This window comes from Streptomyces sp. NPDC056160 (assembly GCF_042268205.1).
Lineage (GTDB): Bacteria > Actinomycetota > Actinomycetes > Streptomycetales > Streptomycetaceae > Streptomyces.
In genome coordinates, this window is the sequence record NZ_JBHJUW010000007.1 from 9,520 (window position 1) to 66,818 (window position 57,299).

Consider the following 57,299-nt stretch of genomic DNA (forward strand, 5'->3'; position numbering starts at 1 on the left):
CCTCTCTGGCCGCGGCCCCCCCCGCGCCCAACTTCGGGGGGGTGGGGGGGGGGGCCGCTCCCCCCCCCCGACCCCACACCCCAACCCGTTGCTTTTCCCGCACGCCGGGACATCACGGCGCATCGCGCTCCAGATATCCGTATTCACGTCTTCCCGGCTGTTCTCACCCATCGCTGAATGCGATCTTCCATTTTTTCGCGTAACACTGCGTCACGTGTACGCAATATAGAGGCATGGATTCCGCTTAGCGGGCACCCGCCGGGATGATCTTCCCGGCACACCCCGCCCCTCCCGCCGCACGGCGCGCGGCACGCCCCGCCGACGGCCAACCGGAAGTGCGCATTCTCAGAATGCGGACGACATGGGAATTCCGCCAAACCGGCCGAGAGTGACCCTCCGAGAAGCCCCTCGACCGGAACGGCATAACAAGAAAGTCACAAGCCAGTCCACCACCATGCCCATGGCCACAACCCAGGCTTAGAGTCACGGCCAGTCACCGCTCCACCGGGAGTTCGGTACCAGCGCGGCATGCGCCACCCCCACCGGGGCGACCATGCCTGCGGAAAGGACTGATTGTGCGACAGCGTTCCCTGGTGATACTCACCTCCGTCCTCACAACCGGAGCTCTGGCCCTCACCGCATGTGGCTCCCGCGGCGGCGACGACAAGAGCAGCGACAAGGGCGGCACCACGGTCGTCATCGGCGTCGACGCCCCCCTGACCGGACAGAACTCCGCCACCGGACTCGGCATCCAGTCCGGCGTCGAGATCGCCGTCAAGGACGCCAACGAGAAGAAGCTCGTCCCCGGCGTCACCTTCAAGGTCGTGGCCCTCGACGACAAGGCCCTGCCGCCGACCGGCCAGCAGAACGCCTCCCAGCTGGTCGCCAACAAGGACGTCCTCGGCGTCGTCGGTCCCCTCAACTCCGGTGTCGCACAGACCATGCAGAAGGTCTTCGCCTCCGCCAACCTCGCCGAGATCTCCCCGTCCAACACGGCACCCGAGCTGACCCAGGGCAAGAACTGGGTCTCCGGCAACAAGGCCCGCCCGTTCAAGACCTACTTCCGCACCGCCATCACCGACGAGGTGCAGGGCGGCTTCGCCGCCGACTACGTCCTCAAGACCCTCAAGAAGAAGAAGGTCTTCGTCGTCGACGACAAGCAGACCTACGGCGCCGGCCTCGCGGGCATCTTCGGCAAGAAGTTCAAGGAGCAGGGCGGCACCGTCGTCGGCACCGACCACGTCAACGTCGGCGACAAGGACTTCGCCACCCTCGTCACCAAGATCAAGAACAGCGGTGCCGAACTCCTCTACTACGGCGGCCAGTACGACGAGTCGCAGGTCCTGACCAAGCAGCTCAAGGACGCCGGCGCCAAGATCCCGCTCATGGGCGGCGACGGCATGTTCACCCCGACCTACATCCAGACCGCCGGCAAGGACGCCGAAGGCGACCTCGTCACCTCCGTCGGCGTCCCCGTCGACACCCTGCCCGCCGCCAAGGACTTCATCAACAAGTACAAGTCCGGCGGCTACAAGGGCGACTACGGCACCTACGGCGGCTACTCCTACGACGCCGCCACCGCCCTCATCAAGGCCGTCGGCAACGTCGTGAAGGACGGCAAGGTCCCCTCCGACGCCCGCCAGAAGGTCGTCGACGAGGTCCAGAAGATCGACTTCGAGGGCATCGCCGGCCCGGTCGGCTTCGACCAGTACGGCGACACCAAGAACAAGCAGCTCACCCTGTACCAAGTCACCAACGGTGTGTGGAAGTCCGTCAAGACCGGTACGTACAACGCCGGCTGACGCGACACCAGCACGGACGACCCAGGGCCGCGCGGCCACGACGACCCGTCACCGCGCGGCCCGACCTCTCTCCCCCGTCACTCTCCGCACCCACATGGAGGCCTTGCGGTGCACACCCTGCCGCAACAGCTGGCCAACGGGCTGATCCTCGGCTCGATGTACGGGCTGATCGCCATCGGCTACACGATGGTGTACGGCATCGTCCAGCTCATCAACTTCGCCCACGGCGAGATCTTCATGACCGGCGGCTTCGGCGCCCTCAGCGTCTATCTCGTCCTGCCCGACGGCACATCCATGTGGATCGCCCTCCCCCTCATGCTGATCGGCGGCGGCCTCGTCGCCGTCCTCATCGCCGTGGGAGCGGAACGATTCGCCTACCGGCCGCTCAGAGGCGCACCACGCCTCGCCCCGCTCATCACCGCCATCGGCCTCTCCCTCGCCCTCCAGCAGGCCGTCTTCAACTGGTACCCGCACGCCGACAACGCCCGCAAATTCCCCCAACTCCCCGGCGGCCCCTTCAACATCACCGACAACCTCAAGATCCAGTCCGGTGAACTCTTCGTCCTCATAGCCGCCCCCCTCTGCATGGGCGCCCTCGCCTTCTTCGTCCGCACCTCCCGCACCGGCCGCGCCATGCAGGCCACCGCCCAGGACCCCGACACCGCCCAACTCATGGGCATCGACACCAACCGCATCATCGTCATCGCCTTCGCCATCGGCGGCTTCTTCGCCGCCGTCGCCGGCATCGCCTGGGGCTTCCGCGTCGGCAGCGTCAACTACGACATGGGCTTCGTCGCCGGCCTCAAAGCCTTCACCGCCGCCGTCCTCGGCGGCATCGGCAACATCTACGGCGCCATGCTCGGCGGCATCGTCCTCGGCCTCGCCGAAGGACTCGCCACCGCCTACATCGCCGACATCCCCGGCATGGACCAGTTCGGCGGCCAGGGCTGGGCCTCCGTCTGGGCCTTCGTCCTCCTCATCCTCGTCCTCCTCTTCAGGCCACAAGGCCTGCTCGGCGAACGCGTCGCGGACAGGGCGTGACCACCATGACCGACATCCACCGCCCCACCCAGGGCACACCCCTCATCCCCCTGCCCGAAAGCGCCGCCCGCCTCCTCACCGCCATCGGCGCCGTCGCCACCATCGCCAGCACCATGCTCGCCTGGACCTGGACCTCCCAGTTCCCCGGCGACCTCACCGTCACCGCCTACCCCGCCGGCCTGCAACTCCTCACACTCACCGGCGGCATCCTCACCCTCCTGTGCGCCCTCACCCTCTGGAACATCCGCGGACTGCGCTGGCTCAACCCCGCCCACGCCACCGCCCCCGTCTTCCTCACCGCTCTCGCCGCCTTCGCCGTCACCTGGTACACGATCCTCGCCATCGCCATCGAACTCGGCGGCCTCGCCAACCTCGAACCCGGCGGCTACGTCGCCGCCATCGCCTCCCTCCTCCCCGTCATCGGCGCCCTCGCCCTCCCCCGCCCCGGCGACACCTGGAAGTCCTACTTCGCCAAGCCCGACGACATCCCCCGCGCCACCCCCATCCCCGCCTGGGCCGAACGCGTCACCATCACCCTCGCACTCGCCCTCGGCCTCATCGTCTTCACCTACGGCATCAGCACCCCCGACGACGAATACGGCGAAACCTTCAGCGGCTTCGGACTCCTCGTCGTCTTCGCCGCCTGGGCCCTCTTCAGCGCAGGCCTCACCGACCGCTTCTCCGCACTCAACGCCCGCCACAAAGGATTCGCCACCTCCATGGCCTTCCTCGCCGCGGCCGTCTTCCCCTTCACCCAGTCCGAAGACCACAACGCCAACATCGGCGTCAACATCCTCATCTTCGCCACCGTCGCCCTCGGCCTGAACATCGTCGTCGGCCTCACCGGCCTCCTCGACCTCGGCTACGTCGCCTTCCTCGGCGTCGGCGCCTACGCCGCCGCCCTCGTCTCCGGCTCCGAGTACTCCCGCTTCTCCGGCACCCAACTCCCCTTCTGGGCAGCCGTCCTCGTCGGCATGGGCGCCTCCCTCGTCTTCGGCGTCCTCATCGGCGCCCCCACCCTGCGACTGCGCGGCGACTACCTCGCCATCGTCACCCTCGGCTTCGGAGAGATCTTCCGCATCGCCGTCAACAACCTCGACGGCTCCTCAGGACCCGACCTCACCAACGGCCCCAACGGCATCGCCAACATCCCCGACCTCCAGATCTTCGGGTTCAACTTCGGCGACCCCCACGACATCGGCTCCTTCACCCTCGGCCGATTCGCCAACTACTTCCTGCTCATGCTCATCTTCACGGCCGTCGTCGTCCTCGTCTTCACCCGCGCCGCCGACTCCCGCATCGGCCGCTCCTGGGTCGCCATCCGCGAAGACGAAACCGCCGCCACCGCCATGGGCATCAACGGCTTCCGCGTCAAACTCATCGCCTTCGCCCTCGGCGCCGCCCTCGCCGGCCTCGCCGGCACCGTCAGCGCCCACGTCAGCTACTCCGTCGTCCCCACCCCCTACCAGTTCGCCGGCGCCGCCCCGCCCAACTCCGCCTTCCTCCTCGCCGCCGTCGTCCTCGGCGGCATGGGCACCGTCAGCGGCCCCCTCCTCGGCGCCAGCATGCTCTACCTCATCCCCGAAAAACTCCAGTTCCTCAAGAACTACGAACTCCTCGCCTTCGGCATCGCCCTCATCCTCCTCATGCGATTCCGACCCGAAGGCATCATCGCCGACCGCCGCCGCCAACTCGAATTCCACGAGACCGGACAACTCGACGTACCCGAACAAAAGACGCTGCCCGAAGACCAGGCCGTCACCAAGGCAGGGGCGTAAGAACGATGACGACACCTGTACTCGAAGCCCGTGACGTCACCATGCGCTTCGGCGGCCTCACCGCCGTACGCTCCGTCGACTTCACCGTCAACAGCGGCGAGATCGTCGGCCTCATCGGCCCCAACGGAGCCGGCAAGACCACCTTCTTCAACTGCCTCACCGGCCTCTACGTACCCACCGAAGGAACCGTCACCTACAAAGGAACCGTCCTCCCACCCAAACCCCACCTCGTCACCCAGGCCGGAATCGCCCGCACCTTCCAGAACATCCGGCTCTTCGCCAACATGACCGTCCTGGAAAACGTACTCATCGGCCGGCACACCCGCACCAAAGAAGGCCTCTGGTCCGCACTCCTCCGCGGGCCCGGATTCAAAAAAGCCGAAAAAGCCAGCGAAGAACGAGCCATGGAACTCCTCGAGTTCATCGGCCTCGCCCACAAACGCGACCACCTCGCCCGCAACCTCCCCTACGGCGAACAACGCAAACTCGAAATCGCCCGCGCCCTCGCCAGCGAACCCGGCCTCCTCCTCCTCGACGAGCCCACCGCCGGCATGAACCCGCAAGAAACCCGCACCACCGAAGAACTCGTCTTCGCCATCCGCGACCAGGGCATCGCCGTCCTCGTCATCGAGCACGACATGCGGTTCATCTTCAACCTCTGCGACCGCGTCGCCGTCCTCGTCCAAGGCGAAAAACTCATCGAAGGCACCTCCGACGTCGTCCAGGCCGACGAACGCGTCGTCGCCGCCTACCTCGGCGAACCCTTCGAAGGCGCACCCGGCGAAGCCGAAGCCGCGGAAGTCGAAGCGGCCGAGGCCGAAGCCGCCGAAGCGGCCGACACGCCCCCCGCCACAGAAACGGACGCGGACGCGAACACGGCGAACAGCACCAAGGGAGAAGCCCAGTGACCGCACTCCTCGAGGTCGAAGACCTCAGGGTCGCCTACGGCAAGATCGAAGCCGTCAAAGGCATCTCCTTCAGCGTCGAAGCAGGCCAGGTCGTCACCCTCATCGGCACCAACGGCGCCGGCAAGACCACCACCCTGCGCACCCTCTCCGGCCTCCTCAAACCCACCGCCGGAAAAATCACCTTCGACGGCAAACCCCTCACCGGCGTCCCCGCCCACAAGATCGTCGCCCTCGGACTCGCCCACTCCCCCGAAGGCCGCCACATCTTCCCCCGCCTCAGCATCGCCGAGAACCTCCAGCTCGGCGCCTTCCTCCGCAAAGACAAAGAAGGCATCGAAAAAGACATCCAGCGCGCCTACGACCTCTTCCCCATCCTCGGCGAACGCCGCAAACAAGCCGCCGGCACCCTCTCCGGCGGCGAACAGCAAATGCTCGCCATGGGCCGCGCCCTCATGTCCCAGCCCAAACTCCTCATGCTCGACGAACCCTCCATGGGCCTCTCCCCCATCATGATGCAGAAGATCATGTCCACCATCGTCGAACTGAAGTCCCAGGGCACCACCATCCTCCTCGTCGAACAGAACGCCCAAGCAGCGCTCTCCCTCGCCGACCAAGGACACGTCATGGAAGTCGGCAACATCGTCCTCTCCGGCACCGGACAAGACCTCCTCCACGACGAATCCGTCCGCAAGGCCTACCTCGGCGAGGACTGAACCACCCCCGACACGCAACAGAGGCCCGCACCCCCTCAGGGATGCGGGCCTCGCCCTACGTACGTACCCGGCTACCGGACGCCGGTCAGTCCTGCTCGGACTTCCCCGGCTTCCCGCCCTTCGCCGCCTTCTTCTCCGCACCGTCCTGAATGACCGCCTCCGCCACCTGCTGCATCGACATCCGACGGTCCATCGACGTCTTCTGGATCCAACGGAACGCCGCCGGCTCCGACAACCCGTACTCCGTCTGCAACACGGACTTCGCCCGGTCCACCAGCTTCCGCGTCTCCAGCCGCTGCGAGAGGTCCGCGACCTCCTTCTCCAGCTCCTTCAGCTCCGTGAACCGCGACACCGCCATCTCGATCGCCGGAACCACGTCACTCTTGCTGAACGGCTTCACCAGATACGCCATCGCACCCGCGTCCCGCGCCCGCTCCACCAGGTCCCGCTGCGAGAACGCCGTCAGCATCAGCACCGGCGCGATACTCTCCTCGGCGATCTTCTCCGCCGCCGAGATACCGTCCAGCTTCGGCATCTTCACATCGAGGATCACCAGATCGGGCCGGTGCTCACGGGCCAGCTCCACCGCCCGCTCACCGTCCCCGGCCTCACCTACGACGCTGTAGCCCTCCTCCTCCAGCATCTCCTTCAGATCGAGACGGATCAGCGCCTCGTCCTCGGCGATGACGACACGGGTCGTCAGCGGCGGGACGTGCGACTTGTCGTCGTCGGCGGCGTCAACGGGCTGGGGCGACTCGGGGGCGGTCACGGGGGCGCTCCTTGTTCCGGGGCGGGGCAGTGCTCTGCCTACGCAGCCTACCTAGCTGCAGCACCGTGCGGTCACCCGGTACACTTCCCAGCAGTTCCACAACCTGCCCGGTTGGAGGAATCTGGTCAGACTCGCGGTGCTCAAACCACCGTGCCTTCGGGCATGTGGGTTCGAATCCCACACCGGGCACTCCTAAGCGGAGGATCACGTTCGCGTGGTCCTCCGCTTTTTGCTGCGTGCCGTCAGGGCCGATCACACACCGTGTTCACATGATCTATCACGGCACAAACTTGCGACAGACGGCGCTGACTCTCCTGCGGGACGGCGTGAGGAACGCGGACGTAGCCCGTTGGCTGGACGTCCCGCTCGGCACCATCAGCTACTGGAAGCACGTCGACCGGGCGAAACGGGGCGAGTGTCCGGGTAAGCACGCCCCGGAGTGCCCGCGTTGTGATGCGAGCGCCTTGGACCGCCCGGCATACAGCTACCTGCTCGGCCTCTATCTCGGTGACGGCCATATCAGCCACTACTCCGGGCACCGCGTACCCAACCTGATGATCACGTGTGCCGAGTCCTGGAGCGGACTCATGGACGAGTGCGAGCGAGCAATGCGTGCCGTCTTCCCCGGTAACTCTGTCTGCCGGGTCCGGCGCACCGGCTGCCGCAATGTGAAGGTCTACTCCAAGCACCTCCACTGCCTCTTCCCGCAGCACGGCCCGGGCAAGAAGCACGAGCGCCGCATCGCGCTCGAACCCTGGCAGCAGGAGGTCGTCGACGCGTACCCCTGGGAGTTCATCCGGGGTCTTATCCACTCCGACGGCTGCCGTATCACCAACTGGACGACTCGCCTCGTGGGCGGTGAGCGCAAGCGGTACGAGTACCCCCGGTACTTCTTCACCAACGTGTCCGACGACATCCGTCAGCTCTACACGGACACCCTCGACAGGCTCGGCATCGCGTGGACGCACTGCACCCGTAACGGCAACCCGTACAACATCTCCGTAGCCCGCAAAGCCTCCGTAGCCCTCATGGACGCCCACGTCGGCCCCAAGTACTGACCGGCTCCCTCCCCTACCGGGGCCGGTCGTCCTCGCCGATGTGGTGGACGCGGACCAGGTTCGTCGAGCCCGACACCCCGGGCGGGGAGCCCGCCGTGATGACGACCACGTCGCCCTTCTCGCAGCGGCCGTACTTCAGGAGGAGTTCGTCGACCTGGTCGACCATCGCGTCGGTGGAGTCGACGTGGGGGCCCAGGAACGTTTCGACACCCCAGGTGGCGCTGAGCTGGGAGCGGGTGGCCGGTTCGGGGGTGAAGGCCAGCAGGGGGATGGGTGAGCGGTAGCGGGAGAGGCGGCGGGCGGTGTCGCCCGACTGGGTGAAGGCGACGAGGAACCGGGCGCCGAGGAAGTCGCCGATCTCCGCTGCCGCGCGGGCGAGGGCGCCGCCCTGGGTGCGGGGTTTGTTGTGGTCGGTGAGGGGCGGCAGCCCTTTCGCGAGGATGTCCTCCTCGGCGGCGGTGACGATCTTGGCCATGGTGCGGACGGTGGCGACGGGGTGTTTGCCGACGCTGGTCTCGCCGGAGAGCATCACGGCGTCGGTGCCGTCGATGACGGCGTTGGCGACGTCGCTGGCTTCCGCTCGGGTGGGCCGGGAGTTGTCGATCATGGAGTCGAGCATCTGGGTGGCGACGATGACCGGTTTGGCGTTGCGCTTGGCGAGTTTGACGGCGCGCTTCTGGACGATGGGGACCTGTTCGAGGGGCATTTCGACGCCGAGGTCGCCGCGGGCGACCATGATGCCGTCGAAGGCGTCGATGATCTCGCCGAGGGCTTCGACGGCCTGGGGTTTCTCGATCTTGGCGATGACGGGGAGGCGGCGGCCTTCGTCGTCCATGATGCGGTGGACGTCGAGGATGTCGCGTCCGCTGCGTACGAACGAGAGTGCGATGACGTCGAAGCCGGTGCGCAGTGCCCAGCGCAGGTCGTCCTCGTCCTTCTTGGAGAGGGCGGGGACGGAGACGGCGACTGAGGGGAGGTTGAGGCCCTTGTGGTCGGAGACGATGCCGCCTTCGGTGACCTCGGTGTGGACGCGGGGGCCGTCGATGGCGGTGACTTGGAGGGTTACTTTGCCGTCGTCGACGAGGATGCGTTCGCCGGGGGTGAGGTCGTCGGCGAGGCCGGCGTGGGTGGTGCCGCACTGGTGGCGGTCGCCTTCGATGCCTTCTTCGACGGTGATGGTGAAGGTGTCGCCGCGTTCGAGGAGTACGGGTCCTTCGCGGAAGCGGCCGAGGCGGATCTTCGGGCCTTGAAGGTCGGCGAGGAGGCCGATGCTGCGGCCTGTTTCGTCGGCGGCCTCGCGGACGTGCCGGTAGCGCTCTTCGTGTTCGGCGTGCTCGCCGTGGCTGAGGTTGAAGCGGGCTACGTCCATTCCGGCGTCGACCAGGGCTTTGATCTGGTCGTACGTGTCGGTGGCGGGCCCCAGGGTGCAGACGATCTTCGCTCGGCGCATGGTGTGAGCCTAGGCCTTACCGGTCGGTAGGGATTTGGTGTGACGTGACTGCTCAACGACCTTTGGATGAAGGGATGTTGACAAGTTCTGAAGTAGGCGGGGTGGTGCTCCTCTGAGCGTTCGAGGGGGGCGGTGGTGGCTCGGTGGTGGGCTGCGGTCGGTCGGTCCGGTGGCTGACGTGTTTACAGTTTGGGCGGTTTCATGGTGAATCGCGCGTTGAGTTGCGCATGGACGTACTGGCGCTGGGGTTCGAGGTCGAGGGGGGCTGCCTCGTCGGCGGCGGCGCCGGGGGCCGCCCCGTAGGCGGCTGCCTTGCGGGCGCCTGGGAGGTGCGGCGGGAAGGAGGCGACGCCCTCGGCGCCGATGTCGGCGATCTCGACGAGGGCGGCCAGGCCGGTGCCGAGTGCTTCGGCGTACTCCTTGGCGCGCTGGACGGCGGCGCGGACGGCCTGCTGGCGGGCCTGGCGGTGGGCGGGTGAGTCGGGGCGCAGTGTCCACCAGGGGCCGTCCACTCGGGTGAGGTCCAAGTCGGCCAGTCGGGTGGTGAGTTCGCCGAGGGCGGTGAAGTCGGTGAGTTCGGCGGTGAGGTGGACGGTGCCGTGGTAGGTGCGGATGCGTTCGTTGCGGCCGTGGCGGGTGAGTTCGGGGGTGATGGAGAAGGCGCCGGTTTCGATGTGTTCGACGGCGGGGCCGTAGGACTTGACGATGTCGAGGGCGGTGGTGTTGCGGCGGGTGAGGTCGTCGAGGGCGGTGCGGCGGTCCTTGCCGCGGGCGGTGACGGTGATGGTGATGCGGGCGATCTCGGGGTCGACTTCGAGGTGGGCTTCGCCGCGGACGGCGATGCGAGGGGCGTCGGGGGTTCCGTAGGGGGTGGCGGGGTGGGGTTCTTCGGGGGTGGGAGAGGTCATGCGTTCCACTGTGTCATTCTCCGGCGGGGGCGGGTGCGGGGTGGCGGTCATCAGATCGCAACCTGCGGGGGCTGTTGCGGTTCGGTGTGTCCCGGCCAGAATCTACGCGCGTCCATCTACGCGCGTCGTCGCTCGTTCGCGGGCCGGTCGTACGCAAGCCGTTCCTTTGCAAGGAGAGCCAGACATGGGGTTGAACCGCCGGAAGTTCCTGGAGAAGTCCGCTGCGACGGGGGCGGGGGTGGCGCTGACGGGTGCGGTGGCGGCTCCGGCGGCGCAGGCCGCGACGCCCGCGCACGGCCACGGGCACGGGCCGGGTCGGCACGAGAAGCGGTACTCGCTGACGGTGATGGGCACGACGGACCTGCACGGGCACGTCTTCAACTGGGACTACTTCAAGGACGCGCAGTACGCGGACGCGGCGGGCAACGCGCAGGGTCTGTCGCGCATCTCGACGCTGGTGAACCAGGTGCGCGAGGAGAAGGGGCGGCACAACACGCTGCTCATCGACGCGGGTGACACGATCCAGGGCACTCCGCTGACGTATTACTACGCGAAGGTGGACCCGATCACCGCGAAGGGTGGTCCGGTGCACCCGATGGCGCAGGCGATGAACGCGATCGGGTACGACGCGGCGGCGCTGGGCAATCACGAGTTCAACTACGGTATCGAGACGCTGCGGAAGTTCGAGCAGCAGTGCGACTTCCCGTTGCTGGGTGCGAACGCGCTGGACGCGAAGACGCAGCGGCCGGCTTTCGCGCCGTACGTCATGAAGGAGTTCCGTGTGCACGGGGCGCGGCCGGTGAAGGTGGCCGTGCTGGGTCTGACGAACCCGGGTATCGCGATCTGGGACAAGGCGTATGTGCAGGGGAAGTTGTCGTTCCCGGGTCTTGAGGAGCAGGCGGCGAAGTGGGTGCCGAAGCTGCGTTCGATGGGTGCGGACGTGGTGATCGTGTCGGCGCACTCGGGTACGTCGGGCCAGTCGTCGTACGGTGACCAGTTGCCGTACGTGGAGGACGCGGCGGCGAACGTGGCGCGGCAGGTGCCGGGGATCGACGCGATCCTGGTGGGGCACGCGCATCTGGAGATTCCGGAGCTGAAGGTCGTCAACGAGAAGTCCGGGAAGACGGTGGTGCTGTCGGAGCCGCTGTGTTTCGCGGAGCGGCTCACCCTGTTCGACATCGAGCTGGTGTTCTCCCGGGGCCGGTGGGAGGTGGAGTCGGTCGCCGCGTCGCTGCGTAATTCGAATACGGTGGCGGACGATCCGAAGATCAGCAAGCTGCTGGCCGACGAGCACGAGAAGGTCGTGGGGTACGTCAACCAGGTCGTCGGCCGGGCGACCGAGACGCTGACGACCGTGGAGGCCCGGTACAAGGACGCGCCGATCATCGACCTGATCACGAAGGTGCAGGAGGACGTGGTGAGGTCTGCGCTGGCGGGGACCTCGTACGCCGCGCTGCCGGTGATCGCGCAGGCGTCGCCGTTCTCGCGGACCTCGCAGATCCCTGCCGGTGACGTGACGATCCGGGATCTGTCGGGCCTGTACGTGTACGACAACACGCTGGTGGCGAAGCTGATGACGGGTGCGCAGGTGCGGGAGTACCTGGAGTACTCGGCGGGGTACTACGTGCAGACGGCGGCGGGCGCGGCCGTGGACGTGGAGAAGCTGACGAACGCGGGCGGCCGTCCGGACTACAACTACGACTACGTGTCGGGGCTGGCGTACGACATCGACGTCGCCCGGCCGGCCGGTTCCCGCATCAGGAACCTGACGTACGGCGGCGCCCCGCTGGATGACGCGCAGCAGTTCGTGCTGGCGGTCAACAACTACCGTGCCAACGGTGGCGGTGCGTTCCCGCACGTGGCGTCGGCGAAGGAGCTGTGGTCGGAGTCGACGGAGATCCGGACGCGGATCGCGGAGTGGGTGACGGCGAAGGGGGTGCTGGATCCGAAGGACTTCGCGTCGGTGGACTGGAAGCTGACGCGTGAGGGTACGCCGGTGTTCTGACGGGCCGGTGGTGTGGGGCGGCCTCAGGTTCCGTCCGCCAGGGGGGTGAGTGCCTTGATCTGGCGTACGGGTGGGATCTGGGGCCGCTGCTGTTGCAGTCCGAAGGTGGTGAAGGCGGTGCGGGTGGGCAGCGGGTAGGTGGTTTTGGCGGTGACGGCGTTGAGGATGGTGGCGCTGCGCCAGGCGGCGAGGCCGAGGTCGGGGGTGCCGACGCCGTGTGTGTGGTGTTCGGCGTTCTGGACGTAGATGTGGCAGCCGGTGGCGGTGATGGCGGGGTCGAGGGCGAGGCGGTAGTGCTCGTCGATGCGGGGGCGCTCGCTGTGGTCGCGGTGGATGTGGGGGTCGAGGGCGGCCAGCAGGGGGGTGAGGGGGCGGGGCCGGTGGCCGGTGGCGAGGACGACGGCGTCGGTGGTGAGGCTGCTGCGGGTGCCTTGCTGGGTGTGTTCGAGGTGGAGTTCGATCTTGTTGCCGGCGATGCGGCCGGCGGTGCGGACGTGGACGCCGGGGGTGAGGACGGTGTCGGGCCAGCCGCCGTCGAGGGTGCGGCGGTACAGCTGGTCGTGGATGGCGGCGAGGGTGTCGGCGTCGACGGCTTTGTGGAGTTGCCATTGTGCGGGGACGAGGCGGTCGCGGACGGGTTCGGGCAGGGCGTGGAAGTAGCGGGTGTAGTCGGGGGTGAAGTGCTCCAGGCCGAGCTTGGAGTACTCCATGGGGGCGAAGGCTTCGGTGCGGCCGATCCAGTGGAGTTGTTCGCGGCCGGTGGGGCGGGCGCGGAGCAGGTCGAGGAAGACTTCGGCGCCTGACTGGCCCGAGCCGACGACGGTGACGTGGCCGGCGGCGAGGAGTGCGTCGCGGTGGTCGAGGTAGTCGCTGGCGTGTACGACGAGGGTGCCGGGGGTGCCGGCGAGGGGCCGCAGCGGTTCGGGGACGTGGGGTTCGGTGCCGGTGCCGAGGACGATGTTGCGGGTGTGGGTGCGGCCGAGTGCCTCGGCTTCGCCGTGGGTGTCGAGCTGGGTGAAGTCGACTTCGAACAGGGCGTGTTCGGGGTTCCAGCGGACGGCGTCGACCTGGTGGCCGTAGTGGAGGGCGGGGAGGTTGCCGGAGACCCACCGGCAGTAGGCGTCGTATTCGGCGCGCTGGATGTGGAGGTGTTCGGCGAAGTAGAAGGGGAAGAGCCGTTCGCGGGATCTGAGGTAGTTGAGGAAGGTCCAGTGGCTGGTGGGGTCGGCGAGGGTGACGAGGTCGGCGAGGAAGGGGACTTGGACGCGGGCGCCGTCGATGAGCAGGCCGGGGTGCCAGTGGAAGTGGGGGCGCTGTTCGTAGAAGGCGGTGGACAGGCCTGTGAGGGGGTGGGCGAGGGCGGCGAGGGAGAGGTTGAACGGGCCGATGCCGATGCCGACCAGGTCGCGGGGGGTGGAGGGGGTGTGGCGGAGGGTGCTCGTCGAGGTGTGCGGGTGGCTGGTCGGGGGGTGGCTCATCGGGGGGCGGTTCCTTCCACCAGTTCGAGGAGGGCGGCCAGGTCGTCGGGCCGGGTGTGGGGGTTGAGGAGGGTGGCTTTGAGCCAGAGCCGGTCGTCGAGGCGGGCGCGGCCGAGGACGGCCCGGCCGTCGGTGAGCAGGCGTCGGCGTACGGCGGCCACGGCGTCGTCGGTGGCGTGGGCGGGGCGGAAGAGGACCGTGCTGAGGGTGGGGCGGTCGTGGAGTTCGAGGCCGGGGCGGTCGTCGATCAGGTCGGCGAACGTGTGCGCGAGGGCGCAGACGTGGTCGACGAGAGCGCCGAGGCCGGTGCGTCCGAGGGTCTTGAGGGTGACGGCGATCTTGAGGATGTCCGGGCGGCGGGTGGTGCGCAGGGAGCGGCCGAGGAGGTCGGGGAGGCCGGCTTCGGTGTCGTCGTCGGCGTTGAGGTAGTCGGCGCGCTGGTGCAGGGCGTCGAGGTCGGCGGGGTCGCGGACGGCGAGGAGCCCGGCGGCGACGGGCTGCCAGCCCAGTTTGTGCAGGTCGAGGGTGACGGTGTGGGCGGTTTGCAGGCCGGTGAGGCGGTCGCGGTGGCGGTCGCTGAACAGGAGGGCGCCGCCGTGCGCGGCGTCGATGTGCAGGCGGGCGCCGTGGGCGGCGCTGAGGGCGGCGATCTCGGGGAGGGGGTCGATGAGGCCGGCGTCGGTGGTTCCCGCTGTGGCGGCCACGAGGAGGGGGCTGCGGGGGGCGCCGAGGTCGGTGAGGGCCGCGTGGAGGGCGGCGGGGTCGAGGGTGCCGGAGGGGGCGGGGACGAGGACGGGTTCGGGCAGGCCGAGCAGCCAGGCGGCGCGGGGCAGGGAGTGGTGGGCGTTGGTGCCGCAGATCAGGCGGACGCCGCCGGGGTGGGTCTCGCGGGCGAGGAGGAGGGCGAGGTGGTTGGACTCGGTGCCGCCGGTGGTGACGACGGCGTCGGCCAGCCCCGCCTGCCGGGCGAGGGCGTGGGTGACGAGGCTTTCGAGCGCGGAGGCGGCGGGGGCCTGGTCCCAGGAGTCGAGGGAGGGGTTGAGCGCGCTGACGGCGAGGTCGGCGGCGGTGGCGACGGCGAGGGGCGGGCAGTGCAGGTGGGCGGCGCAGTGCGGGTCGGCGGGGTCGGCGGCGCCTTCGGCGAGGGCGTGCACGAGGACGCGTAGGGCGTCGGGGTCTCCGTGGTCGGGCAGGATCTCGCCGGCGGCGTCGCGGATCCTGGCGGTGACGGCGTCGGGGCCGCCCGCGGGCAGCGGCCCGCCGCGAGCACGCCGGCCGCTGTCGAGGGCCGTGAGCACGGTGTCGAGCAACGGCCGCAGGGCGCCGGGGCCTTCGGGGCCGGAGGCGAGCGGGGGCGGTGCGGGCGGGTGCGGAGTACCCATGGACTGTCCTCCGGAGAGCGCGGGGCAGGGCGCCCGGCTTGTCCGCCTGGAGTCCCGGGTGCCCGGAAAGTCCAACGACCGGGACCGGCGAGTGGTATTGCGGAACGGGAAGCACGCGGGGCCCGGTCGGTGGGCGCTCGGCCGGCGCGGACGAGCGCCGGGCCGGCCGGGGCCGGGGTGAATCGGGGGCCGGGTGCGGACACCCGGCCGAGCCGTGGGCGCCGGGCGCCGGGTGCGGACACCCGGCCGAGCCGTGACCGCGGGGGCCCGCCTCGGCGCTGCGCGCAGCGCGCGGCCGCATGTATGCGCGACCTTCTTCGGCTGCGGGGGCTGCCTGGGGCGGGGTCCGGCGGAGGGCTGCTCACTGCCGTAGGGGCCCCGGTGGCCGGGCGTCGGGTGCTCTGGGGGTTGGGCCCTCCCCGGCGCCCCCGCGGAGCGGCGGTGGGGGCCGGGGGCGGGTGCCCGGCCGAACTGCTGGGCGTCGCGTCGGGCGGTCGCTCCGGCGCCGCGCGCTGCCGCGTGCGTGCGACATGCGGCTGCGGTGGGCTGCCCGGGGGCCGGTCCCGGCTGCAGAGGCTCAAGCAGTCGGCGGGGGCAGGGCGCAGTGGGAAGGGGCGTACGGGCCCGGTGGCCGGTCGTTCGGTGTCGTACGGGCGCCGAGGGCCGGGCACCGGGCCGTAACCGAGGGCCGGGCGCCGGGCCGTACTCGGGATGCGGCACGCCTCCCCCGCGACCGGACCCCGGACATCGCCGCCGGTCGGGCCGCCGTTCCCCGACGGCCGGGCGCCGGGCGGCCGGCCGGGGGCAGGGCTCGCTCGGCGGGCCGGCCGAGTCCCGGCCGCCCGGCGCTGCGCGCTGTCGAACGCGCGTGGCCGTCCCGTCGGGGCGGGCGCGGAGCCCCGTAGGGGCCAGGGCGAGGCTCAGTGGTGGGTCCTCGTAAGGCCGGGTGCTTATCGGCCGCTCCTGTGGGAGTACGCCCGTCCCGCAACCGAGTCCGAGGGGGCCGGGGCGGTGTGTCTCGGCGGTGGGCGGGGGGCTCGGCTGCGGGGCGGGCCGGAGGTGGTTCAGGGGCGGAAGGCTGATGTGTGGTCCTCGGCCCACTGGGCGAAGGTGCGGGCGGGGGTGCCGGTGACCTTCTCCACGGTGTCGGTGATCTCGGGGGTGGCGCCGACGGAGGCGCGGAAGGCGTCCAGCAGGCCTTGGAGCATGTGCGGGGGTACGTGCGGGAAGAGTTCGGGGCCCGCCTCCTCGGGGGGTACTTCGGTGAAGGTCAGCTCGCGGCCGAGGGCGCGGCCGATCGCGGCGACCTGGTCGGCGTTGCTGATGGCCTCGGGCCCGGAGAGGCGGTGGACGGCACCCTCGTGGCCGTCGTCGAGGAGGGCGCGTTCGGCGACGGCGGCGATGTCGTCCTCGTGGATGGGCGCGCTCATGCCGTCCGCGAAGACACCGCGGACGGTGTCCCCGGCGTGGATCTGCCCGGCCCACTGGAAGGCGTTGGTGGCGAAGGCGCCCGGGCGCAGGAACGTCCACTCCAGGCCGCTGTCGCGGATCGCCCGTTCGGCGCCGGCGTGCATGACGTGGATGGGGTGGGTCTCGTCGGCGCCCTCGGCGACCATGGCGGAGGAGAGCAGGACGACGTGCCGGACGCCTGCCTTCCGCGCCGCCGCCAGGAACTCGGTGGTCCGGTCGCCGCCCGCCTGGACGTAGAGGAAGAGTTTGGTGGCCCCGGTGAACAGGGCGGCCGGGTCGTCCGGCTGGAACCGGACCACCTCGGCGGTTTCGGGCAGGCCGGCCCGCTGCGGGTCGCGGGTGAGCGCCCGTACGGGCCGGCCTGCGGCGGTGAGGCGTTCGACGAGGGCACGGCCGACGTTGCCGGTGGCGCCGGTGACTACGATCACGGTTTCCTCCGTGGTTCGGGCGGTCCAGGGCGAATCCCGGGCGGTCCCGGGCTGATCGTCCTTGCGGTGTCCGAGCCTAGGGAGGACGATCAGCCCGCGTCATCGTCGCCAGGGACCAGGTGTGTCGTACGTCTCCGGTCGTACGCCCCCAGCTCCTCCGCCCGTGCCTACGCCTGTGCCGGTGCCTGTGCCTGTGATTCCTGCGGCTCCTGCGCTCGCCTCGTCTCCTGCGTCTCGCGGACGCGCAGCGCCCGGGCCAGGTCGTCGAGCTGGTCGGCGAGCCTGCGGCGCAGGGAGGGGATCGGGTCGCCGTCGCTCAGACAGCTCTCGCCCAGGCGGAGGGTGTCCGCGTCGACGGCGTGCGCGGGGAAGGCCCAGCGGCCGGCGGCGTCGGCGATGGCGGGGCCGCGGCGGGTGGCGACGGCGACGGCTTCCTCGTAGTAGCGCGGTACGTACGCCCGTACGAGGTCGGCCTGTTCGGGCTGCCAGAAGCCCCGGGCGGTTGCCGTGAACAGGTAGTTGGACAGGTCGTCGGAGGCGAACATCGCGTCCCAGGCGGCGCGCTTGGCGTCCGGGTCTGGCAGGGCGGCGCGGCAGCGGGCGGCGCCTTCCCGGCCGCTGGCGGACGGGTCGCGGTCCAGTTCGGCGGCGATGGCGGTCTCGTCGGTGGCGCCGAGGACGGCGAGCCGGGCGAGGATGCGCCAGCGCAGTTCGGGGTCGAGTTCGGGACCGCCGGGGACGGTGCCGTCGGCGAGCCAGGCGGCGATGGTGTCGGGGTGGGCGGCGACGTCGATGAAGTGGCGTACGGCGATGAGGCGCAGCCCGGGGTTGTCACCGTCCTCGGTGCGGCGGATGAGGTCGCGGCACAGGCCGGTGAGGGTGGCGAGCGCGGCGGGCCGCCGGTCGGGGGTGAGGTAGCGGTCGGCGATGTGGACGCGGGCGAAGGCGAGGACGGCTTCGGCGAGGGCGAGGTCGCTCTCGTGGGGCAGGTGGGTGCGCGCGGTGTCCAGGTAGGTGTCGGCGGGGAGTTCGCCGTCGCGGACGGCGTCGCGCAGGGCGTTCCAGACGACGGTGCGGGTCAGCGGGTCGGGCAGCCCGGACAGGCCTTCGCGGACGGCGCGGAAGGACTCGTCGTCGAAGCGGATCTTGGCGTAGGTGAGGTCGCCGTCGTTGAGGACGAGCAGGGCGGGGCGTTTGCCGATGGGGTGGGGGCCGGTGTGCGGGACGTCGAGGGGGAGGCGGGTGCGCAGGGTGAGGCGTCCCTCGTCGGTGAGGTCCTGGTCGTAGAGGCCGACGGCGATGTGGTGGGGGCGGCTGCCGTGGTGGTCGACGGTGAGGGCGCAGGTGCCGTCGGCGGTGGGGGCGACGCGGGGGGTGAGGGTGTCGACGCCGGTGGTGCGCAGCCAGGACTGGGCCCAGGCGTGGACGTCGCGGTCGGTGGCGAAGGCGAGGGAGTCGATGAAGTCGGCGAGAGTGGCGTTGCCGAACCGGTGGCGTTCGAAGTGGGTGTTGATGCCGGCGAGGAAGTCCTTCTCGCCGAGCCAGGCGACGAGCTGGCGCAGGGCGGAGGCGCCCTTGGCGTAGGAGATGCCGTCGAAGTTGAGGAGGGCGGAGGCGGTGTCGTCGACGGCTTCGGGGGCTACGGGGTGGGTGGAGGGGCGCTGGTCGGCGTCGTAGCCCCAGGACTTGCGGGAGAGGCCGAACTCGGTCCAGGTGTCGGTGAAGCGGGTGGCTTCGGCGGTGGTCTGGTAGCCCATGTACTCGGCGAAGGACTCGTTGAGCCAGATGTCGTCCCACCACTTGAGGGTGACGAGGTCGCCGAACCACATGTGGGCCATCTCGTGGGCGATGACCATGGCGCGGGTCTGCCGTTCGGTGTCGGTGACGGCGGAGCGGTAGACGAACTCGTCGCGGAAGGTGACGAGTCCGGGGTTCTCCATGGCGCCCGCGTTGAACTCGGGGACGAAGGCCTGGTCGTAGGAGTCGAAGGGGTAGGGCTCGTCGAACTTCTCGTGGTAGCGGTCGAAGCAGGCGCGGGTGACGTCGAGGATCTCGTCGGCGTCGGCGTCGAGGTGGGGGGCGAGCGAGCGGCGGCAGTGGATGCCGAAGGGCAGGCCGCGGTGTTCGGTGCGCACGGAGTGCCAGGGGCCGGCGGCGACGGCGACGAGGTAGGTGGAGATGGGCGGGGTGGTGGCGGCTTTCCAGGTGCCGCCGCCGGTGTGTTCGGTGATGCCGTTGGCGAGGACGGTCCAGCCGTCGGGGGCGGTGACGGTGAGGTCGAAGACGGCTTTGAGGTCGGGCTGGTCGAAGGCGGCGAAGACGCGTTGGACGTCTTCCATGAACAGCTGGGTGTAGACGTAGGTCTCGCCGTCGGAGGGGTCGGTGAAGCGGTGCATGCCCTCGCCGGTGCGGGAGTAGCGCATCAGCGCGTCGATGCGCAGCTCGTGTTCGCCGGGGGTGAGGTTCTTCAGGGGCAGGCGGTTGCCGGTGAGCGCGGCGGGGTCGAGGGGCTGTCCGTCGAGGGTGGCGGAGCGCAGTTCGGCGGGCTTTAGCTCGACGAAGGTGTCCGTGCCGTCCTGGCCGGTGCGTACGGTGAACCGGATCTCGGTGCGGGAGTCGAAGGTGTCCTCCCCGCCGGTCAGGTCGAGGCCGACGGTGTAGCGGTGGACGTCGAGGAGCTGGGCACGGGTCTGCGCTTCGTCGCGCGTGAGTACGGACATGCAGGCCATGCTGCCTGATGCCGGGGGCGGGGCACGAGGGGGTTCGGGCGCCGGCTTGGCCGGGATGCGCGGCCGCGCGCCCGTGGGGTCGGCGCGCGGCGGGGCGCACGGGACCTGGGTCAGTTCGTCGCGGCGGGCTGGTCGCCGGCGGAGTCCTCCGCGATGCGTTCGTGGTGGCGGATCACTTCGGCGATGATGAAGTTGAGGAACTTCTCGGCGAAGGCGGGGTCGAGTCTGGCGTCCTCGGCGAGGCCGCGCAGGCGGGCGATCTGGCGGGCTTCGCGGGCCGGGTCGGCGGGCGGCAGCTGGTGGGCGGCCTTGAGGTGGCCGACCTGCTGGGTGGCCTTGAAACGTTCGGCGAGCATGTGGACGACGGCCGCGTCGATGTTGTCGATGCTGTCGCGCAGCCGTGCGAGTTCCTTGCGGACGGCGGGGTCGACGTCACCGTTGCCGGTGCTGCTGGTGGTCATGGGGGTCAACCCTACGGGGTGTGCGCCGTCGTGATCGGGGGTGTCCGATGGGCGGGCCGGACCCTGCCGGGCCCGCATCACCGCGCCCCTCATATCCGCCCCTTCGCGCCCCCTCACCCCTCGCCCCCTCGCCCCCTCGCCCCCTCGCCCCCGGCACGATCCGCCGGGCAGGTCCTAGAGTGGGAAGGGGCTCAGGGCGTCTTTGGGGGTGCGGACGTGGCGGACGGCGGACCGGTCGAGCACGGCTTTCCTCATCTGGAGACGGTGCGTGCCGCGATCACGGCGCTGTACCGGCGGCTGTCGCATGACACGGTCCGCACGTTCGCCACGAGTGTGGCGCCGGTGGACGTGGCGTTCTGCGACAGCGACGACCTGCATCTGGGGGCGCAGCGGGTGGCCCGCGAGATGGTGCGGCACTACGGGCTGCCGGACGCCCGGCTGATCGTGAGCTTCCGGGAGATGACGCATGCGGCGAACGTGGAGCTGACGGCGGGTCCCGAGTACTTCGTCGAGCTGAACGACCGGTTCCGTACGCATCGCCGGGACATCGGGGCGGCGCTCGCGCACGAGGTGATGCACGTCTACCTGCACCGTCTGGACCTGTCCTTCCCGGGGACGCGGGACAACGAGATCCTCACGGACACGGCGGCGACGTATCTGGGTGCGGGCTGGCTGCTGCTGGACGCGTTCCGGGAGGACGGCGCGTCCTCGCAGAAGCTCGGCTATCTCACGCCGGAGGAGTTCGGTTACGTGCTGGCCAAGCGGGCGCTGGTGTTCGGCGAGGATCCCTCGACGTGGTTCACCAGTGCGCAGGCCTACGAGGCGTACGGGAAGGGGATGGCGCGGGCCCGGGGTGACGGGCGGCAGCCGCCGCTGACTGCCGCGGGCTGGGCGGGCCGGCGCCGCTACGCCCGGGACCGGCGGCACGCCCAGGAGTACGGCCGGACGCCGCCGGGCCCGCCGGCAGCCGCGTACTCCTTCACGGCGGGCGGTCCGGAGGTGCTGCGGGTGTCGTTCCCGTGCCCGACCTGCCATCAGCGGATCAGGGTGCCGGTGCGGGGCAGGGTGCGGGCGCGGTGCGGGTTGTGCCGGGCGGTGCTGGAGTGCGACACCTGAGGTTCGCGGGGGCTCAGGTGACGATTCCCTGGGCGCGGGCCGCCGCCAGCCACAGGGGGAACTCGGCGAGGAGGCTGTCGTACAGCCGCGCGTCGGTCAGGCGCCGCGGGTCGCGGCCGGCGGGGAAGAAGCCCGCGTTGTCGACGACCCTTTTGCCGGGCACGGCCAGTTCGTCGAGCCTGCGCAGGAAGTCGAACTGGTGGCTGCGGGCGTTGCCGAAGCCGATGAACTGCCAGAAGAGCGGGAGTTTCGCGGCCTTGCACAGGTGGCGTTCGGCGGCGGCCTTGCTGGTGGGGGCGCCGTCGGTCTGGAAGATGACCAGGGCCGGGTCGGTGGCGCCGCAGTCGAGGTAGTGGTCGATCACGGCGTCCATGGCGACCTCGTAGTGGGTGCGGCCCATGTGGCCGAGGCCCGCGGCGATGCGCCGGATGCTTCCTTCGTGCTCGTCGAGGGAGATCTCGCTGACGGCGTCGACGTCGGTGGAGAAGAAGATCACGGGGACGCGTCCGTCGTCGTCCAGGTGTGCGGAGAGCGACAGCACCCGGTCGGCGAGCGCCTGCACGCTGCCGTTCTTGTAGTACGGGCTCATGGAGCCGGAGCGGTCGAGTACGAGGTACACGGCGGCCCGCTGTTCGTCGAGGCCGTGCTCGACGAGTGAGGTCCCGGCGCTCTTGTAGAGGCTGACCAGCGCGGGCGCGGTCTCCTCCACCTTGCTCAGACTGATCGCGGCCATGTCGCCGGCTCCTCCTCTGTCGTCGTCCCGGGGTGGGGGACGCGGGGGGTGGGGCGGGCGGTTTCGGGAGAGCGGACGGTTTCGGATATGCGACGGCGCCTGCCCTGTTGTCCGGTCGGGGACGGGCGGGCAGGCGCCGGCACGGGGGGTCTGGGGGGAGGTCCCCCCAGATGACCCGCCCGTACGCCGTTGTACGGGACGTCTTTGGTGGCCGCTGGTCAGACGGTCAGCGCGCGGTCCGTCGGGCGGATCGGGGCCGGCAGGTCGCTGGCCCCGGTCAGGTACCGGTCGGCACCGCGGGCGGCCGAGCGGCCCTCGGCGATCGCCCACACGATGAGCGACTGGCCGCGGCCCGCGTCACCGGCGACGAACACTCCGGGCACGTTGGTCTGGAAGTCGGCGTCGCGGGCGATGTTACCGCGTTCGTCGAGTTCCAGGCCGAACTGCTCGACCAGGCCGTTGGCGCGGTCGGTGCCGGTGAAGCCCATGGCGAGGGTGACCAGCTGGGCCGGGATCTTCCGCTCGGTGCCCGGCTTCTGGTTCAGCTTGCCGTCGACGAACTCGACCTCGGCCAGGTGCAGCCACTGTACGTTGCCGTCCTCGTCGCCCTCGAAGTGGGTCGTGGAGGCGGCGTAGATCCGCTCGCCGCCCTCCTCGTGGGCCGAGGTGACCTTGTAGAGGACGGGGAAGGTCGGCCAGGGCTGGCCGGTCGGGTGCCGCTCGTCGTTCGGGCGGGGCATGATCTCCAGCTGGGTGACGGAGGCCGCGCCCTGGCGGTGGGCGGTGCCCACGCAGTCGGCGCCGGTGTCGCCGCCGCCGATGACGACGACGTGCTTGCCCGCGGCCGAGATCGGCGCGGTGACGTAGTCGCCCTCCTGCACCTTGTTGGACAGCGGCAGGTACTCCATGGCCTGGTGGATGCCGTCGAGTTCACGGCCGGGCACGGGCAGGTCACGGGCGGTGGTCGCGCCGGCGGCGATGACGACCGCGTCGTAGCGCTTCTTCAGGTCCGTGGCCAGGATGTCGCGGCCGACCTCGACACCGGTGCGAAAGCGGGTGCCTTCCGCGCGCATCTGCTCGATGCGGCGGTTGATGTGCCGCTTCTCCATCTTGAACTCGGGGATGCCGTACCGCAGGAGGCCTCCGACGCGGTCCGCGCGCTCGTAGACGGCGACGGTGTGGCCGGCCCGGGTGAGCTGCTGGGCGGCGGCGAGGCCGGCCGGGCCGGAGCCGATGACGGCGACGGTCTTGCCGGACAGGCGCTCGGGGATCTGCGGGGCGACGTCCCCGGTCTCCCACGCCTTGTCGATGATGGAGACCTCGACGTTCTTGATGGTGACCGGCTGCTGGTTGATGCCGAGCACGCACGCCGACTCGCACGGGGCGGGGCACAGGCGGCCGGTGAACTCCGGGAAGTTGTTCGTGGCGTGCAGGCGCTCGGAGGCGGCGGCCCAGTCCTCGCGGTAGGCGTAGTCGTTCCACTCGGGGATGAGGTTCCCGAGCGGACAGCCGTTGTGGCAGAACGGGATGCCGCAGTCCATGCACCGGCTGGCCTGCTTGCTGATGATCGGCAGCAGGGAGCCGGGGACGTAGACCTCGTTCCAGTCCTTGACGCGCTCCTCGACCGGGCGGGAGGTGGCGACCTCGCGGCCGTGGTTCAGGAAGCCCTTCGGGTCAGCCATTGATCGCCGCCTCCATCATCTTCTCGGTGATCTCGGTCTCGGTCAGACCGGCTCGCTCGGCGGCGTCCTTGGCGGCGAGCACTGCCTTGTACGTACGGGGGATGATCTTGCTGAAGCGGGCGGCGGAGGCCGGCCAGTCGGCGAGCAGCTTCTGGGCGACCGTGGAGCCGGTCTCCTCGGCGTGGCGGCGCACCACGTCGTGCAGCCACTGCCGGTCCGTCTCGTCCAGTGCCTCGACGGCGTCGAGGTTGCCGGCGTTGACGTGGTCGCGGTCCAGGTCGATGACGTAGGCGATGCCGCCGGACATGCCGGCCGCGAAGTTGCGGCCGGTCTCGCCGAGGACGACCGCGTGGCCGCCGGTCATGTACTCGCAGCCGTGGTCGCCCACGCCCTCGGAGACGACCAGGGCGCCGGAGTTGCGGACGCAGAACCGTTCGCCGGTGCGGCCGCGCAGGAACATCTCGCCACCGGTGGCGCCGTAGGCGAGGGTGTTGCCCGCGATGACGCTGTACTCGGCGAGGTGGTCGGCGGCGCGGTCGGGGCGGACGACGATCCGGCCGCCGGACAGGCCCTTGCCGACGTAGTCGTTGGCGTCGCCCTCCAGGCGCAGTGTGATGCCGCGCGGGACGAAGGCGCCGAAGGACTGGCCCGCGGAGCCGGTGAAGGTGATGTCGATGGTGTCGTCGGGCAGGCCCGCGCCGCCGAACTTCTTCGTCACCTCGTGGCCGAGCATGGTGCCGACCGTGCGGTTGATGTTGCGGATGGCGACCTGGGCGCGCACCGGCTGGGCCTCGGTGGCGCCGGGGGCGGCGAGGGCGTCGGCGGCGAGCTTGATCAGCTCGTTGTCGAGCGCCTTCTCCAGGCCGTGGTCCTGGGCGATCACCTGGTGGCGTACGGCGCCTTCGGGCAGTTCGGGCACGTGGAACAGCGGCTCCAGGTCGAGGCCCTGGGCCTTCCAGTGGTCGACGGCGCGGGTGATGTCGAGGATCTCGGCGTGGCCGACGGCCTCCTCGATGGAGCGGAAGCCCAGTTCGGCCAGGAGTTCGCGGACCTCCTCGGCGATGAACCTGAAGAAGTTCACCACGTACTCGGCCTTGCCGGCGAAGCGGTCGCGCAGCACCGGGTTCTGGGTGGCGATGCCGACGGGGCAGGTGTCCAGGTGGCAGACGCGCATCATGACGCAGCCGGAGACGACGAGCGGGGCGGTCGCGAAACCGAACTCCTCGGCGCCGAGCAGCGCGGCGATGACGACGTCGCGGCCGGTCTTGAGCTGGCCGTCGGTCTGTACGACGATCCGGTCGCGCAGGCCGTTGAGCAGCAGGGTCTGCTGGGTCTCGGCCAGGCCCAGTTCCCAGGGGCCGCCCGCGTGCTTGAGGGAGGTCAGCGGGGAGGCGCCCGTGCCGCCGTCGTGGCCGGAGATGAGCACGACGTCCGCGTGGGCCTTGGACACGCCGGCCGCGACCGTGCCGACGCCGACCTCGGAGACCAGCTTCACGTGGATGCGGGCGGCCGGGTTGGCGTTCTTGAGGTCGTGGATCAGCTGGGCGAGGTCCTCGATGGAGTAGATGTCGTGGTGCGGCGGCGGGGAGATCAGGCCGACGCCCGGCGTCGAGTGCCGGGTCTTGGCGACCCACGGGTAGACCTTGTGGCCGGGCAGCTGGCCGCCCTCGCCGGGCTTGGCGCCCTGGGCCATCTTGATCTGGATGTCGTCGGAGTTGACCAGGTATTCGCTGGTCACGCCGAAGCGGCCGGAGGCGACCTGCTTGATCGCGGAACGGCGCGCCGGGTCGTACAGGCGGTCCGGGTCCTCGCCGCCCTCACCGGTGTTGGACTTGCCGCCCAGCTGGTTCATGGCGATGGCGAGGGTCTCGTGCGCCTCCTTGGAGATGGAGCCGTACGACATGGCGCCGGTGGAGAAGCGCTTGACGATCTCGGAGACCGGCTCGACCTCGTCGACGGGGATCGGCTGCCGGCCGGAGGTGCCGTCCTTGTTCGTCTTCAGGGCGAACAGGCCGCGCAGCGTCATCAGCCGCTCGGACTGCTCGTTCACGCGGTCGGTGTACTTCTTGAAGATGTCGTAGCGGCCCGAGCGCGTGGAGTGCTGGAGGCGGAAGACGGTCTCGGGGTCGAACAGGTGCGGTTCGCCCTCGCGGCGCCACTGGTACTCGCCGCCGATCTCGAGCGCGCGGTGCGCCGGGGCGATGCCGGAGGCCGGGTAGGCCTTGGCGTGGCGGGCGGCGACCTCCTGGGCGACGACGTCGAGGCCGACGCCGCCGATCTTGGTGGTGGTGCCGTCGAAGTACTTCTCCACGAAGGCGTCGTCGAGGCCGACGGCCTCGAAGACCTGGGCGCCGCGGTAGGAGGCGACGGTGGAGATGCCCATCTTGGACATGACCTTCAGGACGCCCTTGCCGAGGGCGTAGATGAGGTTGCGGATGGCCGTCTCGGCCTCGATGCCCGGCAGGAAGGTGCCCGCGCGGACGAGGTCCTCGACGGACTCCATCGCCAGGTACGGGTTGACGGCGGCGGCGCCGTAGCCGATGAGCAGGGCGACGTGGTGGACCTCGCGGACGTCGCCGGCCTCGACCAGCAGGCCCACGTGGGTGCGCTGCTTGGTGCGGATGAGGTGGTGGTGGACGGCCGCGGTGAGCAGCAGCGAGGGGATCGGCGCGTGCTCGGCGTCGGAGTGGCGGTCCGAGAGGACGATCAGGCGGGCGCCGTTGTCGATGGCGGCGTCGGCCTCGGCGCAGATCTCGTCGATCCGTGCGGCCAGCGCCCGGCCGCCGCCGGAGACCCGGTACAGGCCGGAGAGGGTGGCGGCCTTGAAGCCGGGCATGTCGCCGTCGGCGTTGATGTGGATGAGCTTGGCCAGCTCGTCGTTGTCGATCACCGGGAAGGGCAGGACGACGCTGCGGCAGGAGGCGGCGGTGGGCTCCAGGAGGTTGCCCTGCGGGCCGAGCGAGGAGCGCAGCGAGGTGACCAGTTCCTCGCGGATGGCGTCCAGCGGCGGGTTGGTGACCTGCGCGAACAGCTGGGTGAAGTAGTCGAAGAGCAGGCGCGGGCGCTCGGAGAGGGCCGCGATGGGCGAGTCGGTGCCCATGGAGCCGATCGGCTCGGCGGCGGACTTGGCCATCGGGGCGAGGATGACGCGCAGCTCTTCCTCGGTGTAGCCGAAGGTCTGCTGGCGGCGGGTGACCGAGGCGTGGGTGTGGACGACGTGCTCGCGCTCGGGCAGGTCGCTCAGCTCGATCTCGCCGGCCTCCAGCCATTCGGCGTACGGCTGTTCCTGGGCGAGCGTCCGCTTGATCTCGTCGTCCTCGATGATGCGGTGCTGCGCGGTGTCGACGAGGAACATGCGGCCGGGCTGCAGGCGGCCCTTGCGGACGACCCTGGCGGGGTCGATGTCGAGGACGCCGACCTCGGAGCCGAGGACGACGAGGCCGTCGTCGGTGACCCAGTAGCGGCCGGGGCGCAGGCCGTTGCGGTCGAGCACGGCGCCGACCTGGGTGCCGTCGGTGAAGGTGACGCAGGCCGGGCCGTCCCAGGGCTCCATCATCGTGGAGTGGTACTCGTAGAAGGCGCGGCGGGCCGTGTCCTTGATGTTCATGGATTCGTGGTTCTCCCACGCCTCCGGGATCATCATCAGCACGGAGTGCGGCAGCGAACGCCCGCCGAGGTGCAGCAGCTCCAGGACCTCGTCGAAGGAGGCGGAGTCGGAGGCGTCCGGGGTGCAGATCGGGAAGATCCGCTCCAGGTTCCCGTCGCCGCCGAACAGCTGCGAGGAGAGCTGGGACTCGCGGGCGCGCATCCAGTTGCGGTTGCCCTTGACGGTGTTGATCTCGCCGTTGTGGGCGACGAACCGGTAGGGGTGGGCGAGCGGCCAGCTCGGGAAGGTGTTGGTGGAGAACCGGGAGTGCACGAGCGCGATCGCGGACGCGAAGCGGCGGTCGGACAGGTCCGGGAAGAAGGGCTCCAGCTGGCCGGTGGTCAGCATGCCCTTGTAGACGATGGTGCGCGCGGACAGCGAGGGGAAGTAGACGCCGGCCTCGCGCTCGGCGCGCTTGCGCAGCACGAACGCCTTGCGGTCCAGGGCGATGCCCTCGCTCGCGCCGTCGCCGACGAACAGCTGGCGGAAGGCGGGCATGGTGGAGCGGGCGGTGGCGCCGAGGAGGCCGGGGGCGACGGGGACCTCGCGCCAGCCGAGGACGGTGAGGCCCTCCTCGGCGGCGATCGTCCCGATGCGTGAGATCGCGTCGGCGGTGCCGTCCTCGGGCAGGAAGGCGATGCCTACGGCGTAGGAGCCGGCGGCGGGCAGTTCGAATCCGGCCACCTCGCGCAGGAACGCGTCGGGCACCTGGGAGAGGATGCCGGCGCCGTCCCCCGAGTCGGGCTCGGAACCGGTGGCGCCGCGGTGCTCCAGGTTGCGCAGAACCGTGAGCGCCTGCTCGACCAGCGCATGGCTCGCCTCGCCGGTGAGGGTGGCCACGAATCCGACGCCGCAGGCGTCGTGCTCGTTGCGGGGGTCGTACATACCCTGCGCAGCAGGGCGAGCATCCATGAACGACCAGTTCTGGCCATTCGCGGAGTGCTGGGACGGCTGGCGCGGCGTACGCATCGGCTCTCCCGTCGTCGTCATCTGGCATGTGCTGGTGCCGAGGGACGACGTTGGCCCTCTGCGTGAAGTGCGAAATTTGGTGCAGGTTACATGATGGGGCGGATCTCGGGAACCGGATACTCCGTTCCAGCATGCGGACACCGCGGGGTCGGCGGCGGGGGTTTCCGCGCCCGGCGGCGGAGGTGTGTCGTGGAGGTCTGTCGTGGGGGCCGGCGCGGACGGGGATCGTTCGGATCCCTGGTCCTCGGCCGGGCCCGGAAGGCGGGGTGGGCGGCGTCGCCACTCGCCCCAGGGGGTGCACTGCGGGCCTCATTGCTCACAGTGCTTACGGCTCATGCCCCGCGTTCACGCGGTCGAAACCAGCGGGTAACGGCTACTTATGCGATGCCATGCATAAGTTCCAGTGACGTCATCCTACGGCCGTTCCGAACAGGGTGCCCAGGGCGTACGTCACACCGGCGGCGGCACCACCCAGGACAAGCTGCCGCAAACCGCTGTACCACCAGCTGCGCGCGGTCACCTTGGCCACCACCGCACCGCAGGCGAACAGCCCGAACAGGGCGAGCAGCACGGCCGGCCACAGTGCAGCGGCCCCCAGCAGGTAGGGCAGCAGCGGCAGCAGCGCGCCGAGCGCGAACGAACCGAATGACGACACCGCCGCGACCAGCGGCGACGGCAGGTCGCCGGGGTCGATGCCCAGCTCCTCGCGGGCGTGGATCTCCAGGGCCTGCTCCGGGTCCTCGGACAGCTGGCGGGCCACCTCCCGCGCCAGCTCGGGCTGGACGCCCCGTGCGACGTACAGGGCGGCCAGCTCGTCCTCCTCGTCCTGCGGGTGCTTCCTCAGCTCGCGCCGCTCGACGTCCAGCTCGGCCTCGACCAGCTCGCGCTGGGAGGCCACGGAGGTGTACTCGCCGGCGGCCATGGAGAAGGCGCCGGCGGCCAGACCGGCCAGGCCGGTGAGGACGATGGCCTCCCGGCTCACCGCGCCGCCGGCGACACCGGTCATCAGAGCGAGGTTGGAGACCAGGCCGTCCATCGCGCCGAAGACCGCCGGGCGCAGCCAGCCACCGTTCACGTCACGGTGGGTGTGGTTGTCGCGGTGCGCCTCGTGCAGCGTCGCTTCGGTGTCGAGGATGGCCATGGGAGTCCCCCAGAGAGCTTAGGCAAGGCTTGCTTTTGGACTGGTTCTACTTTTCGACAACACCGAACCTACGCCGTTAATTTCGTTGCCGCCAGCAAGGAAAGGCTGGGCTAACCTGGGGCTTTACCGTTCTTTGCTCATTCGTGCATGTGCATGCACAGATGTCGTATGGGTGATGCTGGGGCGGTTGAGGCTGTCTGGGGGCCGCGACCGGGGACAGTTCCGCAGAAGGGGTCTGCCGGATCTGCTGGGCTCCGCGTGGGGCCGATGGGTTCCGCTCGGGCCCCATGAGGTCCGTTGGGCCCCACGACGTCCGTTCGGGCCCCGTGAGGTCACGTGGACCTGCGGAGTCCGCTTGGACCTGATGGCGCACGAGCACTGCTGGAACCTGCCGAGGCCGGCCGGGGCCCCCCCCCCCCGGCCCCGGCCGGGGCCTTCCGGGACCGGGACCGGTGGGGTCCGCCGGGACCTGCCGGGACCGGGTCCGGTGGGGTCCGCCGGGACCTGCCGGGTTCCGCCCGGACCTGCTGAGGCCCGCCGCTGAGACCTGCTGGGGTCCGCTGGGACCAGCGCCCTGTCGGCGCCCTGGAGAGGAGAGCCCGCGATGGCATCGACCACCGGCGGCGCGCCCGCCCGCCTCCGTGACCGCGCGCGCGGCGCGCTGCTGGGCCTCGCCGTGGGAGACGCCCTCGGCGCGCCCGCGGAGAACCTGCGGCCCTCCGAGATCCGCGCCCGCTGGGGCCGCGTCACCGGTTACGTCACCGACCGCCCGGCCGGCACCGACGACACCGAGTACGCCCTCTTCTCCGGCCTGCTGCTCGCCCGGCACGGCGCCGCGCTCACCCCCGCCCACGTGGAGGCGGCCTGGCACGAGCACATCGCCACGCGCGCCGAGAGCCCCTTCCGGGGCGCCGGGTTCAGTGAGCGCGGCACCCTGGAGAACCTCCGCCGGGGCCTGGCCGCGCCGGATACCGCGCAACACCGGCACGCCTGGAGCGACGGGCTCGCCATGCGGGCGGCGCCCTTCGGGGTGTTCGCCGCCGGCCGCCCCGCCGAAGCGGCACGCCTGGTCGCCGTCGACGGCTCGGTCAGCCATGAGGGCGAGGGCATCCACGGCGGCCGGGCCGTGGCGGCCGGGGTCGCGGCGGCCGTGGCGGGCGCACCGCCGGTCGCGGTCGTGGCCGCCGCGCTCGCCGTCGTACCGGACGACTCCTGGACGGCCCGCTCGCTGCGCCGGGCCACGGCGGCCGCCCACCGCGGCGAGCGCGCCGTACGCTCCGCCGTCGTCATCGCCGGCTACCCCTGGTCCGACCTGGCCCCCGAGGCGGTCGCCCTCGCCTTCGGCGCGTACGCCGCCGCCGACGGGGACTTCCGGGAGGCCGTCCTGACGGCCGTCAACATGGGCCGCGACGCCGACACCACGGCCGCGGTCGCGGGCGCCCTGGCCGGCGCGACCCACGGCGTTGCCGCCATCCCCGGCCAGTGGGCGGCGGCCATCGGCCCGGCCCGGGGCAGCTGCCTGCCCTCGGTGGCCGGCCGGCACGTGCTGGAGATGGCCGACCTGCTGCTGGCCCGAGCGCGGGCGAGCGAGAACCCGGCCACTCCCCTCCCCCCGGCCGCGACCATTCCCGTACGGTCCGACGCGCCCGCCTCCCCACCCCGCACCACACCCATCGCCCTGCCAATGACCACCTCCGCGCACACCCCCGCGATCACCACCGCGGCAGACACCCCCGCCACCGCCCTCCACTCCACCCCGGCCAGGCTCGTACGAGGCGACACACCCACTCCCCCACCCCCCACCACACCCATCGCCCCGTCGACGACCACCTCCGTGCACACCCCCGCCGCCGAGGGCCCGTGCGCTCCCGAGCGGCCCGTCTCCGCCGGGCGCCCCGGCTCCCCGGTAACCGGTCAGGCCGGGCCCGCCGGCCCGCGTCGGCATCCGGGCCCGGTCCTTCCCGGACCGGCCCCCGCCACTGCCACAGCGGCGGCTGCAGCGGCGGCCACTCCGGTGTGCCCCGACGCCTGCTCCCCCGTAGGCATCGGCGTGCCCGCGCACCCCCGCGGCGAGGCACGGGCGGCCGGGGGACCCCTGCCCGATCCGGCCGCTCACGACCCCGGGGGCGCCGCCCGCGTCCTCGCCTCCGACGAGGGCGAGGCCGGGCGGTGAGCGGGCGGCGACGGGTGGAAGGCCTGTTGCTGGGGCTGGCGGCGGGGGACGCCGCCGGATGGCCGGCCGCGCGGCACCGGGCCGCCCGCCTGCCGGAGTGGACCCGGCGGCTCACCCGCGAGCTGGACACCTTCGCAGAGGAGAACGCGACCACCACGCTGCCCGTCCCCGTCGCCCTGAACCAGTCCCCCGAGCCGCTGCGCCTCGGCCCCTCCGACGACGCGGAGTGGGCGGTGTTCGCGGCCGAGGCGGTCCTGCGGGCCGGCGACGACGACGCGCTCGGCGACCTCAGCCGGGAGCGGCGGGTGCGGGCCGCGATCGACCTCACCTGGAACGCCGTGGCGAGCGAGGTCGCGGCGGCGGCCGAACGCGCCGCCGAGATCGAGTCCGCGGTGCTGCCGCTGCGCGCCCGCATCTCCGTCCGGGCGGGCCTCGGCAACCTCGCCACCGGCCTGCGGCCCCCCGCCACCGGCCACGACAACCCGCACTACTTCGACGACGCCGCCTGTGTACGGGCCTGCGCCCTGGCCGTGGCCCACCCGGGCGATCCCCGGGCCGCCGCCGACCTCGCCGAGTTCGACGCCCGCTACACCCAGGACGGCGACGGCGTGCACGGGGCCCGCGCGATGGCCGCGGCACTCGCCCTGGCCCTCGCCGGCGCCGGGGTCGAGGCCTGCGTCGCAGCCGCGCTGACCGAACTCCCCGAGGGCACGGAGATCGGCCGCAACGCGCGGCACGCGCTGACGCTGACGGCGGACGGCGAGGACGCGTTCGCGCTGGTGCCGCTGCTGGAGCACCAGATCGTCGACCACGTCTACAGCTACGGCGTCGCCGCCGCCGAGACCGTACCGGTGGCGCTCGCCCTGGCCACGGCGGCGGACGGCCGCATCGCACAGGCGCTGCCCGCCGCCGCCTGCCTGTCCCGGGTCGCCGACTCCGCCCCCGCCCTCACGGGTGCGCTCACCGGCGCCCTGGGCGGCGGCGAGGCGATCCCCCTCTCCTGGCGGGACGCGTGCCGCACCCTGTCCGGCTGCGTCCTGCCCCGCCTCACCGGCACCGACCTCGTGGAACTCGCCGGACTCCTGGAAGCCGCACAACCGGCCCCGCCAGGAGGATGATTCGGGGCATGACGCCCACAGGAGAAGAAACCACCAGCCCGGGTGCGGGTCTGGACGAGCGGATCGCCGGCGCCCTCGTCGGCGCGGCCGTCGGCGACGCCCTCGGCGGCCCCGTCGAGGGTTACTCCCCCGACCAGATCGCGGAGCGCCACGGCGGCCGGGTCCACGGCGTCGTCGGTCCCTGGCACGGCGACGAGTGGCGCACCGCCCGCCCGATCGCGCCGTACCACAAGGGCGACGGCCACGTCACCGACGACACCCTCATGACGCACGCGCTGGTACGGGTGTACGCGCAGGTCCGCGACCACCTCGACGCCTACGCCGTCGCCGAGCGCCTCGTCCCCGACCTGATGACCACCCCGCGCTGGATCCCGGAGCTGGAGGCGGAGGCGCTGCCGCTGCACCGCGTCTTCCTGGCGGAGAAGTGGCTCGTGACGCGCCTGCACTACGGGCACGTGGACCCGCGGGAGGCGGGCACCGGCAACATCGTCAACTGCGGTGCCGCGATGTACATGGCCCCGGTCGGCCTGGTCAACGCGGCCGATCCGCGGTCCGCGTACGCGGAGGCGCTGGACATCGCGGGCGCCCACCAGTCGTCGTACGGCCGGGAGGCGGCGGGCGTGTTCGCGGCCGGGGTGGCGGCGGCCTGCGCGCCGGGGGCCACGCCCGACTCGGTCGTGACGGCCTGTCTGACCCTGGCGAAGGACGGCACCCGGGCGGCGATCGAGGACGTGTGCGAAGTGGCCCGCGGTCATACGGACTTCGAGTCGGCGCTGGCGCCGCTGCGGGCGGCGGTCGCACCGTACGACACGGTGGGCCCCGACTACCGCAGCCCCTCCCTGGGTGCCCGCCGCCCGTCCCGGCTGCACGCGATCGAGGAACTGCCCGTCGCGCTGGGCATGCTGCTGGTGGCGGGCGGCGACTTCCGGCGGGCCGTCCTCGGCGCGGTGAACTACGGCCGGGACTGCGACTCCATCGCGACGATGGCCGGGGCCCTGGCGGGGGCGCTGGGCTCGCCGGTTCCGCGGGAGTGGGCGAAGACGGTGGCGGAGGCCAGCCGTCTCGACCTGTGGGAGCCGGCGCGCGCGCTGGCCGCGGTGGCGCGGGAGGTCTTCGAGAAGGACGTACGGCGGCGGCGGGCGCACGAGCGGGCGTTCGCCTCGATGGGAGGTCCGGGATGCTCCGACTGACCTGGGTCCAGCCCGAGGACCTGCTGGGCCACGAGTTGCGCCAGGCGGTGCAGGACGGCCGGGAGCCCGGCGCCGTCGCCGCCCGGTGGCGGGCCGCGGGCGGTCCCGAGGCCCCGGCCCGCTCGGGTGCCTCACCGCAACCGGCCTCGCGCTACCTGCGCCTGCTGGCCGAGGACCTCCTGGACGAACTGGCCGAACTGCCGAGCCGGCTCGCGGAGGCGGAGCCCACCGACCTGGCCGCGATCCGGGCCCTGTGCCCGGACTGGCCGATCCGGGGGCCGGTAACCGGCGACGGTCCGCCCCGGCAGGCCCGAACCGGCGACAGCCCAGTCCGGGAGGCCCTAACCGGCGACCGTCCGACCCAGCAGCCCCGAACCGGCGACCGTCCGACCCAGCAGCCCCGAAGCGGCGATCGCCCGGCCCAGCAGCCCCGAACCGGCGTCCGTCCGGCCGCGCCCGGCCCGGACCGCCTCGAAGCCGCCTGGCTGGGCCGGGCCGCGGGCTGCCTGCTGGGCAAACCCGTGGAGAAGATCCCCCTCGACGGCATCCGCAACCTCGCGCGGGCCACCGGGAACTGGCCGCTCACCACCTGGTTCACCGCCCGGGGCGTGCCCGACGACCTGGCCGCGGCCCACCCCTGGAACCGCCGCTCGGCGGCCACCAGTCTGGCCGAGAACATCGACGGCATGCCCGAGGACGACGACCTCGACCACCCCCTGCTGGGCCTGCTCCTCCTGCGCCGCCACGGCAGGGGCTTCACCACCGCCGACCTCGCCCGCCTGTGGCTGGACGAACTCCCCGCGGGTCGCACCTTCACCGCCGAACGCGTCGCCTACCGCAACCTGCTGCTCGGCATCGACCCCCCGCGCACCGCCCGTCACCGCAACCCGTTCCGCGAGTGGATCGGCGCCCTCATCCGCGCCGACGTGCACGGCTGGACCAACCCGGGCGACCCGGCCGCCGCCGCCGAGCAGGTGCACCGGGACGCCGTCCTCACCCACACCGCCAACGGCGTCTACGCCGCCATGTTCGCCGCCGCCGTGATCGCCGCCGCGGCGAGCGGCGCCCACGACGTGCACGCCTGCCTGGCCACCGGGCTGAGGGTCGTGCCGCCCGGCTCCCGGCTCGCCCGCGCGGTCCGGCACGCCGTCCGACTGGCCGCCGCGCACGAGGACTTCGACACGGTCGTGGACGAACTGCACGCCGTCCACGCCGGCCTGCACTGGGTGCACGCCGTCCCGAACACCGCCCTGATCGCCGCCGCCCTCACCCACGCCGACGGCGACTTCACCGGCTCCATCTGCCGGGTCGTCTCCGGCGGGTGGGACACCGACTCCAACGGTGCCACGGCCGGCTCCGTCGCCGGCCTCCTCGCCGGCTCGCCCGCGGCGCTCCCCGACCGCTGGACGGCACCGCTCAAGAACCGGCTCGCCACCTCCGTCGGCGACTTCGACGGCGTCGGCTTCGACACCCTGGCCCGGCTCACCCACCAGGAGGCGTCCCGCCCATGACGCCGCACGCGCACGGCCCCGCCCCCGACCCGCAGCCCTCCGACCCGCAGCCCTCCGATCCGCAGCCCTCCGATCCACAGGCTTGCGCCCCGCGAGCTTCCGATGCGCGAGCTTGCGCCCCGGAGGCGTCCGATCCGCAGACTTGCGACCCGCAGGCTCCTGACCCGCACCCGCGGGACACGGCACCGCCGCTCGCCGGGCTGCGGGTCCTGGACCTCGCCACCCTCTTCGCCGGGCCGATCGCCGCCATGATGCTCGGCGACTTCGGTGCCGAGGTCATCAAGGTCGAGCACCCGACCAGGCCCGATCCCGCCCGGGGCCACGGCCCGGCCAAGAACGGCGTCGGCCTGTGGTGGAAGCTCCTCGGCCGCAACAAGCGCGCCATCACCCTCGACCTGTCCCGCCCCGGCGGCCGCGCGACCCTGCTGCGGCTCGCCGCGAGCGCCGACGTGATCGTGGAGAACTTCCGCCCCGGCACCCTGGAGCGGTGGGAACTGGGCTGGCCGGAACTCTCCGCGGCCAACCCGCGCCTGGTGCTCGCCCGGGTCACCGGCTTCGGCCAGTTCGGCCCGTACGCGTCCCGGCCCGGCTTCGGCACTCTGGCGGAGGCGATGAGCGGCTTCGCGGCGATCACCGGCGAGCCGGACGCCCCGCCGACCCTGCCCCCGTTCGGGCTCGCCGACTCGATCGCGGGCCTGGCCACCGCGTACGCCGTGATGACCGCCCTCGCCGCCCGGGAACGCACCGGCGAGGGGCAGATCGTCGACATGGCGATCATCGAGCCCATCCTGACCGTCCTCGGGCCGCAGCCCCTCTGGTACGACCAGCTCGGCTACGTCCAGCCCCGCACCGGCAACCGCACGCAGAACAACGCCCCACGCAACACCTACCGCACCGCCGACGGCACCTGGCTCGCCGTGTCGGCCTCGGCGCAGTCGGTGGCCGAGCGGGTGCTGCGGCTGGTGGGGCGTGCGGAGCTGATCGACGAGCCGTGGTTCGCGACCGGCGCCGGGCGCGCTGCCCACGCGGACGTCCTCGACGAGGCGGTCGGCGGCTGGATCGCCCGGCACACCCGCACCGAGGTCATCGCCGCCTTCGAGAAGGCCCAGGCGGCCGTCGCCCCGATCCAGGACGTCCGGGACGTGGTGGCCGACCCGCAGTACCAGGCGCTGGGCACGCTCACCACGTTGTACGACCCGGAGCTGGGCCGGATGCGGATGCAGAACGTCCTCTTCCGGCTCTCCGCCACTCCGGGCGCGATCCGCTGGGCCGGCCGCCCGCACGGCGCGGACACCGAGGCGGTGCTGACCGAGCTGGGCCTCACCGCGCAGGAAGTGGCGGCGCTGCGCGCGGAGGGCGCCCTGTGACGGCCACCGCCCCCTTCCCGCTCACCTGGCTCTACGTCCCGGGCGACCGCCCGCACGTCGTGATCAAGGCCCTCGCCTCCGGTGCGGACGTGGTCGTGATCGACCTGGAGGACGCGGTCGCCCCGGACCGCAAGGAGTACGCCCGCGCCGCCACCGCCGAACTCCTGACGGAACCGCCGCCGGTCCCCGTCCATGTGCGCGTCAACGCCCTCGACGGTCCTCTGGTGGCCGCCGACCTCGCGGCCGTGGCTCCCCGGCCGGGCCTCGCCGGACTGCGGCTGCCGAAGGTGACGTCGGCCGAGCAGGTGATTCGGATCGCCGAACTGACGGAGGCCGGGGAGCCACGGCTCCCGCAGGGGGGCGGGTACCGGGGGTACGCGGGCGGCGGGGCCGGGGAACGGTCCGGAGCAGACGGGGACGATCAGGCCCCGGAGGGCGGCGGGGGCTGCCACTCGGCGGCGGCCGACGGAAAGCACGGCGCCGCCCGTGACTGCCGGTGCGCGGCGGGCGGGCGACGCGGGGCGGCGGGGTGCTGGTGTGCGGCGGACGGGGGACGCGGAACGGCGGAGTACCGGTGTGCGGCGGACGGAGGGCGCGGAACGGCGGAATACCGGTGTGACGCGGGCGGGTGGCCAGGGGCGGCGGGTGGCCGGTCCGCGGCGGGCAGAGGGCATGGCCGGGCGGACTGCCGATGCGGGGCGGGCGAGGAGCCGGAGACGGCGGGGTGCCGGTGTGCGGCGGACCGAGGGCGCGCGCCGGCGGACTGCCGGTGTGTGGCGGGTATGGCGGGCGCGGCCGAGGAGCCGGGGGCGGCCGGGTGCCCGTGCGCGGCGGGCCGGGAGCGGGGCTCCGCAGGGTGGCCTGGCGCGGCGGGCCGGGAGCGCGGCTCCGCGGGGTGCTCGTGCGCCGTGGACCGGGAGCGCGGCCCGGCGCGGTGCCGGTGTGCCGGGGGCGAGGGGCCGGGAACGTCCGCCGGGGTCCTCTCCGTCCTCGAGGGCGACGCGGCCCACGGGACCGGGCCCCCGCTGTACGCCCTGCTGGAGAACGCCCTGGCCGTCGAACAGGCGTACGTCATCGCCTCCGCGCACCCGTCCTTGCGGGGCGTCTCGATCGGCGAGGCCGATCTCCGCGCCGACCTCGGGGTGCGCCAGGACACCGGCCTCGACTGGTGCCGTGCGCGGGTCGTCGTCGCCGCCCGCGCGGCGGGGCTCGCCCCGCCCGCCCAGTCCGTCCACCCCGACATCCGGGACCTGGAGGGCCTGGCGGCCTCCTGCGCGCACGGACGCGCCCTGGGCTTCCTCGGCCGGGCGGCCATCCATCCCCGGCAACTGCCCATCATCGAACGCGCCTACCTGCCGACCGACCGCGAACTGGAGGAAGCGGAGACGGTCGTCAAGGCGGCCACCATGGACCGGGGCGCGCAGGCCCTGGCCGACGGCCGGTTCATCGACGCGGCGGTGGTCGCGGCGGCACGACGGACCCTGGCGCTGGCCCGCAGGTACTGACCCGGCACGCGAAGAGGGCGCCCCCGCTTCCGGGGGCGCCCTCCATGCACGTACGACCGTCGGCGGTCAGCCCTTCTTGGCCGAACCCGCCTCGTCCTTCACACCGGCCGCATCCGAGGCATCGTCCTCGGCGGCGGCAGCGGTGTCGGCATCCTTCGCGTCGGCGGCCTCGGTCGCACTCGCCTTGGTGACGCTCACCTTGGCGTCGCTCACCTTGGCGTCGCTCGCCCTGCCCGCGGCGGGCGGCTGCGGCGCCGCGTCCGCGGGGTCGGCAGCGGACTTGCCTTCCGACGCCTCCGTCTCCGCCTCCGCCCCGTCCTGCTCGGTCCCCTCACCGACGGCGGGCATGCCCCGCTCGACCTGGACCTCCCGGCCCGGCCGCTTCTTCGACGAGACCCAGATGTAGGCCACCGCGAGCAGGAAGACCACGAGGGCCGTCCAGTCGTTCAGACGCAGGCCGAGGATGTGGTGGGCGTCGTCCACCCGCATGTACTCGATCCAGCCGCGGCCCACGCAGTACGCCGCCACGTACAGGGCGAACGCCCGGCCGTGGCCCAGCTTGAAGCGGCGGTCGGCCCAGATGACCAGGACGCCGACGCCGACGCACCACAGGGACTCGTAGAGGAAGGTCGGGTGGTAGTACCCCGGCACCCGGCCGTCCGCCGACGAGGTGATGTGCAGCGCCCAGGGAACGTGCGTCTCCCGCCCGTACAGCTCCTGGTTGAACCAGTTGCCCCAGCGGCCGATGGCCTGCGCGAAGGCGATGCCCGGGGCGACCGCGTCCGCGTAGGCGGGCATCGGGACGCCCCGGCGCCGGGCACCGATCCAGGCGCCCAGCGCGCCGAGCGCGATCGCGCCCCAGATGCCGAGACCGCCCTGCCACACCTTGAAGGCGTCCACCCAGTCACGGCCGTCGCTGAAGTACAGCTCGTAGTCCGTGATCACGTGGTAGAGCCGGCCGCCCACCAGGCCGAACGGCACGGCCCAGACCGCGATGTCGGCCACCGTGCCGGCCCGGCCGCCGCGGGCGACCCAGCGCTTGTTGCCGAGCCAGACGGCGACGAAGACGCCGATGATGATGCAGAACGCGTAGCCGCGCAGTGGAATGGGACCGAGGTACACCACTCCGTGCGACGGGCTGGGAATGTAGGCAAGTTCCATGGCAGGGTCGACGCTACCGCAGCCGGAGCGGGCCCAGGACGAGCATCCCGGATACGGGTCCATAACGGGCCCTCGCCCGGGGGCGGTGACACCCGCCGGCACACGCGCCCCTTACCAGCACCTTACTCGTCCCTTGCCCCTCATCCCCCCTCGCCCGTCCCTCATCCCTTGTCGGCCGCTTCCACCAGTTGCTTGAACTTGGCCGGGGTCATCGAACGGTCCTGGATGATGTTCTTGCCGTTCAGCAGGACCGTCGGGGTGCCCGAGAAGCCGGCGGCCTGGAAGGCCTGGTTGGACTTGTCGACCCAGCTGTCGTGCGTGCCGTTCTTGACGCAGCTCTGGAAGGCCGGGGTGTCCAGGCCCGGCACCTTGCGGGCCAGCTGGATCAGCTTGGCGTTGTCCGCGAAGGCGTCGTCCGTCTCCTTGGGCTGGTTGCCGTAGAGCACGTCGTGGTAGGCGGGGAACTTGCCGGCGTCCTGGGCGCAGGCCGCGGCGTTGGCGGCGCGCAGCGACCCGCTGCCGCCGAGGTTGCCGTCGATCAGCCGTGCCAGGTGGTACTCGACTTTGAGCTTGCCGGCGGCGGTCAGCTCGTGGACGGTCGGCCGGTACGCCGCCTCGAAGGCCTGGCAGGCCGGGCAGCGGAAGTCCTCCCACACGGTGAGCGTCGACCTGGCGCCGTCCTGGCCGACCGGGATCGCGAGACTGTCCTTGCCCTGCGCACCCGAGGGTGCTGCGACCGGGCCCGCGCTGGTGCTCTTCTTCTTGCCGGAGTTCGCGGCGAGCACGCCGATCACCGTCGCCAGGGCCAGCACGCAGACCACACTGGTGGCCACGATCAGCGTGCGCCGGCGCCGCTCCGAGGCCTTCTGCTTCTCGCGTTCGACCGCCATACGCTCTCGGGCGGTGCGCTTTCCGTCATGGTTCTTCTCGCTCACACCCCCAGAACGAACCGGGGAGGCGCATTGCGCCTCCCCGGTCCCAGGTCCACCCGTTCGGGTGACCGAATGTCCTGCTGTGTCCGACGATGCCTGTCGGGGCCTGTCGGGCTATGCCTGTCCGCGCACCCCGCGGGCCAGTTCGCCCGCCAGCGTCCGGACGGCCTCGACACCGGCGGCGGCGTCCGGGGCGTCCAGCATCCGCTTGACGAACGCCGAGCCGACGATCACGCCGTCGGCGAAGCCGGCGACCTCGGCGGCCTGGGCCGGGGTGGAGACCCCGAGGCCGACGCAGACGGGCAGGTCTGTGCCGGTGGCGCGGGTGCGTTCCACCAGGTCCTGGGCCTGGGCGCCCACCGACTCGCGGGTGCCGGTGACACCCATCAGGGAGGCGGCGTAGACGAAGCCGGAACCGGCCGCGGTGATCTCGGCCAGCCGCTCGTCCTTGCTGCTGGGCGCCACGACGAAGACGGTCGCCAGGCCGTGCTTGTCGGCGTGCTCGCGCCACAGGGCGGACTCCTGGACGGGCAGGTCGGGCAGGATGCACCCGGCGCCGCCCGCCTCGGCCAGCTCGGCGGTGAACCGCTCGACGCCGTAGCGGTCGATGGGGTTCCAGTAGGTCATGACCAGGACCGGCTTGCCGGTGGCCGCGTGGGCCTCGCGGACGGTGCGCATCACGTCGGCGATCCGGACCCCGCCGCGCAGCGCGATGTCGTCCGCGGTCTGGATGACCGGCCCGTCGAGGACCGGGTCGCTGTGCGGCAGGCCCACCTCGACGACGTCCGCGCCGCCGTCGAAGACGGCCTTGATCGCCTCGATGCCGCCGTCCACGGTGGGGAACCCGGCCGGGAGGTAGGCGATGAGCGCCGAGCGGCCCTCTGCCTTGGCGGCGGCGAGGGTGTCCGACAGAAGCTGGATGGCGCCGCTCACTTGGCGTCCCCCTCGATCTCGGCGGTGTCGGCCGCGTCGGCGGCCACCTCGGCGTCGGTGTCGTACAGGCCGAAGTAGCGGGCGGCGGTGTCCATGTCCTTGTCGCCGCGCCCGGAGAGGTTGACCACGAGCAGCCCGTCCGGACCCAGCTCGCGGCCGACCTCCAGCGCGCCGGCCAGCGCGTGGGCGCTCTCGATGGCCGGGATGATGCCCTCGGTGCGCGACAGCAGGCGCAGGGCCTGCATGGCCGCGTCGTCGGTGACCGCGCGGTACTCGCCGCGGCCCGAGTCCTTGAGGTAGGAGTGCTCGGGGCCGATGCCCGGGTAGTCCAGGCCGGCCGAGATGGAGTACGGCTCGGTGATCTGGCCCTCGTCGTCCTGGAGGACGTAGGAGCGGGAGCCGTGCAGGACGCCGGGCTCGCCCGCGGTCAGGGTCGCCGCGTGCTCGCCGCTCTCCACGCCGTGCCCGGCGGGTTCGCAGCCGATCAGGCGGACGTCCTCGTCGGGGATGAAGGCGTGGAAGAGGCCGATGGCGTTGGAGCCGCCGCCGACGCAGGCGATCGCGGCGTCGGGCAGCCGTCCGGCGCGCTCCAGGAGCTGCCGGCGGGCCTCGACGCCGATGACCCGGTGGAAGTCGCGCACCATGGCGGGGAACGGGTGGGGGCCCGCGACGGTGCCGAACAGGTAGTGGGTGCGGTCGACGTTGGCGACCCAGTCGCGGAACGCCTCGTTGATGGCGTCCTTCAGGGTGCGGCTGCCGGACTTCACGGCCACGACCTCGGCGCCGAGCATGCGCATCCGGGCGACGTTCAGCGCCTGGCGCCGGGTGTCGATCTCGCCCATGTAGATCGTGCACTCCAGGCCGAACAGGGCGCAGGCGGTGGCCGTGGCCACGCCGTGCTGGCCGGCGCCGGTCTCGGCGATGACGCGGGTCTTGCCCATGCGCTTGGTGAGAAGCGCCTGGCCGAGCACGTTGTTGATCTTGTGGGAGCCGGTGTGGTTCAGGTCCTCGCGCTTGAGGAACACCCGGGCGCCGCCGGCGTGCTCGGCGAAGCGGGGCACCTCGGTCAGGGCGCTGGGCCGACCGGTGTAGTGGACGAGCAGGTCGTCCAGCTCGCGGGCGAAGGCGGGGTCGGCCTTGGCCTTGTCGTACTCGACGGCGACCTCGTCCACGGCGGCGACGAGCGCCTCCGGGATGAACTTGCCGCCGTAGGCGCCGAAGTAGCCCTCGGCGTCGGGGACGTGACCCTCCGGGTCGGGGAAGAAGAAATCGCTGGGCATGCCAGAACCTCACGGTGAGTGCGTGGAAGAACACTGTTCGCCGTGGGGGCGGGGGTTCACTCCCGTGCGCGGTCTACTCCCGGCCGCGGGCCGGATGCGGTCGCTCGCGCAGTTCCCCGCGCCCCTTCAGGGGCGCTGCCATCGCATGCCGTTGACCTGGCCCGGTTCGTCACCGATGACGTACCGCACCCGGCGGCCGTGCACCCGGCGGGCGGGCGCGCGGCAGCCACGGGGCCGGCAGCCGCGCGCCAGGCGGGCGTACCGGTCCGTGGTCGGCACGGTGGTCACAAGCGTCATCGGGGCGATTCTACCGGCTCGACCAGCGGCTCAGTCGCGCCCGTGGCGCAGCGCCGGGTGGGTCCCGGCGGCCACCAGGTCGGCGACGGCGGTCTTCGGATCGCGGCCGGTGACCAGCGACTCGCCGACCAGGACCGCGTCGGCGCCGGCGTTGGCGTAGGCGATCAGGTCGTGCGGGCCGCGGACGCCGGACTCGGCGACCTTGACGATGTGGGCGGGGATCTCCGGGGCGATCTGCTCGAAGGTGTCGCGGTCGACCTCGAGGGTCTTCAGGTTGCGGGCGTTGACGCCGATCACCTTGGCGCCGGCGTCGACCGCGCGTTCGACCTCTTCCTCGTCGTGGACCTCGACGAGCGGGGTGAGGCCGATGGACACGGCACGCTCGATCAGCGACTCCAGGGCCGGCTGGTCGAGGGCGGCGACGATCAGCAGGGCGAGGTCGGCACCGTAGGCGCGGGCCTCCCACAGCTGGTACGACGTGACGATGAAGTCCTTGCGCAGCACCGGGATGTCCACGCGGGCGCGGACGGCCTCCAGGTCGGCGAGCGAGCCGCCGAAGCGCCGCTGCTCGGTCAGGACCGAGATCACGGAGGCGCCGCCGGCCTCGTAGTCGGCGGCGAGTGCGGCCGGGTCGGCGATCGCGGCCAGCGCACCCTTGGACGGGCTGGAGCGCTTGACCTCGCAGATGACCTTGACGCCGTCGCCGCGCAGGGCGGCCACCCCGTCCTTGGCGGCCGGCGCCTTCGCCGCGCGCTCCTTGAGCTCGTCGAGGCTGACGCGCGCCTGCCGCTCCGAAAGGTCGGCACGGACTCCGTCGATGATCTCGTCGAGCACACTCACGCGAGCGGCCCCCTTCCAGACGGTGGGATGTTCCAGCGGATCGAGCGGCCTCCGGCGGACCGCTTGAGGCGGATCGGGCGGATCTGGCGGATCAAGCGGGCGGAACCGGTGGTCACTGCGATGGTATCCGCAGGAGGGGCGAGGCCTCGCATCCGGCCGACCTCGGTCCCATTACCTGGACAGACACCGGACGATCAAGGGTGGAGCCAGCCGCCGAAGGGCAGGTTCCGGACAACCGCGAAGGCCGCGAACAGGATGCCCAGCGTCCACAGGTGTACGGGGCGCGGCTCGATCCGCAGGGGCCGCCCGCGGATCGAGCGGACCGCCCAGAGGGCCCACAGCACGGCGAAGGCCAGGTAGCCGGCGACGGCCGGCGCGTTGTCCCGCAGGGCCGTGAGCAGGTCGCCGTGGACGAAGGCGTGGGCGCTGCGCAGCCCGCCGCAGCCGGGGCAGTACAGGCCGGTGCAGCGCAGCAGGGGGCAGGCCGGGTAGTGGCCGGGCTGGTTGGGGTCCACCGCCCCGACGTACGCGAAGGCTCCGGCGACGGCCGCGAGGACCGCGCCGGGGACGACGAGCCGCCCGAGCACGGCCCTGGTCCCCCCTTCCGGCCGCGGTCGGCCCTCGGGCGCACACCGGGGCCGGGGAAGGGGCGTCCGCCCCTGCACCACCCGCTGACTGTCGGCGTTCACCCCTGGCATTCTGCCCGCAACGCGGCGCGTGCGCGCGAGGAGCGGTGCCCGCGGCCCACTGTGTGCGGGCGGCACGGCCCTCGGAGGGCTCCGAAGGGCCGGTGCGACGCGTGAGGGGCGGCGCCGGGCCGCCCCTCCACGTCGTGTCGTACGGGTCCGCCGCGGCGGTGTCAGCCCTTGGCGCCGGCCGGCGCGCCCTTGGCGGCGACCTGGTGCACCGGGTGCTCGTTCTTCTGGCCCATGCCCATCATGCGCATGATGCCGCCGACGACACCGCCGAGCAGCACGACACCCATGCCGACCCAGAAGCCGACCGGCTGGGCCATCACCATGAAGGCGCCCGAGACCAGGAAACCGATGAAGGCGATGATGACACCGGTCCAGGCGGCCGGGGTGTGACCGTGGCTGCTGCCCGCCATGACTTGCTCCTCGTTGCTTGTACGTTTCTGAGCCGGACGCTCGGTTCCATTGTCCCGTACGCGTGCACGGGACGTGAGCGGGGGTGGCTCATCGCGCACCCGTTTCACCACATCGGGAAGGCGGAGTTCGCCGGGCGGCGCTCAGGCCGGGCCGGTGCCCGTCGGGTCCTCACCGCGGTCCAGGGCCTTCCACAGGTCCTCCGGGCGGTCGGGGTCGAGGGGCTTGGGCGCGCGGGGGCGGGGTGCCCCCGCGCGCTCGTAGCGGCCGGACATCGCGGGCCACAGGCGGCCGTAGCGCAGGGCCAGCAGCCCGGCGAGCAGGAGGAGCACCCCGCCCGCGGCGGCGACGTAGGGCCAGCCGGTGTGGCTGAGCGAGGCGGCGGTGGCGGCGGTGTCGCCGGAGGCCTGCGCGGCCTTGCCGTCGAGCACCTTGCCGTCGGACCCGCCGGCGAGCGCCGCGGCGGCGGTGCCCGCGCCGGAGAGCGCGAGGAGGGCTGCGACCAGCAGCCGGCCGGATCGGCGCACGGCGAAGACGGCGACGAGGGCGGCCAGGCCCACTATGGCGAGCGCCGCGGGCACGCCCGTGACCTCGCTGCCCTTGGCGGTCAGCGGGAAGGCGCCGCCGGCCACCGACGCGGTGCCCTCCGCCCAGCGCTGCCGGGAGGCCAGCAGCGCGACGGCCGCGCCGAGCGCGCCGCACAGCAGGGCGACGGCGAGGCTGCGGCGGCCGGACCGGGCGGGGGCGGCGGCTTCGGGACGGGGGTGAGGTACGGCAGTCACGTACTCCACTATCGCCTGCGGGACGGGCGGACCGTCACCCGGGGTTCCGTGAGATGCACCCCATCCGCCGCCCGCCCGCTTGCCGCAGTCGGCCTACGGGGCCAGCCGGTTGGCGGTGTGCACCGCCCGCAGCACCGCGGCGGCCTTGTTGCGGCACTCGGTGTCCTCGGCCACCGGGTCGGAGTCGGCGACGATGCCCGCGCCCGCCTGGACGTAGGCGGTGCCGTCGCGCAGCAGCGCGGTGCGGATGGCGATGGCGGTGTCGGAGTCGCCGGCGAAGTCGAGGTAGCCGACGCAGCCGCCGTACAACCCGCGCCGCGACGGCTCCAGTTCGTCGATGATCTGCATCGCGCGGGGCTTCGGCGCGCCGGACAGGGTGCCCGCCGGGAAGCAGGCGGTCAGCACGTCGAAGGCGCTGCGGCCGGCGGTGACGCGGCCGGTGACCGTCGAGACGATGTGCATGACGTGCGAGTACCGCTCGACGGACATGAAGTCGACGACCTCGACGGAGCCCGGCTCGCAGACCCGGCCCAGGTCGTTGCGGCCGAGGTCGACGAGCATCAGGTGCTCGGCGCGCTCCTTGGGGTCGGCGAGGAGTTCGTCGGCGAGGTTCTGGTCCTCCTGCGGGGTGGCGCCGCGGGGCCGGGTGCCGGCGATGGGGTGGACCATGGCCCGCCCGTCCTCGACCTTCACCAGCGCCTCGGGCGAGGAGCCCACGACGTCGAAGCCGTCGAAGCGGAACAGGTACATGTACGGCGACGGGTTGGTGGCCCGCAGCACCCGGTAGACGTCCAGCGCACTCGCCGAGCACGGCGTCTCGAAGCGCTGGGAGGGGACGACCTGGAACGCCTCCCCCGCGCGGATGCGCTCCTTGACGTCCTCGACGGCCGCCCGGAAGTCGGCGCCGCCCCACAGGGCGGTGTACTCGGGCAGTTCGGAGGGCGGGAGGGCGGCCGGGGGCTGGGCGACGGGCCGGGACAGGTCGGCCTCCATCGCGTCGAGCCGGGCGACGGCGTCCGCGTGGGCCTCGTCCACGCCGGTGTCGAGGTCGTTGTGGTTGATCGCGTTGGCGATCAGCAGCACCGTGCCGTCCCAGTGGTCGAGGACGGCGAGGTCGGAGGTGAGCAGCATGGTCAGCTCGGGGAGCTTCAGATCGTCCCGCTCGCCGGGGCCGATCTTCTCCAGGCGGCGCACGATGTCGTAGCCGAGGTAGCCGACCATGCCGCCGGTGAAGGGCGGCAGTCCCAGGTCGTGGGCGAGGTCGCGGGGGGTGTGCAGGGCCTCGACGGTGGCCCGCAGGGCGGCGAGCGGGTCGCCCTCGACGGGGACGCCGACCGGCGGGGTGCCCAGCCAGTGGGTGCGGCCGTCCTGCTCGGTGAGGGTGGCCGAGCTGCGGACGCCGATGAAGGAGTAGCGAGACCACTGGAACGCGGTGCGCCCGTTCTCGGCGGACTCCAGCAGGAACGTGCCGGGACGCTCGGCGGCGAGTTTGCGGTAGAGCGCGACGGGGGTGTCGCCGTCGGCGAGGAGCTTGCGGGTGACCGGGATGACGCGGCGGTCGCCGGCCAGTTTGCGGAAGGTCTCGAGGTCCATGGCGGCCGACCCTACTGATCCGCGGCGGCGGCGCCGGAGCGGGCACGGTCGCCGCCGGCGTCCTCGGCCCCGGCCAGGACGTCGGCGTCGAAGCACGTGCGGTCACCGGTGTGGCAGGCGGCGCCGGCCTGGTCGACCTTGACCAGCACGGTGTCGGCGTCGCAGTCGAGCGCGACGGACCTGACCCGCTGGACGTGCCCGGAGGTGTCGCCCTTGACCCAGTACTCCTGGCGGCTGCGCGACCAGTAGGTGCAGCGGCCCGTGGTCAGCGTGCGGTGCAGCGCCTCGTCGTCCATCCAGCCGAGCATGAGTACCTCGCCGGTGTCGTACTGCTGGGCGATGGCGGGGACGAGTCCGTCGGCGTCGCGCTTGAGGCGTGCGGCGATCTCGGGGTCGAGGCTGCTGGGCCGGGGGGTGCCGGGCGTGCTGGTCATGGGTGCCATTGTGCCGCGCGCGGCCGGCGACCGGGGGCGGCCGTCCGGTGGGCGGACCTGCCGTGGAGTCGTAGGCTGAGGCCATGTCGACCTTTGCCAAGCGTGAACGGCTCCTGCTCGCCGACCTCTTGGAGACCGCCGGCCCGGAGGCGCCCACCCTCTGCGAGGGCTGGCGCACCCGTGACCTCGCCGCGCACGTGGTGGTGCGCGAGCGGCGCCCGGACGCGGCGGGGGGCGCGCTGATCAAGCCGCTGGCGTCCCGGCTGGAGAAGGTCCTGGAGGAGTACGCCGCGAAGCCGTACGAGGAGCTGATCCAGCTGATCAGGACCGGCCCGCCGCGTTTTTCACCCTTCCAGCTCAAGCAGGTCGACGAGGCGGCCAACACCGTCGAGTTCTACGTGCACGCGGAGGACGTCCGCCGGGCCCAGCCGGACTGGTCGCCGCGCGAGCTGGACCCGGTCTTCCAGGAGGCTCTGTGGTCACGGCTGGAGCGGACCGCGCGGCTGCTGGGCCGGGGCATCCCGACGGGCCTGGTACTGCGCCGCCCGAACGGCGAGACGGCCGTCGCCCACCGCGGCACACCCGTGGTCACGGCGACCGGCGAACCCGCGGAGCTGCTGCTGTTCGCCTTCGGCCGGCAGAACGCGGCGCGGGTGGAGCTGGAGGGCGAGCAGGACGCGATCGCGAAGGTGTCGGAGACGAAGCAGCTGGGGTTCTGACCCGGGGCCGGGCCCTAGGTCGGTCTCCGGGGACGGGGCTGGGGCGGTTCGCCCCAGGGCGGGGGCGCGGCCGGTCAGCCCTCAGGTGAGGAACCAGAGACCGCCGGTTCCCGGGCCGACGGCAGAGGTGGTCGGCGTGGCGTGGACCCGAGGGGTCGCGTGGCGCAGGCCCGGGGCCCCGGGGCCCCGGGGCCGACGGCCCCCCCCGGAGTCGGGAAGCCAGCGAGCCGGCGAGTCAGGAAGCCGGGAAATCACGGAAGTTCGGCGCGGCGCAGGTCACGGACTCCCAGGACGACGAGTCCCGCGAGCCCGCTCACCGCGGCGCAGCCCGCGAACACTGGCCCGGTGCCCCACAGGGCGACGGCCGCGCCGACCAGCGGGAAGGTGAGCGGCGCGACGCCGAAGCCGACGAGGGTGGAGACCGAGGTCACCCGGCCGATGTAGGCGGCGCCGGCCCTGGCCTGGACCAGCGCTCCGCACAGCGCCCCGGCGAGACCGGCGCTCACACCGATGAGCACGGCCACGCCGGCCGCCGCCGGCACGGACGGCACCTGCGCGAGCGCCGCGACCGCCACGGCGGACAGCAGGTTGGCGACCGCGGTCACCACTGCGGCACGCGGCACCCGGCCGCGCCAGGTCAGCAGGAGCGAGGCCGCCCCTGCGCCGGTGCCGAAGCCGGCGAGCACCCAGCCCATGCCGGACGACCCCCAGTGGCGCTGCTGGGCGAGCAGGGTCAGCCCGAGGTTCATGGGTCCGACGAAGCCGAGGTCGCTGAGGGCGATGGCGAGGACGAGGGGGCGCAGGACGGGGTCCTGCCGGATGTGGCGCAGTCCGTCCCGCAGTTCGCCGAGGACCGCGGGCCTGCCGGCCCGGTCGTCATCGGCCGGCCGGCCGGCGCGGACGGTCAGCAGGAGCGGCAGGGACATGCCCACGAGGAGGGCGGCCAGGCCGAACGCTCCCGCGGTGCCGCCGAGGGCGACGCCGATGCCGCCGAGGGGGCCGCCGAGGACGTTGGCGAGCCGGGTGGCGAGGCCTCGCATGCCCTGGACCCGGGCGAGCTGGGAGCGGTCGGTGATCCGCGCGGGCAGGGCGCCCGCGGCGGGCAGGAAGACGGCGTCGACGACACCGAAGAGCACGGCGACCGCGCCCAGCACCCACAGGCCGGGGCTGGTGACGAGGAGCAGGACGGCGGCGGTCAGGACGAGGGCGCTGCGCGCGGCGGTGCTGGAGAGGACGACACGGCGCGGCCCGTAGCGGTCGGCCACCACTCCCCCGCCCAGCATCAGCAGCGCGCGGGGCAGGGCGCTGGCCGCCGTGACGAGTCCGGCCTGCGCGGGGGTGCCGGACTGGACGGCCGCCCAGGACAGTGCGATGTAGTAGACGTTGTCACCGATCGCGGACGACGCGTATCCGCCGAGCCAGCGCAGGACATTGGGGTCACGGTGGGCCGGTCTGCCGGGCGGATCCGACACGGGCGTAAGCGTGGTGGTCACGGTGGTACGTCCTCTCAGGCGCGATGGCCGGACGCCGAACGCCGGGAGCGGGGCCGGACGTCGGGGGCGGGGCAGGAGGGGGAGGCCGGACGCAAAGTGGTCTGGCACGGGCCGCCGCGACAGGGCCGGACGCCGGGGCGGAAAGCAGGGCTGAGGGCGGAGGCCGTACTCGGGGCGGAGGCCGGACCCGGAGGTCAGAGCACCGCCCGCCGGAACGGGCCCCACAGAGGAGCCCCGGGGCCGGACCGTACGCGGAGATCGAGCGCCGAACACCGGCAGCCCCAGGACGGGCAGACCCCCTGGGCCGGCCACCAGCCACCGGGCACCGGCCACCGGGCCCCGGAGGCGGGATCGGCGCAGAGGCCAGGCATCGGTCGCCGGAAGCGGACCGGACCGGACCGGAGGTCAGGCGCCGGAATCCACAACGCGGGCCGGGCACGGAGGCCACCGCCGGACACCCCGACGCGGACGAGGCGCAGCGGTCAAGAACCGGTCACCGGACACCGGACACCGTGGGCCGTCCGGGCGTGCGCCCCGGGCCGTTCAGGTGCGGAACGGGAAGGCGTACGTGTGGACCGCGACGTTCTCGCGGCCTCCGGTGTCGCCGGCGGTGACGGCGGCGCGGCCGCGTTCCTCGTACTCGCGGACGAGGTCGTACATGCGCCGGGACAGCTCGGTCAGTTCGTCCGGCGTGAGCTTGAGAAGCCATTCGGCGGAGTCGGACGCCGCGTTCCAGGCGGCGCCCCAGTGGGCGCGCTCGTCGAGGAAGCGGCGGTACATGTCGGCGCGCTGCTCGAAGAACAGACGGCTGGCGGCGGTGTGCGCGGCCGCCTTCTCGGGGGCGTCGGAGAAGTCCTCGTCATGGATGCTGACGCCGTCCGTGGCGGGGCGCCACCAGCGTTCCCTGCCGTCGGTGGTCTGCGGTTCGGCCTCCTCGATGAGGCCGTGCTCGGCCAGCTTGCGCAGGTGGTAGCTGACCAGGGAGACGGCTTCGTCGACCTGCCCGGCGAGCTGGGAGGCGGTCGCCGTACGGGCGATGGTCAGCGCCCGGTACAGGTTCATGCGCAGCGGGTGGGCGATCGCCTTCAGCGTGCCCAGGTCCTGGATCCTGCGGTCTCTTTCTCTCTCCGGCATGCCCTCAGAGTAGATGCACAAGAAAAATTGCACAACAGATATTGCGCAATCAATCTTGCGCAACTTTCCTTGCGGGTCTGACCGTGAAAAAGCCCCGGCCGCCCGTGGCGCAGCCGGGGCCCTCCTCGGCAGAGGTCACCTCACCGGGTGACCGGCCTCGCGCAGCGTCTCCTTGACCTGACCGATGCGCAGATCGCCGAAGTGGAACACCGAGGCCGCGAGGACCGCGTCCGCGCCCGCCGCGATCGCCGGCGGGAAGTCGGCGAGCCGGCCGGCGCCGCCGGAGGCGATCACGGGAACGGTGACGTGCTTGCGGACGGCCGCGATCATCTCCAGGTCGTAGCCGTCCTTCGTGCCGTCCGCGTCCATGGAGTTCAGCAGGATCTCCCCCGCGCCCAGCTCGGCGGCCCGGTGCGCCCACTCCACCGCGTCGATGCCGGTGCCGCGGCGACCGCCGTGGGTGGTCACCTCGAAGGAACCGGCAGCCGTGCGGCGCGCGTCGACCGACAGGACCAGCACCTGGCGGCCGAAGCGCTCGGCGATCTCCCGGATCAGTTCCGGCCGGGCGATCGCGGCCGTGTTGACGCCCACCTTGTCGGCGCCCGCCCGCAGCAGCCGGTCCACGTCCTCGGCCGTACGGACGCCGCCGCCGACCGTGAGCGGGATGAACACCTGCTCGGCGGTGCGGCGCACGACGTCGTAGGTCGTCTCCCGGTCACCCGAGGACGCGGTGATGTCCAGGAACGTCAGCTCGTCGGCGCCCTCGGCGTCGTACACCTTGGCCATCTCGACGGGGTCGCCCGCGTCGCGCAGGTTCTGGAAGTTGACGCCCTTGACGACCCGGCCGTTGTCCACGTCCAGGCAGGGGATGACTCGGACCGCCAGGGTCATGAATCGGGCTCCTTCGATTTTCCTCTGAATGCTTCGAGTTCCACCGAGACCAGGACGCGCGGGTCGACGAACCCCTCCACGACGAGCAGGGTCGACACCGGGCGGACCGCGTCGAACAGCTCCTTGTGGGCACGGCCCACAGCGTCCAGGTCCCGGGCGTGGCTCAGATACATACGGGTCCGGATCACGGACTCCGCGCCGAGCCCGAACTCGCCGATCGCCTCGATCGCGCTGGTGAAGGCGGTCTTCGCCTGTTCGTACGGGTCGCCCTCCCCGTACAGCACCTCGCCCCGGAAGGCGGTGGTGCCCGCCACCAGGACGCGGTCGCCCGCCGCGACGGCCCGTGCGAATCCGAACGTCTCTTCCCAGGGAACTCCGCTCTGCACGCGCCGTACGGCATCGGACGTCATGACGACACTTCCTCCAGGGCCTCTTCGAGCGTGAACGCCTTCGCGTACAGGGCCTTCCCGACGATGGCGCCCTCGACACCGAGCGGCACGAGAGAGGCGAGCGCGCGCAGGTCGGCGAGCGAGGAGACGCCGCCGGAGGCGACCACCGGGCGGTCGGTCGCCGCGCAGACGTTCTTCAGCAGCTCCAGGTTGGGGCCCTGGAGGGTGCCGTCCTTGGCGATGTCGGTGACGACGTAGCGGGCGCAGCCCTCCTTGTCCAGGCGCGCGAGCGTCTCGTAGAGGTCGCCGCCGTCGCGGGTCCAGCCGCGGCCGCGCAGCGTGGTGCCGCGTACGTCGAGGCCGACGGCGATCTTGTCGCCGTGCTCGGCGATGACGCCGGCGACCCACTCGGGGGTCTCCAGGGCGGCGGTGCCGAGGTTGACGCGGGTGCAGCCGGTGGCGAGCGCGGCGGCGAGGGTGTCGTCGTCGCGGATGCCGCCGGACAGCTCGACCTTGATGTCCATGGCGTGGGCGACCTCGGCGATCAGGGCGCGGTTGTCTCCGGTGCCGAAGGCGGCGTCGAGGTCGACCAGGTGCAGCCACTCGGCACCCGAGCGCTGCCAGGCGAGGGCGGCCTCCAGCGGGGAACCGTAGGAGGTCTCGGTCCCGGACTCGCCGTGCACGAGGCGGACGGCCTGGCCGTCGCGGACGTCGACGGCGGGCAGGAGTTCGAGCTTCGAAGCCATCACAGGGTTCCGATCCAGTTGTTCAGCAGCTGCGCTCCGGCGTCGCCGGACTTCTCGGGGTGGAACTGGGTGGCCCACAGGGCGCCGTTCTCCACGGCGGCCACGAAGGGCTTGCCGTGGGTGGCCCAGGTGACCTTGGGGGCGTGCATCGCCGGGTTGTGCACCTCCAGTCGCCAGTCCTGGACGGCGTAGGAGTGCACGAAGTAGAAGCGGGCGTCGGCGTCGAGACCGGCGAACAGCTCGGAGCCGGCGGGTGCCTCGACGGTGTTCCAGCCCATGTGCGGGACGACGTCGGCCTCCAGCGGCGCGACCGTGCCGGGCCACTCGTCCAGGCCCTCGGCCTCGACGCCGTGCTCGATGCCGCGGGCGAAGAGGATCTGCATGCCGACGCAGATGCCCATGACGGGGCGTCCGCCGGACAGCCTGCGGTCGATGATCCAGTCCCCGCGGGCCTCCTTGAGGCCGCGCATGCAGGCGGCGAAGGCGCCGACGCCGGGTACCAGCAGGCCGTCGGCGTTCATCGCGGCGTCGAAGTCACGGGTGATCTCGACGTCGGCGCCGGTGCGGGCGAGCGCCCGCTCGGCGGAGCGGACGTTGCCGAAGCCGTAGTCGAAGACGACGACCTTCTTGGCGGCGGGGCTGCCCACGTCACACCTCCAGCCGCAGCACGCCCGCGAAGATGCACATCGCGGCGCCGATGGACAGCAGCACGATCAGGCTCGTGGGCATCTTCTGCTTGGCGAAGGAGTAGACGCCGCCGCCCAGGAAGAGGCCGAGGACGATCAGGATGGTGGAGAAGCTGTTCATGGCGGTTACAGGGCGCCCTTCGTGGAGGGCAGGATGCCGGCCGCGCGCGGGTCGCGTTCGCTGGCGTACCGCAGGGCCCGGGCCAGCGCCTTGAACTGGCACTCCACGATGTGGTGGGCGTTGCGCCCGTAGGGCACGTGCACGTGCAGGGCGACCTGGGCCTGGGCGACGAAGGACTCCAGGATGTGCCGGGTCATCGTGGTGTCGTACTCGCCGATCATCGGCGCCATGTTCTCGGGCTCGGTGTGCACGAGGTAGGGGCGGCCGGAGAGGTCGACGGTGACCTGGGCGAGGGACTCGTCCAGCGGGACCGTGCAGTTGCCGAAGCGGTAGATCCCCACCTTGTCGCCGAGCGCCTGCTTGAAGGCGGCGCCGAGCGCGAGGGCGGTGTCCTCGATGGTGTGGTGGGAGTCGATGTGCAGGTCGCCGTCGGTCTTCACGGTCAGGTCGAACAGGCCGTGCCGGCCGAGCTGGTCGAGCATGTGGTCGTAGAAGCCGACGCCGGTGGCGATGTCGGTCTTCCCGGTGCCGTCGAGGTCGATCTCGACCAGGACGGAGGTCTCCTTGGTGGTGCGCTCCACGCGCCCGACGCGGTTCATCCGCTCTGCTCCTGTTCCTTCTTGAGGTCGCGCACCGCATCGAGGAACGCGTCGTTCTCGTCCGGGGTGCCGGCGCTGACCCGCAGCCATCCCGGTACGCCGTTGTCGCGGACCAGGACGCCCCGGTCGAGGATCCGCCGCCATGCGGTGTGGGAGTCGGCGAACCGCCCGAACTGGACGAAGTTGGCGTCCGACTCGGTGACGTCGTAGCCGATCGCGCGCAGTTCGGTGACCAGCCGGTCCCGCTCGGCCTTCAGCTGCTCGACGTACTTCAGCAGTGTGTCGGTGTGCTCCAGCGCGGCCAGTGCGGTGACCTGGGTGATCGCCGAGAGGTGGTACGGCAGCCGGACCAGCTGGAGGGCGTCCACGACCGCGGGGTGGGCGGCCAGATAGCCCAGGCGCAGCCCGGCCGCGCCGAACGCCTTGGACATGGTGCGGGAGACGACGAGGTGCGGCCGGCCCGCCAGGTACGGCAGCAGGGAGCGGCCGTGGCTGAACTCGACGTACGCCTCGTCGACGACCACCATGGACGGCTTCGCCGCCTGCGCCGCGTCGTACAGCGCGAGGACCGTCTCCGCCTCGACCGTGTTGCCGGTGGGGTTGTTGGGGGTGGTGATGAAGACCACGTCGGGCCGCTGCTCGGCGATCGCCCGCTCGGCGGCGGCGAGGTCGATGGTGAAGTCCTCACGGCGCGGCCCGGAGATCCAGCCGGTGCCCGTGCCGCGCGCGATGAGCGCGTGCATCGAGTACGACGGCTCGAAGCCGATCGCGGTACGGCCGGGGCCGCCGAAGGCCTGCAGGAGCTGCTGGATGACCTCGTTGGAACCGTTGGCCGCCCAGATGTTCTCGACGGCGAGCGGGTGGCCGCCGGTCCGCGTCAGGTACTTCGCCAGTTCGGTGCGCAGCTCGACCGCGTCCCGGTCCGGGTAGCGGTTGAGGTCGCGGGCCGCCTCCCGTACCCGCTCGGCGATCCGCTCGACGAGCGGTTCGGGCAGCGGGTAGGGGTTCTCGTTCGTGTTCAGCCGTACGGGGACGTCCAACTGGGGGGCGCCGTAGGGGGACTTGCCGCGCAGCTCGTCCCGTACGGGAAGATCGTCGATCCTCACGTCGCTCACTTGCTCTCGGGTACCTTCCAGCCGAACCTCGCCTTGACCGCCGCGCCGTGCGCGGGCAGGTCCTCCGCCTCCGCCAGCGTCACCACGTGGTGGGCGACCTCGGCGAGGGCGTCGCGGGTGTAGTCGACGATGTGGATGCCGCGCAGGAAGGACTGCACGGACAGGCCCGAGGAGTGGCAGGCGCAGCCGCCGGTGGGCAGCACGTGGTTGGAACCGGCGGCGTAGTCGCCGAGCGAGACGGGCGCCCAGGGGCCGATGAAGACGGCTCCCGCGTTGCGCACGCGCTCGGCGACGGCGGCGGCGTCGGCCGTCTGGATCTCCAGGTGCTCGGCGCCGTAGGCGTCGACCACCTTCAGGCCCTCCTCCAGGCCGTCGACCAGCACGATGGCGGACTGCCGGCCGGACAGGGCCGGGCGGATGCGGTCCTCGATGTGCTTGGTGGCCGCGACCTGGGGCTCCAGCTCCTTCTCCACGGCGTCCGCGAGGTCGGTGGAGTCGGTGACCAGGACGGCGGCGGCCAGCGGGTCGTGCTCGGCCTGGCTGATCAGGTCGGAGGCGACGTGCGCCGGGTCGGCGGTGGCGTCGGCGAGGACGGCGATCTCGGTCGGGCCGGCCTCCGCGTCGATGCCGATGCGGCCGGTGAAGTAGCGCTTGGCGGCGGCGACCCAGATGTTGCCGGGGCCGGTGACCATGTTCGCGGGCGGGCAGGACTCGGTGCCGTAGGCGAACATCGCGACGGCGGTGGCGCCGCCCGCGGCGTACACCTCGTCGACGCCGAGCAGGGCGCAGGCGGCGAGGATCGTCGGGTGGGGCAGCCCGCCGAACTCGGCCTGGGCCGGGGAGGCGAGCGCGACGGACTCGACGCCGGCCTCCTGGGCGGGTACGACGTTCATGATCACGGAGGACGGGTAGACCGACCGGCCGCCGGGCGCGTACAGCCCGACGCGCTCGACCGGGACCCACTTCTCGGTCACCGAGCCGCCGGGCACGACCTGGGTGGTGTGCGAGGTGCGGCGCTGGGCGCGGTGGACGAGGCGGGCCCGGCGGATGGACTCCTCCAGGGCGGCGCGCACGGCCGGGTCCAGCCGCTCCAGGGCGTCCGCGATCGCCCGGGCCGGAACCCGCACCGATTCCAGTCGTACCCCGTCGAACTTCTCGGCGAAGTCGATCAGTGCCGCGTCGCCACGATGATGCACGGCCTCGCAGATCGGACGCACCTTCTCCAGGGCGGCCGAGACGTCGAAGTCGGCTCGGGGCAGCAGGTCACGCAGGGCGGGGCCCTCGGGGAGGGCGTCGCCGCGCAGATCGATTCGGGAGATCACGTCTCCAATTCTCTCAGACCGCGCTCGGGCACCGTCCGCCTGTATCAATGGCTGATACAGAACCTGGGAACGCACGGTTCCGGCCTTCTGCGACAAGTCGGAAGATCACCTTCACATTCCGCGTTCAGACCGTCACACAACGGGCATCACCGGTTGTACAAAACGACCGAACCAGCGAGTAGCTGGGGAAGAAGG

46 protein-coding genes, 1 tRNA gene and 3 pseudogenes are annotated in these 57,299 nt (G+C 72.1%); 17 read left to right on the forward strand and 33 right to left on the reverse strand.

The features are described from left to right. Positions 1-575 precede the first annotated feature (575 nt). From ACFC02_RS04045 to ACFC02_RS04065, 5 genes are all read left to right on the forward strand, one after another. Entirely contained in the window at positions 576-1,802 is a 1,227-nt protein-coding gene (locus ACFC02_RS04045) for a branched-chain amino acid ABC transporter substrate-binding protein (protein ID WP_376351822.1), read from the forward strand. Positions 1,803-1,910: 108 nt separating this feature from the next. Continuing rightward, positions 1,911-2,843, forward strand: a complete 933-nt coding sequence (locus ACFC02_RS04050; RefSeq protein ID WP_376351825.1) for a branched-chain amino acid ABC transporter permease — start codon at positions 1,911-1,913, stop codon at positions 2,841-2,843. A 5-nt stretch (positions 2,844-2,848) separates the two neighbouring features. Continuing rightward, complete coding sequence (locus tag ACFC02_RS04055; protein ID WP_376352043.1) at positions 2,849-4,621, forward strand: branched-chain amino acid ABC transporter permease; 1,773 nt, start codon at positions 2,849-2,851, stop codon at positions 4,619-4,621. Between the two features lie 5 nt (positions 4,622-4,626). Beyond that, the gene (locus ACFC02_RS04060; RefSeq protein ID WP_376351828.1) at positions 4,627-5,529 is read left to right on the forward strand and encodes an ABC transporter ATP-binding protein; all 903 of its coding nucleotides are present in this window, start codon (positions 4,627-4,629) and stop codon (positions 5,527-5,529) included. Beyond that, on the forward strand, positions 5,526-6,242 hold the full coding sequence (locus ACFC02_RS04065; RefSeq protein WP_360962787.1) for an ABC transporter ATP-binding protein: 717 nt from the start codon (positions 5,526-5,528) through the stop codon (positions 6,240-6,242). The genes ACFC02_RS04060 and ACFC02_RS04065 overlap by 4 nt, the downstream gene beginning before the upstream one ends. 85 nt (positions 6,243-6,327) lie before the next feature. On the opposite strand, the gene ACFC02_RS04070 is transcribed toward ACFC02_RS04065, so the two are convergent. Then, a complete protein-coding gene (locus ACFC02_RS04070) occupies positions 6,328-7,011 on the reverse strand; it encodes an ANTAR domain-containing response regulator (RefSeq protein ID WP_376351832.1) in 684 nt (227 codons plus the stop codon). A gap of 105 nt (positions 7,012-7,116) precedes the next feature. On the opposite strand from ACFC02_RS04070, the gene ACFC02_RS04075 reads away from it, so the two are divergent. Further along, positions 7,117-7,200 (forward strand) — tRNA-Leu (locus tag ACFC02_RS04075). 80 nt (positions 7,201-7,280) lie between these two features. Then, complete coding sequence (locus tag ACFC02_RS04080; RefSeq protein ID WP_376351835.1) at positions 7,281-8,069, forward strand: helix-turn-helix domain-containing protein; 789 nt, start codon at positions 7,281-7,283, stop codon at positions 8,067-8,069. Between the two features lie 13 nt (positions 8,070-8,082). Here the strand turns inward: ACFC02_RS04080 and pyk are convergent, their stop codons facing one another. Both pyk and ACFC02_RS04090 read right to left on the reverse strand, forming a co-directional pair. After that, on the reverse strand, positions 8,083-9,519 hold the full coding sequence (gene pyk, locus ACFC02_RS04085) for a pyruvate kinase (protein ID WP_376351837.1): 1,437 nt from the start codon (positions 9,517-9,519) through the stop codon (positions 8,083-8,085). 182 nt (positions 9,520-9,701) lie between these two features. Then, a complete protein-coding gene (locus ACFC02_RS04090) occupies positions 9,702-10,427 on the reverse strand; it encodes an SIMPL domain-containing protein (protein ID WP_376351840.1) in 726 nt (241 codons plus the stop codon). A gap of 184 nt (positions 10,428-10,611) precedes the next feature. On the opposite strand from ACFC02_RS04090, the gene ACFC02_RS04095 reads away from it, so the two are divergent. Beyond that, positions 10,612-12,432 (forward strand): bifunctional metallophosphatase/5'-nucleotidase, encoded by a 1,821-nt coding sequence (locus tag ACFC02_RS04095; RefSeq protein WP_376351843.1) that lies wholly within the window; start codon positions 10,612-10,614, stop codon positions 12,430-12,432. Between the two features lie 23 nt (positions 12,433-12,455). Here the strand turns inward: ACFC02_RS04095 and ACFC02_RS04100 are convergent, their stop codons facing one another. The 5 genes from ACFC02_RS04100 to ACFC02_RS04120 form a co-directional block, all read right to left on the reverse strand. Next, positions 12,456-13,910, reverse strand: a complete 1,455-nt coding sequence (locus ACFC02_RS04100) for a lysine N(6)-hydroxylase/L-ornithine N(5)-oxygenase family protein (RefSeq protein ID WP_376351846.1) — start codon at positions 13,908-13,910, stop codon at positions 12,456-12,458. Continuing rightward, the gene (locus ACFC02_RS04105; protein ID WP_376351849.1) at positions 13,907-15,292 is read right to left on the reverse strand and encodes a pyridoxal phosphate-dependent decarboxylase family protein; all 1,386 of its coding nucleotides are present in this window, start codon (positions 15,290-15,292) and stop codon (positions 13,907-13,909) included. Before ACFC02_RS04105 ends, ACFC02_RS04100 begins: the two co-directional genes overlap by 4 nt. A gap of 1,064 nt (positions 15,293-16,356) precedes the next feature. Further along, positions 16,357-17,190 (reverse strand): NAD(P)H-binding protein, encoded by an 834-nt coding sequence (locus ACFC02_RS04110; protein WP_376351852.1) that lies wholly within the window; start codon positions 17,188-17,190, stop codon positions 16,357-16,359. 167 nt (positions 17,191-17,357) lie between these two features. Beyond that, the gene (gene pepN, locus ACFC02_RS04115) at positions 17,358-19,910 is read right to left on the reverse strand and encodes an aminopeptidase N (RefSeq protein ID WP_376351855.1); all 2,553 of its coding nucleotides are present in this window, start codon (positions 19,908-19,910) and stop codon (positions 17,358-17,360) included. A 119-nt stretch (positions 19,911-20,029) separates the two neighbouring features. Further along, positions 20,030-20,380 carry a chorismate mutase gene (locus ACFC02_RS04120; protein WP_376351858.1) on the reverse strand — a complete coding sequence of 117 codons (351 nt, stop codon included), beginning with the start codon at positions 20,378-20,380 and terminating at the stop codon, positions 20,030-20,032. Positions 20,381-20,596: 216 nt separating this feature from the next. Here ACFC02_RS04120 and ACFC02_RS04125 point away from each other — a divergent pair, with 216 nt between their 5' ends. After that, the gene (locus ACFC02_RS04125) at positions 20,597-21,496 is read left to right on the forward strand and encodes a hypothetical protein (RefSeq protein ID WP_376351861.1); all 900 of its coding nucleotides are present in this window, start codon (positions 20,597-20,599) and stop codon (positions 21,494-21,496) included. A gap of 13 nt (positions 21,497-21,509) precedes the next feature. On the opposite strand, the gene ACFC02_RS04130 is transcribed toward ACFC02_RS04125, so the two are convergent. The 4 genes from ACFC02_RS04130 to ACFC02_RS04145 form a co-directional block, all read right to left on the reverse strand. Further along, positions 21,510-22,229, reverse strand: coding sequence for a VWA domain-containing protein (locus ACFC02_RS04130; RefSeq protein ID WP_376351864.1), 720 nt, complete (start codon positions 22,227-22,229; stop codon positions 21,510-21,512). A 218-nt stretch (positions 22,230-22,447) separates the two neighbouring features. Beyond that, the gene (locus ACFC02_RS04135) at positions 22,448-23,911 is read right to left on the reverse strand and encodes a glutamate synthase subunit beta (protein ID WP_376351866.1); all 1,464 of its coding nucleotides are present in this window, start codon (positions 23,909-23,911) and stop codon (positions 22,448-22,450) included. Then, complete coding sequence (gltB, locus tag ACFC02_RS04140) at positions 23,904-28,442, reverse strand: glutamate synthase large subunit (protein WP_376352045.1); 4,539 nt, start codon at positions 28,440-28,442, stop codon at positions 23,904-23,906. The genes ACFC02_RS04135 and gltB overlap by 8 nt, the downstream gene beginning before the upstream one ends. A gap of 493 nt (positions 28,443-28,935) precedes the next feature. Beyond that, positions 28,936-29,667 (reverse strand): VIT1/CCC1 transporter family protein, encoded by a 732-nt coding sequence (locus ACFC02_RS04145; protein WP_376351869.1) that lies wholly within the window; start codon positions 29,665-29,667, stop codon positions 28,936-28,938. 604 nt (positions 29,668-30,271) lie between these two features. On the opposite strand from ACFC02_RS04145, the pseudogene ACFC02_RS04150 reads away from it, so the two are divergent. From ACFC02_RS04150 to ACFC02_RS04180, 7 genes and pseudogenes are all read left to right on the forward strand, one after another. After that, positions 30,272-31,235, forward strand: a pseudogene (locus tag ACFC02_RS04150) (ADP-ribosylglycohydrolase family protein); the annotation flags it as partial. A gap of 601 nt (positions 31,236-31,836) precedes the next feature. After that, on the forward strand, positions 31,837-32,958 hold the full coding sequence (locus ACFC02_RS04155) for an ADP-ribosylglycohydrolase family protein (RefSeq protein WP_360962828.1): 1,122 nt from the start codon (positions 31,837-31,839) through the stop codon (positions 32,956-32,958). Positions 32,959-32,966: 8 nt separating this feature from the next. Beyond that, complete coding sequence (locus ACFC02_RS04160) at positions 32,967-34,148, forward strand: ADP-ribosylglycohydrolase family protein (protein WP_376351873.1); 1,182 nt, start codon at positions 32,967-32,969, stop codon at positions 34,146-34,148. Further along, on the forward strand, positions 34,136-35,659 hold the full coding sequence (locus tag ACFC02_RS04165; protein ID WP_376351876.1) for an ADP-ribosylglycohydrolase family protein: 1,524 nt from the start codon (positions 34,136-34,138) through the stop codon (positions 35,657-35,659). Before ACFC02_RS04160 ends, ACFC02_RS04165 begins: the two co-directional genes overlap by 13 nt. Further along, positions 35,656-37,026 (forward strand): CaiB/BaiF CoA transferase family protein, encoded by a 1,371-nt coding sequence (locus tag ACFC02_RS04170; protein WP_376351879.1) that lies wholly within the window; start codon positions 35,656-35,658, stop codon positions 37,024-37,026. The genes ACFC02_RS04165 and ACFC02_RS04170 overlap by 4 nt, the downstream gene beginning before the upstream one ends. Continuing rightward, a pseudogene (locus ACFC02_RS04175) lies at positions 37,023-37,355 on the forward strand (aldolase/citrate lyase family protein); the annotation flags it as partial. The gene ACFC02_RS04170 and the pseudogene ACFC02_RS04175, both read left to right, overlap by 4 nt. A gap of 681 nt (positions 37,356-38,036) precedes the next feature. Beyond that, positions 38,037-38,531 (forward strand): annotated as a pseudogene (locus ACFC02_RS04180) (aldolase/citrate lyase family protein); the annotation flags it as partial. 66 nt (positions 38,532-38,597) lie between these two features. On the opposite strand, the gene lgt reads toward ACFC02_RS04180, so the two are convergent. From lgt to hisI, 11 genes are all read right to left on the reverse strand, one after another. Then, entirely contained in the window at positions 38,598-39,692 is a 1,095-nt protein-coding gene (gene lgt / locus ACFC02_RS04185) for a prolipoprotein diacylglyceryl transferase (protein WP_376351882.1), read from the reverse strand. A 161-nt stretch (positions 39,693-39,853) separates the two neighbouring features. Beyond that, entirely contained in the window at positions 39,854-40,627 is a 774-nt protein-coding gene (locus ACFC02_RS04190) for a thioredoxin domain-containing protein (protein ID WP_376351885.1), read from the reverse strand. Between the two features lie 111 nt (positions 40,628-40,738). Further along, positions 40,739-41,557, reverse strand: coding sequence for a tryptophan synthase subunit alpha (trpA, locus tag ACFC02_RS04195; RefSeq protein ID WP_376351888.1), 819 nt, complete (start codon positions 41,555-41,557; stop codon positions 40,739-40,741). Next, on the reverse strand, positions 41,554-42,837 hold the full coding sequence (trpB, locus tag ACFC02_RS04200) for a tryptophan synthase subunit beta (protein ID WP_376351891.1): 1,284 nt from the start codon (positions 42,835-42,837) through the stop codon (positions 41,554-41,556). The genes trpA and trpB overlap by 4 nt, the downstream gene beginning before the upstream one ends. Before the next feature lie 126 nt (positions 42,838-42,963). Next, the gene (trpM, locus tag ACFC02_RS04205) at positions 42,964-43,134 is read right to left on the reverse strand and encodes a tryptophan biosynthesis modulator TrpM (protein ID WP_360962852.1); all 171 of its coding nucleotides are present in this window, start codon (positions 43,132-43,134) and stop codon (positions 42,964-42,966) included. A gap of 30 nt (positions 43,135-43,164) precedes the next feature. Continuing rightward, positions 43,165-43,974 (reverse strand): indole-3-glycerol phosphate synthase TrpC, encoded by an 810-nt coding sequence (trpC, locus tag ACFC02_RS04210; protein ID WP_376351896.1) that lies wholly within the window; start codon positions 43,972-43,974, stop codon positions 43,165-43,167. A gap of 194 nt (positions 43,975-44,168) precedes the next feature. Further along, positions 44,169-44,672 (reverse strand): DUF2752 domain-containing protein, encoded by a 504-nt coding sequence (locus ACFC02_RS04215; RefSeq protein WP_376351898.1) that lies wholly within the window; start codon positions 44,670-44,672, stop codon positions 44,169-44,171. Between the two features lie 161 nt (positions 44,673-44,833). After that, entirely contained in the window at positions 44,834-45,082 is a 249-nt protein-coding gene (locus ACFC02_RS04220) for an HGxxPAAW family protein (protein WP_376351901.1), read from the reverse strand. 141 nt (positions 45,083-45,223) lie between these two features. After that, positions 45,224-45,871: a TIGR02234 family membrane protein gene (locus ACFC02_RS04225; protein WP_376351904.1), complete on the reverse strand. Its 648-nt coding sequence runs from the start codon at positions 45,869-45,871 to the stop codon at positions 45,224-45,226. Between the two features lie 84 nt (positions 45,872-45,955). Then, positions 45,956-47,455 carry an anthranilate synthase component I gene (locus tag ACFC02_RS04230; RefSeq protein ID WP_376351907.1) on the reverse strand — a complete coding sequence of 500 codons (1,500 nt, stop codon included), beginning with the start codon at positions 47,453-47,455 and terminating at the stop codon, positions 45,956-45,958. An 11-nt stretch (positions 47,456-47,466) separates the two neighbouring features. Further along, entirely contained in the window at positions 47,467-47,889 is a 423-nt protein-coding gene (gene hisI / locus ACFC02_RS04235) for a phosphoribosyl-AMP cyclohydrolase (RefSeq protein ID WP_376351910.1), read from the reverse strand. A gap of 83 nt (positions 47,890-47,972) precedes the next feature. On the opposite strand from hisI, the gene ACFC02_RS04240 reads away from it, so the two are divergent. After that, a complete protein-coding gene (locus ACFC02_RS04240) occupies positions 47,973-48,608 on the forward strand; it encodes a TIGR03085 family metal-binding protein (RefSeq protein ID WP_376351913.1) in 636 nt (211 codons plus the stop codon). 251 nt (positions 48,609-48,859) lie between these two features. On the opposite strand, the gene ACFC02_RS04245 is transcribed toward ACFC02_RS04240, so the two are convergent. From ACFC02_RS04245 to hisD, 10 genes are all read right to left on the reverse strand, one after another. Continuing rightward, the gene (locus ACFC02_RS04245) at positions 48,860-50,101 is read right to left on the reverse strand and encodes an MFS transporter (protein ID WP_376351916.1); all 1,242 of its coding nucleotides are present in this window, start codon (positions 50,099-50,101) and stop codon (positions 48,860-48,862) included. A gap of 543 nt (positions 50,102-50,644) precedes the next feature. Next, positions 50,645-51,235, reverse strand: coding sequence for an ArsR/SmtB family transcription factor (locus ACFC02_RS04250; RefSeq protein WP_376351919.1), 591 nt, complete (start codon positions 51,233-51,235; stop codon positions 50,645-50,647). A gap of 135 nt (positions 51,236-51,370) precedes the next feature. Next, positions 51,371-52,126 carry an imidazole glycerol phosphate synthase subunit HisF gene (gene hisF / locus ACFC02_RS04255; protein ID WP_360962880.1) on the reverse strand — a complete coding sequence of 252 codons (756 nt, stop codon included), beginning with the start codon at positions 52,124-52,126 and terminating at the stop codon, positions 51,371-51,373. After that, the gene (locus ACFC02_RS04260; protein ID WP_376351923.1) at positions 52,123-52,536 is read right to left on the reverse strand and encodes a RidA family protein; all 414 of its coding nucleotides are present in this window, start codon (positions 52,534-52,536) and stop codon (positions 52,123-52,125) included. The genes hisF and ACFC02_RS04260 overlap by 4 nt, the downstream gene beginning before the upstream one ends. Continuing rightward, a complete protein-coding gene (priA, locus tag ACFC02_RS04265) occupies positions 52,533-53,261 on the reverse strand; it encodes a bifunctional 1-(5-phosphoribosyl)-5-((5-phosphoribosylamino)methylideneamino)imidazole-4-carboxamide isomerase/phosphoribosylanthranilate isomerase PriA (protein ID WP_376351926.1) in 729 nt (242 codons plus the stop codon). Before priA ends, ACFC02_RS04260 begins: the two co-directional genes overlap by 4 nt. Then, positions 53,261-53,908 carry an imidazole glycerol phosphate synthase subunit HisH gene (gene hisH, locus ACFC02_RS04270; RefSeq protein WP_360962889.1) on the reverse strand — a complete coding sequence of 216 codons (648 nt, stop codon included), beginning with the start codon at positions 53,906-53,908 and terminating at the stop codon, positions 53,261-53,263. Before hisH ends, priA begins: the two co-directional genes overlap by 1 nt. 1 nt (position 53,909) lies before the next feature. Continuing rightward, positions 53,910-54,068, reverse strand: a complete 159-nt coding sequence (locus ACFC02_RS04275; protein ID WP_360962891.1) for a hypothetical protein — start codon at positions 54,066-54,068, stop codon at positions 53,910-53,912. Positions 54,069-54,073: 5 nt separating this feature from the next. Further along, positions 54,074-54,667: an imidazoleglycerol-phosphate dehydratase HisB gene (gene hisB / locus ACFC02_RS04280; RefSeq protein WP_359066188.1), complete on the reverse strand. Its 594-nt coding sequence runs from the start codon at positions 54,665-54,667 to the stop codon at positions 54,074-54,076. Continuing rightward, positions 54,664-55,782 carry a histidinol-phosphate transaminase gene (locus tag ACFC02_RS04285; RefSeq protein WP_376351931.1) on the reverse strand — a complete coding sequence of 373 codons (1,119 nt, stop codon included), beginning with the start codon at positions 55,780-55,782 and terminating at the stop codon, positions 54,664-54,666. The genes hisB and ACFC02_RS04285 overlap by 4 nt, the downstream gene beginning before the upstream one ends. Continuing rightward, on the reverse strand, positions 55,779-57,104 hold the full coding sequence (gene hisD / locus ACFC02_RS04290) for a histidinol dehydrogenase (RefSeq protein WP_376351934.1): 1,326 nt from the start codon (positions 57,102-57,104) through the stop codon (positions 55,779-55,781). Before hisD ends, ACFC02_RS04285 begins: the two co-directional genes overlap by 4 nt. Positions 57,105-57,299: the final 195 nt, after the last annotated feature.

Bases quoted from the DNA above. Each gene is read 5' to 3' on its own strand.
- ACFC02_RS04230 (WP_376351907.1), bottom strand. From the start codon at position 47,455: ATGGACCTCGAGACCTTCCGCAAACTGGCCGGCGACCGCCGCGTCATC.
- ACFC02_RS04165 (WP_376351876.1), top strand. From the start codon at position 34,136: ATGCTCCGACTGACCTGGGTCCAGCCCGAGGACCTGCTGGGCCACGAG.
- ACFC02_RS04260 (WP_376351923.1), bottom strand. From the start codon at position 52,536: ATGACGTCCGATGCCGTACGGCGCGTGCAGAGCGGAGTTCCCTGGGAA.
- gltB (WP_376352045.1), bottom strand. From the start codon at position 28,442: ATGTACGACCCCCGCAACGAGCACGACGCCTGCGGCGTCGGATTCGTG.
- ACFC02_RS04135 (WP_376351866.1), bottom strand. From the start codon at position 23,911: ATGGCTGACCCGAAGGGCTTCCTGAACCACGGCCGCGAGGTCGCCACC.
- ACFC02_RS04055 (WP_376352043.1), top strand. From the start codon at position 2,849: ATGACCGACATCCACCGCCCCACCCAGGGCACACCCCTCATCCCCCTG.
- trpM (WP_360962852.1), bottom strand. From the start codon at position 43,134: ATGACGCTTGTGACCACCGTGCCGACCACGGACCGGTACGCCCGCCTG.
- pepN (WP_376351855.1), bottom strand. From the start codon at position 19,910: ATGTCCGTACTCACGCGCGACGAAGCGCAGACCCGTGCCCAGCTCCTC.
- hisI (WP_376351910.1), bottom strand. From the start codon at position 47,889: ATGACCAGCACGCCCGGCACCCCCCGGCCCAGCAGCCTCGACCCCGAG.
- ACFC02_RS04250 (WP_376351919.1), bottom strand. From the start codon at position 51,235: ATGCCGGAGAGAGAAAGAGACCGCAGGATCCAGGACCTGGGCACGCTG.
- ACFC02_RS04080 (WP_376351835.1), top strand. From the start codon at position 7,281: ATGATCTATCACGGCACAAACTTGCGACAGACGGCGCTGACTCTCCTG.
- ACFC02_RS04100 (WP_376351846.1), bottom strand. From the start codon at position 13,910: ATGAGCCACCCCCCGACCAGCCACCCGCACACCTCGACGAGCACCCTC.
- ACFC02_RS04120 (WP_376351858.1), bottom strand. From the start codon at position 20,380: ATGACCACCAGCAGCACCGGCAACGGTGACGTCGACCCCGCCGTCCGC.
- priA (WP_376351926.1), bottom strand. From the start codon at position 53,261: ATGGCTTCGAAGCTCGAACTCCTGCCCGCCGTCGACGTCCGCGACGGC.
- trpB (WP_376351891.1), bottom strand. From the start codon at position 42,837: ATGCCCAGCGATTTCTTCTTCCCCGACCCGGAGGGTCACGTCCCCGAC.
- ACFC02_RS04275 (WP_360962891.1), bottom strand. From the start codon at position 54,068: ATGAACAGCTTCTCCACCATCCTGATCGTCCTCGGCCTCTTCCTGGGC.
- hisF (WP_360962880.1), bottom strand. From the start codon at position 52,126: ATGACCCTGGCGGTCCGAGTCATCCCCTGCCTGGACGTGGACAACGGC.
- ACFC02_RS04170 (WP_376351879.1), top strand. From the start codon at position 35,656: ATGACGCCGCACGCGCACGGCCCCGCCCCCGACCCGCAGCCCTCCGAC.
- ACFC02_RS04160 (WP_376351873.1), top strand. From the start codon at position 32,967: ATGACGCCCACAGGAGAAGAAACCACCAGCCCGGGTGCGGGTCTGGAC.
- ACFC02_RS04090 (WP_376351840.1), bottom strand. From the start codon at position 10,427: ATGACCTCTCCCACCCCCGAAGAACCCCACCCCGCCACCCCCTACGGA.
- pyk (WP_376351837.1), bottom strand. From the start codon at position 9,519: ATGCGCCGAGCGAAGATCGTCTGCACCCTGGGGCCCGCCACCGACACG.
- ACFC02_RS04220 (WP_376351901.1), bottom strand. From the start codon at position 45,082: ATGGCGGGCAGCAGCCACGGTCACACCCCGGCCGCCTGGACCGGTGTC.
- ACFC02_RS04060 (WP_376351828.1), top strand. From the start codon at position 4,627: ATGACGACACCTGTACTCGAAGCCCGTGACGTCACCATGCGCTTCGGC.
- ACFC02_RS04145 (WP_376351869.1), bottom strand. From the start codon at position 29,667: ATGGCCATCCTCGACACCGAAGCGACGCTGCACGAGGCGCACCGCGAC.
- ACFC02_RS04130 (WP_376351864.1), bottom strand. From the start codon at position 22,229: ATGGCCGCGATCAGTCTGAGCAAGGTGGAGGAGACCGCGCCCGCGCTG.
- hisB (WP_359066188.1), bottom strand. From the start codon at position 54,667: ATGAACCGCGTCGGGCGCGTGGAGCGCACCACCAAGGAGACCTCCGTC.
- ACFC02_RS04095 (WP_376351843.1), top strand. From the start codon at position 10,612: ATGGGGTTGAACCGCCGGAAGTTCCTGGAGAAGTCCGCTGCGACGGGG.
- ACFC02_RS04240 (WP_376351913.1), top strand. From the start codon at position 47,973: ATGTCGACCTTTGCCAAGCGTGAACGGCTCCTGCTCGCCGACCTCTTG.
- ACFC02_RS04105 (WP_376351849.1), bottom strand. From the start codon at position 15,292: ATGGGTACTCCGCACCCGCCCGCACCGCCCCCGCTCGCCTCCGGCCCC.
- lgt (WP_376351882.1), bottom strand. From the start codon at position 39,692: ATGGAACTTGCCTACATTCCCAGCCCGTCGCACGGAGTGGTGTACCTC.
- ACFC02_RS04215 (WP_376351898.1), bottom strand. From the start codon at position 44,672: ATGCCAGGGGTGAACGCCGACAGTCAGCGGGTGGTGCAGGGGCGGACG.